This is a genomic window from Rhodanobacter sp. FW021-MT20 (assembly GCF_041107475.1).
GTDB lineage: Bacteria > Pseudomonadota > Gammaproteobacteria > Xanthomonadales > Rhodanobacteraceae > Rhodanobacter_A > Rhodanobacter_A glycinis.
Genome location: NZ_JBGBPX010000004.1, coordinates 1 through 57,671, shown reverse-complemented (window position 1 = coordinate 57,671; position 57,671 = coordinate 1). Strand labels below are relative to the sequence as shown.

Below are 57,671 nucleotides of genomic sequence, written 5' to 3'. Positions count from 1 at the left end.
CCAACTGGCGCGACCCGAGTGCCTCGCTCGACGCGCGCGCACGCGCCTACCTCGATATCAACTGTGCGATGTGCCACAACCCGAATGGCGTGGCCAACGTCACCGGTCTGTCGCTCGGCTACAACACGCCGGAAACCCATCACATGGGCATCTGCAAATCGCCCGAGGCGGCGGGCCCGGGTACCGGCGGGCGCTTGTTCGACATCGTGCCGGGCAAGCCTGACGACTCGATCCTGATGCACCGCATGGCCTCGACCCGGCCGGGCGTGATGATGCCGGAAATCGGCCGCAGTACGGTGGATCGCGAGGGCACGGCACTGATCCGCTCGTGGATCCTGTCGCTGAAAGGGGATTGCACCATCGTGCACTGAGCCGCGCCACGCCAAGGCCTGTCGTAGCAAAGCCACGAAATGATCCGTCGCGTGTCGGCACGACCACCACGCGACACGATGCCAAGGGGAGAACTTCGGATGACGATGCGCCAACGACCACTGTCCGCCAGCCTGCGCCACCTGCTTTCCGGCGGCGCCGCCCTGTTGCTGTGTGCACCGCTGCCGGCTTTCGCCGACCAGGCGGCCGCGACGACGCCACCCAAACAGGCCAGCAAGCCCGATACGCGCGAGGTCAAGCAACTCGGCGCGATCACCGTCACCGCGCAAAGCCGCGCGCAGGAAATGCAGGACGTGCCGATCGCGCTGCAGATCGTCACCGCCAAGCAGGTCGACACGCTGGCTGCCACCGACATCAGCAAGATGGACATCTTCGTGCCCGGGCTGGTGGTCAGTGCCGGCCAGCCGACCCAACCGTCCTATGCACTGCGCGGCATCGGCGGCAGCGGCTTCGGCATCGGCACGGAACCGGCCGTGGGTGTTTATGTCGACGGCGTCTATGCCGCGCGTTCCGGCGGTGCCCTGCTGGCGTTCAACGACATCAAGCGGATCGAAGTGCTGAAGGGCCCGCAAGGCACCTTGTTCGGCCGCAATTCCGCTGCCGGCGCGATATCGATCATCACCAACGAACCGGGCGACACCTTCGAGGCCAAGGGAACCTTCCGCTACGGCGCGTACGGCGAGCGCTACGGCGATGTACTCCTGAATGTCCCGTTGAACCAGGACATGGCCCTGCGTTTCAGCGTGCTGGACAACCAGAGCGATGGCTGGGCCAGGGACAGTGCCAACGGCAAGCACTACGGTGGCAACCACGACTGGGGCACGCGCGCCCAGTACCGCTGGAACATCACGCCGAATACGCGCGTGCTGCTGGCGTGGGATCACGAGCAGCTCAAGCAGGCGCCCCAGGCGGCCTACAGCGTGGTGCCGCTGTCCAGCTATGTGCCGCGGCCGGCACCTCTCACCGGCACGGTGCCGCCCTTCCCGGCCGATCCGAAGACTTGGATGAACCCGCTGCACGCGCCGCTGTACGGTGACGCCGTGGGCGCGGCCGAAACACGCCGCTTCAATGGCGTCACCCTGACGGTGGACCACTCCTTCGGCTGGGGCAGCTTCACCTCCACCACGGCGTGGCGCAATTTCGACACTTACAACCTGGGCGACTACGACGGCACCAACCAGCGTGACACCTATCTCGATACCGCCAATATCGAGCACAACAACAGCTGGTACCAGGAATTCAAACTGACCGGTAATACCGATCTGGTCGACTGGGTCGCCGGCACCAGCTTCTACCACGAGCAGGCGCGCCAGATCAGCCGGGTCGACACCTATACCGACAGTCTCGACACGCTCGGCTTGAACAGCGGCTCACTGGGGCCGACGGATACCTTCGCGTTCTACAACTCGCTGCTGCCGCTGGTGGGCTATGGCCAGTACACCCTGCTTGGCGATCCGTGGCGCGAGGAAGTCCGCAACGACGAAAACATCAATTCCTACGCCGTCTATGGCGACGTGATCTGGCACCTCACCGACAGGCTCAACCTCACCACCGGTGCGCGTTACACCCTCGACCAGAAGCAATTCAGCTGGTTCAACCCGCCGCGCTACGCACCGCAGCTGGATACCACCCTGACCGGGCTGGCGCCGTTGCTGCAACTCGTCGGCATCGATCCCAGCGTGTTCCAGCAGAACCAGGTCTTCAACACCGCCACTGGCGCCCCGGTCAACGTGCTGGCGCAAGCGCGCAACAACTGGCGCGACTTCAGTCCGCGCGTGGTGCTGGACTACCACTTCACGCCGAACATCATGGCCTACGGCTCCGTCACCCGGGGTTACAAGGCCGGCGGCTACAACATGCTTGAGTTCAACTCCCACTACTCGCCCGAGCACGTGGTCAACTACGAAGGCGGCATCAAGACCGTGTTCCCCGAGCAGAATCTGCTGCTCAACGTGACCGCTTACTACTACACCTACAAGAACCTGCAGGCGCTGGTGCTGAAGCCGGCCACGGCAGGCACCAACGGCATTCCGGAATACGTGACCAGCACCAGCGACCAGCATGCCCGCGGCCTGGAAGTCGAGCTGCAATGGGCGCCGACGGACGGCCTGCGACTGGGCCTGAATGGCGCCTTCATCAATTCGACCTACACCCGTTACATCGCACCCGACGGCAACAACCTGGCGGGCCAGCCGACCGGCACACCGATCTTCTCGGGTGCCGCCAGCCTCAGCTATACCTTGCCGCACGTGTTCAACGGCAGCCTGGTCTACGACGCGTCGTACGGGTATCGCGGCAAATCCCGTTGCAACAGCGATTCGCAACTGCAAGGCAACTGTCAGGTCAGCCCCAACTTCACCGTCGGCTCGGCGCGGCAGAGCGTCGACATGCGACTGGACTGGAATGCACCCGGCTCGCGTTGGGGCGTCGGCGTCTTCGTCACCAACCTGCTCAACAAGCGTTACGTCACCGGCGTGGACAATACGGCGGCGCCGTTCGGCCTGGCGGTGGCGCACATCACCCCGCCCCGCATGTGGGGCGTCGAGTTGCGCGCGAAGCTCTGAGGCAAAACGCTCACGCCATCACACGGTCGAGGCGTGCACGATATGGACACCTGCCGCATGGAGCGCATGCGGCATCCTTCACGGCACATGGAACACATGAACGACTCCACCTCCAACCTAGCGACAAGCCTGCAGCGGTTGCGCGCCGCCCAGCAGCACCAGCCGATGCCTGACTGGGCCACCCGGGCAACCCGGCTGCGCACCCTGGAGAAGATGCTGCTCGACCATCGCGACAGCATCGTCGAAGCCATCCATGCGGATTTCGGCTGCCGTCCCGCCGAGGAAACCGACTTGCTGGAGATCTTCCCCAGCCTGTCCGCGATCCGCCACGCGCTGAGCCACGGCAAGCGCTGGATGAAGCCGCGCCGGCATCTCGCCGACTGGCTGTTCCTGCCCGCGCGCACCGAGCTGCGCCCGCAACCACGCGGGGTGATCGGCATCATCGTGCCGTGGAACTATCCGCTGTACCTGGCCGTGGGTCCGCTGGTGGGCGCGCTCGCCGCCGGCAATCGCGCGATGGTGAAGATGAGCGAATTCACCCCGCGCTTCTCCGCGCTGTTCGCGGAACTGGTGGCGGATCATTTCAAGCCCGACGAGGTACTGGCGATCACCGGCAATGCCGACGTGGCCCAGGCTTTTTCCGCGCTACCGTTCGACCACCTGCTGTTCACCGGTTCCACCTCGGTCGGCCACCACGTGATGCGCGCCGCCGCGGCCAACCTCACGCCGGTGACGCTGGAACTGGGCGGCAAGTCGCCGGCGATCATCGGTCCCGGCGCACGTTTCGAGCATGCGGTGGAACGCATCGTGTTCGGCAAGCTGGTCAATGCGGGACAAACCTGCATCGCGCCGGACTACGTGCTGCTGCCGCGAGCGCAGGTCGATGCGTTCATCGCCACCGCACGCAAGGTCGCCGCGAAGCTGTACCCGGATCTGTCGCACAACACGCAATACGCCAGCATCGCCACCGACCACCACTACGAACGCCTGCTGGCCCTGCGTGATGCCGCCGTGGCCGGCGGTGCCCGTGCCGAATCGCTGGCCGATGTCGCGCCGGAAGCCAGCCGTCGCCTGTTGCCGCCCACCCTGCTTACCGGCGTGCGCGACGACATGCGCGTGATGCGCGAGGAAATCTTCGGCCCATTGCTGCCGCTGGTGCCCTACGACACGCTGGACGAGGCGATCGCTTACATCACCGCCCGTGCCCATCCGCTGGCGCTGTATCTGTTCGAAACGGACAAGGCGACGACCGATCGCGTACTGGCACAAACCCATGCCGGCGGCGTCAGCGTCAACGACACGCTCTACCACATCGCCCAGCACCACCTGCCGTTCGGCGGCGTCGGCGCCTCGGGCATGGGTGGCTACCACGGCGAGGCCGGCTTCCGCACGTTCTCGCACCTGAAGCCGGTGTTCCACCAGGCCCGCTTCAACGGCGCCGGCCTGCTCAACCCGCCCTATGGCGAACGTTTCCGCCGAATGCTGGGACTGCTGCGACGACGCGGCTGAAACCGCGGCCGCCACAACGTCACCCACAAAAAAACCTCCCCGCGAACGGGGAGGTTTTTTCATGCATCCGCGGCGCGTCAGGCGCTTAGAAGTGGTACTGCGCCGACAGGCTCAGCAGGTTGCCGTAGTCGTCGAACTGGCCGGTGACCACGTCGCCGGTAGGGCTGACCGAGCCGTCGAGATGTGCCTGATTGACGAAGATGTGCGCGTACGAGGCGTTGATCTCGAAACGATCGGTCGGCTTGTAGCCGATGCCGAAGGAAACCATCTTGCGGGTCGAATCCGGCACGCGCACGTCGCGGGTCCGCGCAGAGGTCGGCGTGGTGTCCACGGCGACACCGGCGCGCAGGGTCACCTGCTCGTTGAGGTAGTAGTCGCCACCGATCGACGCATACCAGGTATTGCGCCAGTTGAATGCTTCCACCGTGGGCGGCTGGTACGGGTTGCCGTAGTTCACCGTGAGGTTCTTGAACACATCCCACTTGGTCCAGGCCAGGTCGATGCCGACGCCGAACTTCTCGGCCTGGTGCCAGTAGCTGGCATTGGCCACCGCCGGCGTGGTGAAGTCGGCCGTGCCCGTGGTGTGCTGGAACGGCAGGCTGTTCGCGTTCAGACCCAGCAACGGCGCCAGGCTGGTGACCAGCGAGGTCACGTTGTCCGGCACGTTGAAGTTGGCCGTGCCGTGCAGCTTGTGGCTGATCTTGGAGCGATAGTTGAGCGAGAAGCGATCGTTCGGGCTCAGCTTCCAGTAACCACCCAGCTGCCAGCCCCAACCCCAGTCGTCGCCCTTGATGCTGGCCATGCCGTCGGTGCCCGGCGGGATCAGGCCATCCACCAGCGCAGGCGGCAGACCGGCCTGGCCGGCCAGCTCATAGCCCACGCCATTGAAATTGACCGCACTGGTCAGCGTCGCGCTGGTTTTCTGCGCAATGGCGCTGGCGCCCACGCTGAAAGTGTCGGTGACCGCATACGAGGCCGACAGCGTGGCGTCCAGCGACTGGAACTTGGACTTGATGCCGTTGTAACGGCCAACCCAGTTCTTGTCGTACTCGGTCTGGAAACCGAACGGCACGGTGAAGCTGGCGCCCACGTGCCAGCGATCGCTGAGCTGGGTTTCGAAGAACAACGCCGGCACTGGCAACGTGGTGCCGCCGTCGCCGCCATTGCCGCCGCTGATCGGCCGGCCTTCGCCATCGACTGCGCTGCCGCTGAACTTCGCGCTGAAGTTGATCGCGGTGACGTCGGCCTGGAAATAGGTGCCCTTCAAGTCGCTCATCGCGGCAGGGCTGTTGGCCACGACCGACACGTCGCCACCCGCCGTCGCCGAACCGGCGTAGGCGCGGCCCATCGCCTTGGCGCTGTCTTCCTTGAGCTGGAACGCACTGGCGTGCGCATTCATCGGCAACGCCAGACCCGCCGCGACGGCCAGGCTCAACGCGGCAAGCGCAAGCGGGGTGGCCGCGCCGGGAATATGACGGAAGGACTTGAACATCGCTTGCTCCTGCTTATTGTTGGCAACTCGGGTGGTAGCGGGGCAAGTGCGCGGCGACTGATTCATACGTGCGTTTGATACCCCTGCACGGCACTCTGCCCACTCCGGCAAAGGCATGCAAGTGCAGATGCAGCAAACAACGGCGATGCGGACTGTTACCCTTTCCCTTCCTTTGCCGATTTGCGGACGTCGCCATGCACAGTTACGTCTACGCCAGCCTGCGCAAGCCCGACGCCTACCTGTGGCTGGCCAGCCGCGACCAGTTCGACGTACTGCCGCCTTCGCTGGCACTGATGCTGGGCGAATTGCGCTTTGCACTGGAAGTGGAACTGAGCGGCGAACGCCGCCTGCCGCAGGAAGACGCACAGCTGGTGGTCGAGCATCTGCGCACGCAGGGATGGCACCTGCAGCTGCCGCCGAAGTCCACCATGGCCACCTGCAACCATCTGCCCTACCAGAGTGATCCAGCCGATCGCAGGGGCGAGTGATGTCGCCTCGTTAACAAAGGATTACCGCCAGCACTTGCCACGCTTTCTATACTCGCCGCCATGGCTTATTCCAAATCGCACCGGCGCCCGGCGCCCCTGTTGTCGTCCATCGCGTGGTTCGTACCCGGCCTCCTCGCCGTCGCGATCGCCACCATCGGCGCCCATCCGCTCACCCTGATCCCGTTGTTGCTGGCCAACACGCTGACCATGGCGGCGGTCTGCCACGCCATCGGCTTCGACCCCGAACCCAGCTTCAGCCGCACCGTGTTGCGCCGGGGCGCGGCCCATCTGGTGATGTTCACCACCTACGCCGCACTGGTGTTCCTGCTGGTCGCCGGGCCGATGCTGTGGCTGAGCCAGCAGCATGGACTGGGCGCCACCGTGCTGCTCGCGGCGGTGCTGGTGGCGGCGCTGGCCGTGCTGTGGCGACTGTGGCCGGCCTTTGGCCTGGTCTTCGTCTGGGACGATGCCTACCCCGCCCAGGGCCAGCATGAAGGCTCGTGGATCTTCACCGCCACCGCGCGCAGCATCGCGTTCGGTCGGCACCTGTCGCGCGAGGAACGCTTCTTCACCCACTTCCTGCCGGCCGCGCTTGCACTGCTGGTGCTGGCCTTCGCCGCCATTGCGCTCAGCGGACTGTACGGCGTGCTGCCTACGGAAATGCGCACGGCCGCGCTGGCGATTTATGCGGTGGTGCTGATGCCGCTGGGCTGCCTGGTGATCGCCAACCGCACCTTGCGCGCATTGCTCTGCGAAGGTCGCCACGTCCGTCGCAGCCAGGTTCTTCCTGGTGACGATCTGATCGCGGTCACGCCACCTGCCCCCGTCGCGTTGAGCGAAGAGGAGCGAACCGCCGGCACGCCCGAACAGGCCACCGCCCTGCTCGACGCCACCCGTGACGGCGACATCGAGCGTGCGCTGGCGCTGATCGATGCCGGCGCCGACCCGGATACCGCGCCGACCGCCGACGACCGCGACCAGCGCCCGGTGCTGATGCTCGCCGCGCTGCTGCCGGACACGCGCCTGCTGCGCGCACTGATCGCCAAGGGCGCCGACGTCAATCGCGCCAGTGGTGGCCTGACCCCGTTGCTGGCCGCCACCCGTGACAGCCGCGCGGGCCGCGCCGATGCCGTGATGACCCTGCTCGCCAACGGCGCCAGCCCGCTGGCCACCGATGCCGAAGGCAACACGCCATTGCACGGCGCGGTGCTCAGCGAGGAACCGATCGTCGCCGCCATGCTGCTGGACGCCGCCGCCCCGGTGAATGCACTCAACAAGGCCGGCCTCGGGCCACTCGCCGTTGCCTGCCGCGCGGCCAACTGGACGCTGGCGAAATTCCTGCTGGAACGCGGTGCCAAGTCGGCCCCCGCCGATGGCGAGCCGGCCCTGGTCGCCGCCGCCGGCGTCCGCGACGACGATGCCGAAGGCGTGAAGCTGCTGCTCAAGCATCGCGCCGCGGTCAACGTGGTCGACGCCAACCGGCGCAGCGCCCTGATGGTCGCCGCCGCCGAAGGCCACGAGCAGATCGCCCGTGCGCTGCGTGCGGCCAATGCCGACGTGGCACTAGCCGACCGCCACGGCAGCACCGCGCTGATGGAAGCCGCGCGAGCCGGTGCCGTCGGCATCGTGCAACTGCTGGCCGAGGCGCAACCCGATGCCCGCGTACGCGACAGCCACGGCCGCGATGCACTCACCCTCGCCTGCCAGTCGGCGCACGCCCACGCCGACACCGTGCGTGCGCTGCTCACGCTGGGCGCCGAGGCGAAGACACCCGGCAGCGACGGTCGCAGCGCGCTCGATCATGCAGCCGCCGCGGGCCGCTGGGATCTGGTCGCCCTGCTCGATCCGGACACCCCGTTACCGGCCAGCCTCGAACCCGATGCCGTGCTCGCCGAGGGCGCCGACACGCCGGCCCACCTGCTTGATGCATTGCGCTTTGGTCACTGGGCGATCGTTTCCGGCTTTGCCGCGCGCGTACGCGAATGGCCGCAAGCGCAGCTTGCCCAGCTTTACCTGGACCTTGCCGCTCCCGGCCTCGGTACCGCGCGGCGCTGGTTGCTCGACCACGGCCTGGATCCCGAAGCCCGCTTCGAAACCACCGCCCCGACGCCCGCCGACGATGCCACGGCGGCCGCACTGCCGCCCCCTGGCCGGCGCCTGTTCGACGCCTTGCTGTTGCAGCTGCCCACGGCCGTCGAAGCGGTCGACGACCTGCTCGTCGCCGGTGCCACGCCGGCCGGCGCCGGCCTGCTCGCCCAGGCGCTGGACCGGCTGCAGGGCTCGGTCCAGGGCACGGCATTGCCACTGGTGATGCTCGAACGCGGCGCCGATCCCTTCGGTTCCGACACCCAAGGGCGCACGCCGCTGCACCTGGCTACCGAACTCAACCATGTCGCACTGTTGCACGCCCTGCTGGCACGCGGCTGCGATCCCAACGCGCGCGATGCCAGCGGCCGCACGCCGCTGTTTGCCGCGCTGGAGCACGGCGCGCAGGCGCTGCCGCTGGTCCGCGAACTGGTCGCCCATGGCGCCGACGCGGAAGCCGCCGACGCGAACGGCGAAACCCCGCTGGGCCTGGCCCTGGAGCACGCGGAGATCGAGCGCTGGCTGGATTGGGGCGGATGGGTGCGCCCGCGTCGCCCGCTGCGTGCAGACGACCTTCCCGGCGCCGCCAAGGCTGGCGCCGCCGTGGCCGTGGAGCGCCTGCTCGAACTCGGTTTCGCCGTGGATACCCGCGACGCGCACGGCGCCAGCGCGGTGTTGCATGCCTGCGGCGCGGGCCATCGCGATATCGCCGCCCACCTGCTCGATGCCGGTGCCGACGCCACGCTGGCCGCGAACAACGGCGTGACCCCGCTGGCCGCCGCCGTCGGCGCGCACCGCGAGGCACTGGTTTCGCTGCTGATCGAACGCGACGTGCCGGTCGACCAGCGTCTTCCCGACGACGCCACCGCGTTGATGATCGCCGCCGCCATGGGCCATGCCGATACCGTCGAGCGGCTGCTCGACGCCGGCGCCGACATCGCCGCGGTGGACGCGCGCGGCCATGGCGCGCTGCACGCCGCCGCGCAGTTCGGCTTCGAACACAACGACAGCCTGCGCGCGCGCCGCTTGTTCGACGTGTTGCTCAAACGCAACGCCGACACGAATCTCGCCGACAAGGAAGGCAAGACCCCGCTGCTGCTGTTGCTGGGTGCCCAGTTGCGCCCCGGCAGCGATTGCGACGCCACCCACCTGGGTGCGTTGTTGCCGGTATTGCTCGACGCTGGCGCGAAGCTGGAACACGCCGACCAGCGCGGCGTCACCGCGCTGCACGCCTGCGCCATGCACGCCCTGCTGCCACCCGCGCGCGTGCTGCTGTCGCGCGGCGCCGACCGCAACGCCGCCGATGCCTTCGGTCGCACCGCCGCCGACGTCGCCCGCCAGCTCGGCTACGTCGACATCGCCCACGAACTGGCCGCGCGCGGTGCTGGCGCGATCCCCAGCGTGCGGCAAACCTTGCGCCAACCAGCGCAACCGACCGACTGACGGCCGCGCACCGCATGCAACTGGCTCACGCGTCCGACGCGGAAATCATGGCGGTGGTCGAGCCCATCATGGACAACCTGATGGATGCGTCCACCGCCATCGATTACCCGCGGCACATCCGCGACTTCACCGCACGCCTCAAGGGCATGCTTTCCGAGGACGCCTTGCGCTCGATCTGCGTGGACTACCAGGCCCGCCGCGGCTTCTTCGCCGGGCGTGAATTCGTCGCGCTGTTCCGGCGCCCGGACTCCATCGCCGTGGTCTGGCGACAGCGCTTCACCAAGGCAGCGGGTGACTTCGTGGCCGAGCTGGTACTGGTGGAGCAGGACGGTGCGTACCGGGTCGATCACGTGATGGTGTTCTAGAAGCCCCACACCCGATGCAGGGACGGCTCAACCCTCGTCGGTCAACGGTGTCCCCGCGTCGCGCTCGCGCGCCTTCTCCGCCTGCGGCGAGGCATCGGCTTCGAACAATCGCTCCAGGTCGGCCAGCGCCTCGCGGGTGGTCTGCACCAGCTTGGTCTCGTCGTCGTAGACCAGGTATTGCGCCTTGATCAGCTCGGCATCCTGGCGGCGGAAACGCTCCACCCGGTCCATGGCGCGCTCCGGTGTCAGGCCCAGCGCCACCAGCGCCTGCTTGGTCATCTTCAGGCTGGAATACAGCGTCTCGCGCACCGGCTCGTCGATGCCCATGTCCATCAGCCGCCACACGTGCTGGCGGTTGCGCGCACGCGCCACGATCTTCAGGTGCGGGTACTGTCGGCGCACCACGCGCGCCACGCGCAGGCTGGATTCCGGATCGTCGCTGGCCAGCACGAACACCTCGGCCTTGTCGGCCTGTGCTGCGCGCAGCAATTCCGGCCGCGCCGGGTCGCCGTAGAAGATGTCGTTCCAGTTGCCGAAGCGGCGCACCATGTCCATCTGTTCGATGGAATGGTCCAGCGCCACGAACGGGATGCCTTCGGCACGCAGGATGCGTCCCACCACCTGGCCCATGCGGCCGAAGCCGGCGATGATCACGCGCGGCGTGCCGGCCTCGATGGTGTCGTAGGCGCGCGCCGGCTTCTTCGCCTTGTCGTTGCCCAGCAGTTTGGCCAGCAGCGCCACCAGCAAGGGGGTCAGCGCCATCGACAAGGTGATCGCCAGCACCAGCGCGCCGCCCTGGCGGGCGCCGATCAACCCCTGCTCCTGCGACTGCTTCAACACCACGAAGGCGAACTCGCCACCGCTGGCCAGCAGCACCGCCAGCCGCAAGGCATCGCGCCGCTCCAGTCCGCCCAGCATGCGCCCCAGCGGCCACAGCAGCACACCTTTCACCAGCAACAGCGCGGCGGTCAGACCCAGCACCAGCAGCGGCACCTGCAACAGCAGGCCCACCTGCATCGACATGCCCACGCTGACGAAGAACAAGCCCAGCAGCAGGCCCTTGAACGGCTCGATATGCGATTCCAGGTCGTGCCGGTATTCCGAATCGGCCAGCAGCACGCCGGCGAGGAAGGCTCCCAGCGTCACCGACACGCCGGTCAACTCCATCAGCAATGCCACGCCGGTCACCACCAGCAACGCGGTGGCGGTGGAGACTTCCAGTGAGTCGGCTTTCGCCACGAAACGGAACACCGGGCGCAACAGGTAGCGGCCTCCCACCATCACCGCCACGATCACGCCGATGGTGCGCAGCGCCCCCACCAGATCGAAGCCGTGATGCGTCGACGGGCCACCGGCCAGCAGCGGCACCGCGGCAATCAGCGGGATTGCCGCCAGATCCTGGAACAGCAGGATCGCGAACGCCTGCCGTCCATAGGCCGAGCCGGTTTCCTTGCGCTCGCCGAGGATCTGCAAGCCGAACGCAGTGGACGACAACGCCAGGCTGCCGCCGACGATCGCCGCCGTGCGCACAGGCAACCCGAACAGCGCCCAGGCGATCACGCCGATCACCACGCTGCTGGCCAGCACCTGCAGCAAGCCGGTACCGAACACCGAGCGCCGCATCACCCACAGTCGTTGCGGCGACAGCTCCAGGCCGATCACGAACAGCATCAGCACGATGCCGAACTCGGAAATCGTGGCAATGCCATCCACGTTGCCGACCAGCCGCAGCACCGACGGCCCGATCACCACGCCCGCCAGCAGATAGCCCAGCACCGAGCCCAGCCGGAAGCGCTTGGTCAGCGGCACCGCGATAACCGCCGCCAGCAGCAGCACGACGGCCGTCTCAAGGAAATGATGACTGTCCATGGGCACACGCCTTGTCGGGGATGGCCCGATTATTCCACGCGCGGCCGGCATAAAGGGCCCTCACATCCGAGCCCGGGACGTGGGATCATCCGAACCATGAAACGTCTCATCTTCTGCGTTGCCGCACTCGCCCTGTCCTGCCTCGCCCTTCCGGCCTGCGCCGCCGGTGACGGCATCCCCGTCTACGGCTACTCCGTGGTGCATGCCTATCCGCACGACACCGGTGCCTATACCGAAGGCCTGTTCTATCTGGACGGCTATCTGTACGAGAGCACCGGCCAGGTCGGTCAGTCCTCGGTACGCAAGGTCGACCTGCACAGCGGCAAGGTGCTGCAGCAGACCAGCACGCCCTGGCCCGACTACGGCGAAGGCATCGTGGCGTGGAAGGACAAGCTGATCCAGCTCACCTGGCGCAGCCACCAGGGCTTCATCTACGACCTGGCCACGCTCAAGCCGCAGGCGCGCTTCCCCTATCCCGGCGAAGGCTGGGCGCTGACCACCGACGGCAAGCAGTTGTACATGAGCGATGGCACGCCGACGATCCGCATACTCGATCCGGACACGCTGAAGCAGGTCGGCAAGATCAACGTCACCGCCGATGGCAAGCCGCTGGAATACATCAACGAACTGGAATGGGTGAAGGGCCAGATCTTCGCCAACGTGTGGCTGACCCACCGCATCGCGCGGATCGATCCGACCAGCGGCAAGGTGGTGGGCTGGATCGACCTCGGCGGCCTGGTGCCCAAGCCCGAGACCCTCGCCGACCCGGTCAACGACGTGCTCAACGGCATCGCCTACGACGCCAGGCATGATCGCCTCTACGTCACCGGCAAATGCTGGCCGAAGCTTTACCAGATCCGCCTGACCGGGCCGAAGCGGAAACACTGATCTCGCCCACGCTCGCCGGCCGAAAAGCGGGCAGCCTGGTGCAGCAGCAAGCGTTTACTCCCGCATGACGGGAAAACTCGCCGCCCTGCGACCTGAAGACGCCTCCGTCCGCTTGCCGGAAAGGCGAGTCGCTGGGTAACGGCACGGCTCCATGCGCACGGTCTCGATTGCCGCGCTCAATCCACCACTTGGTTTTCCAGTCGCGCCATCACCGCGTCGGTGACGCGCGCGCAGCGCTCGCCCATGAACGGGAAGGCTTCGCTCATGCTGGCGGCAAGCGAGCCCTGCAACGAGCTGCGCAGCAGCCGGCGTGCCCGATACAGGCGCGTCTTCACCGTTTCCGGCTTGATCTCCAGCGCGACAGCGGTTTCCTCCACCGTGCACTCTTCGACTTCGCGCATCATGTAGACCGTGCGAAATGCGTCGGGCAAGGTGTCGATCGCGTCTTCAAGCAAATGGCGAACCTGCGCACGGGCGGCGGACACAGCGGGGTCCTCGCTGCCAAAACGGGAAGGAAACCGGATGACCTGATGGGTATCGTCCGGTGCGGCATCGACCTGCTCCAGATCGACCATGGTGTGTCGTTTGCGCAGGCGACCGCGCGCCTCGTTCAGCACGATGCTGGTCAGCCAGGTCAGCAGGGTCGAATCGCCACGAAACATGTCGAGTTTGCTGTAAGCGCGCATATACGATTCCTGCAACACGTCTTCCGCTTCCGAGTCTTCGCCGATCACGCTGCGCGCGATGCGGAACAAGCGCTGGTTGCAGCGTTGCATGATGTGGCGGAAGGCTTCGCGCTGGCCACCACGAACCAGTTCGACCAGGGCGTTGTCGTCCAACGCCGCGTAATCGACAGACGCTGCATGGGCATGTGCTGACATGATTTCTCCTTGTACACCCCATCTGATGCGCTGACACGGGCCAAGGTTCCCGTTTGCCCGATTCACCTGCTAGCCACGACAGGTGCGCGCGACACAGGCCGGCGCTCTCCGCCGGCAGCAGCCAGCGGCGCTGGCCATCCCACCTACGGGAACCTGTGCGGCATGTGCTGCATCCCATGCACGCGCGGCAAGAGGCCCTGGCAGAGCGAACGCCTCGACGGCTTCCTGGCGACAGCGGTCTGGTGTCTTGCAGACGACTGGCGTCGAACCAGGGCCTCCCGCACACATGTACGCATCCGGTGGTGCGATCTGCCACCAAGGATACGTCGCACTTTCGCCCAAAGGAGATTCGACATGATGAACATGCGGAAAAACGTACTGGTAGCCGCACTGACGGTGGCTGGCCTGGCGTTTGTCGGCGTCACCGCGGCCGCCGAAGCACCGGCCGCCGCGCCGATGGCGCAGATGAATGCGTCGGCCATGAACTGGTTCGGCGGTGTGACCTACAGCGGCGCGCCTGCACTGACTGTCACGGCGGCGCTGGTCAAGGCCGGCGGTGGGGCGCATGACTTCAGCTTCTCCAAGGCGCTGGTGTCGATGCTGGGCGAAAAAACCGTCAACGCCGAGGTCGCCAAGCTCACCAAGCAGTACGGCGAAAAAGATGTCACCAACTTCATCAACGGCATGACCTTCGCCGTCAACGACGGCCTGAAGCGCGCCACCGAAGCCGGCGTCAAGCTGCCGGCCGCACCGGCCCACCTGAAGGGCGTCAAGCTGGCGCAGACCCTGGTATCGGCAGGAACCACGCCGGATGGCACCTGGTGGTCCGGCTACCTGTTCGACAAGGCCTTGTCGCATGACCTCCACGTCAAGGTAATGCAGGACATCGACGCCAAATTCGGTCACGGCGCCGACGAAAATATCCACAAGATCCTCAACCAGGCAATGTACGACGTGGCCCAGGCACTGAAGGTGAAGGGTGTGAAGCTGGCCTCGCTGCACTGAGGCCCGCGACGCGTCGAATCGGCCGACGGCGACCGGAGCGCCGGCGGCCACGCTGCACATGCAGTGCGACATGACATGACCGTGCAGGGACTCCGAATCCGTTTCGGAGATTGCGGCGCCGCGCCCCATGCGGCGCCGCAATGCTGTCGGGGGAAGTGAAAACGCGGAACGACGCGACAAGCGCAAAGTTCAGGCCCGGCCGCCAGCCGCCTTCACCAAGAACCACGCGTTTCCGTGCGAGCGCAGGCCTTGCCCGATCAAACCCGCGCGATCACGCCTCGACCAGCGACCACGCGACCGACTCGCCCGCGCGCAGTGGCTTGCAAGTGGCGCCAGCCAGGGGATAGTCCTCCGGCACCGTCCACGGCGTGCGTTCGAGCACGATGCGTCCCGCGTTGCGCGGCAGGCGATAGAAGTCCGGGCCATGGAAGCTGGCGAACGCTTCGAGCTGGTCCAGCCGACCCGCCTGCTCGAACGCCTCGGCGTACAGCTCGATCGCCGCATGCGCTGTGTAGACTCCGGCGCAACCACAATCGGATTCCTTGGCGGCGCGAATATGCGGCGCGCTGTCCGTGCCGAGGAAGAAATGCGTGTCGCCGCTGGTCGCTGCCTGCAACAGGGCCGCACGATGCGTCTCGCGCTTGAGGATGGGCGCGCAATAATTGTGCGGGCGGATGCCGCCCACGAACAGCGCATTGCGATTCAGCAACAGGTGATGCGCGGTGATCGTGGCGCCCACGTTGGCCGGCGCATTGCGGACGAAGTCCACCGCGTCACTGGTGGTGATGTGCTCCAGCACCATGCGCAAGGCCGGGAAGCGCTCGCGCAGCGGCATCAGATGGCGTTCGATGAAAACCCGCTCGCGATCGAAGATATCGATCTCCGCGTCGGTGACCTCGCCATGCAGCAGCAATGGCAACCCGTGTTTCTCCATGGCCTCCAGCACATGATGCACCCGCGACAATTCACGCACGCCGGAGTCGGAGTTGGTGGTGGCACCAGCCGGGTAGTACTTCACCGCGAAGACGCTGTCGCTCGCCTTGGCGCGGGCGATTTCCTCGGGCGACGTATTCTCGGTGAGATACAGTGTCATCAGCGGCTGGAAGTTCGAACCCGCCGGCAGGCAGGCCAGGATGCGGCGACGATAATCCTCCGCCTGCGCCACCGTGGTCACCGGCGGCTTCAGGTTGGGCATCACGATGGCGCGCGCGAACTGCCTCGCACTGTGGCCAACCACCGAGGCCAACGCCTCGCCATCACGAAGATGCAGGTGCCAGTCGTCGGGGCGGGTGATTTCAAGGCGCGTGGGGGTCATGGTTGGCAGGCTCGTTGCGATCAGATGCGCCAATGATATCGCGCGAGCGCATTTCGATCGTTCAGCGTGATGGGGTGCCATCACCCGCAGGGTTTTCGCTCTCCGCAACAAAACGAAAGCCCTTGCCTCTGCCAGGCGCGAGATGCCTGCCCATGCCCGCCATTACTGCAGAAAGCGGACCTGTCCCCGATAGCTGACAGCTCACGATGTAACCCATCCGCACGTGCGACGAAGAACAACCAGCGGCCGTGCGATGACCATCGGCCGCTGTCGACGGCCACCGCCACCTTGCGACGCAGGCCACCACTTCGCACCCACACGAGGATTCCGACATGTTTGACATGAAGCATCTGAGCCGCCTGAAAAAACTCGACGAAAATGCCCCTGCCTCTATGAAGGCCTTCTGGGCCTTCGACAAGGCTGCCTTCGCAGAGGGCGCCCTCGACGTCCGCCAGAAACAGCTGATCGCCGTGGCCGTGGCGCTGACCACGCAGTGCCCGTATTGCATTGAAATCCACACCAAGGCGGCGCGTGATGCGGGAGCCGACGATGCGCAACTGAGCGAGACCGCCGTGGTTGCCGCCGCGATTCGCGCCGGTGGCGCCATCACCCATGCCACCCATCTGTTGCACGACTGACCTCCGCAGCGGCGGCGAGCCCGGTCCGCCGTCGCAACCTGCGCCATCGAACATCCCACACGAACGCGGATGCACGCCATGACTGTTCCGTCACCCGAACCCTCGATGCCCCATCGTTTTGCCCGCTGGGCACCGATTCCAATACGCCTGATCGTGGGCTACGGATTCATGGAACACGGCTTTGCCAAACTCGGCCGAGGCGCTGGCGCTTTCGCCGCCATCCTGCATTCCATCGGCGTGCCGTTGCCCCATTTGATGGCATGGATGACCATCCTGACGGAAGTGTTCGGCGGCCTGGCCATCCTGTTGGGCGCCTTCGTGGCTCTCGCAACAGTACCGATGGCCATCGTGCTGCTGGTCGCCATCTTCACCGTACACCTGCCCTACGGCTTCAGCTCGATCAAGTTGATGAGCGTCACGGCCGCGGGTGCCCATTTCGGGCAACCAGGATATGAATGCGACCTGCTCTATCTGGCCGGCCTGGCCGCGCTTGTATTGGGTGGCGCGGGACCATGGGCACTGGATAATCTGCTGCTCCGACGCAAGGGAAAGCACTCATTGACCGCAAACGACCGCTGAAGCCTGCCCGGGACAACGGCACTATGACCCGCGCAACCACCGCGCCGCGTCCACCGCGTAGTAGGTCAAAATCGCATCCGCTCCCGCGCGCTTGAACGCGGTAAGCGCTTCCAGCACCACCGCCTTCTCGTCCAGCCAGCCATTCTGTGACGCGGCCTTGAGCATCGCGTATTCGCCGCTGACCTGGTAGACGAAGGTGGGCATGCCAAAAGCGTCCTTCACCCGACGCAGCACGTCGAGGTAGGGCAGGCCCGGCTTCACCATCACGGCGTCGGCGCCTTCGGCGATGTCCAGCTCGATTTCGCGCAAGGCCTCGTCGGAGTTGCCCACGTCCATCTGGTAGGTGTGCTTGTTGCCCTTGCCGAGATTGGCCGAGGAACCCACCGCATCGCGGAACGGGCCGTAAAACGCGGAGGCGTATTTCGCCGAGTAGGCAAGAATGCGGGTGTGGATGTGGCCGGCGGCTTCCAGCGCCTCGCGGATGGTGCCGATACGGCCGTCCATCATGTCCGACGGCGCCACGAAATCCATACCGGCCTCAGCCTGCGCCAGCGACATCTTCACCAGCGCCTCGACGGTGGGCTCGTTCATCACGTAGCCGGATGCGTCGATCAGCCCGTCCTGGCCATGCGTGGTGTACGGATCCAGCGCCACGTCGCCGATCAGGCCCATCTCGGGATACGTCGCCTTCAACGCGCGCGTGGCGCGCTGCATCAGGCCATCGGGATTCCACGCCTCGCGCGCATCCTCGCTCTTCACGTTCGCGCCGGGCGAGGGAAACAGCGCCAGCGCCGGAATGCCGAGTTCCACGCATTCGCCGGCCAGCTTCAGCAACTCGTCGATGGACAGACGATCCACGCCCGGCATCGACGGCACGCTCTCGCGCTGGCCTTCGCCCTCGATCACGAACGCGACCATGATCAGGTCGCTCGACAGCAAGGTGTGCTCGCGCATCAGGGCGCGGGAGAAGGCGTCGCGACGCATGCGACGCATGCGGATGGCGGGGAAGTTCATGGCGGGATCTCGTGGCGCGATATCCGCCCATTCTAGCGCCACGCCTCGTGCATGCCGCCGGCAGTGGACACTTTGCCGCGCGCGACGAATGTCCAACACCGCGCATACGTCATCGATACACCGGCAGGCGCATCGTCCTGCCACGGACTCCGCACAAAGACGGAAACACGCCATGACCACCCACGCTCCCCACCCGTTCCATTCACGCTGGCACGCTCCGGCGAAGGCCCGTTACCTCAGCGCCCACGACGACAACACGCCGCTGGAGATCACCCTGGTCATGCGCCGCCGCGGCGAGACACCGCCCACCGCCACATGGCCGCATACGGCGCCGCTGCAACACGCGGATTTCGACAAACACGGCGGGGCCGACCCTGCCGACGTGACGCGCCTGCGCGATTTCGCGCACACGCACGGGCTGGAAGAAACCGGCTGCCAGCCGCATCGCCGCGTGCTGCATTTGCGCGGTTCCGCGGCAAGCATGCAGCGCGCCTTCGGCGTGACGCTGGGACGTTACCAGCCGGAGGATGGCGGCGAGGCCTTTGTCGGTTGCGCCGAGGCACCGGCACTGCCCGAGGGCGTGATCGCCGTACTCGGACTGGATCGCCGCCCGGTCGCGCGCCCGCATTTCCGCAAGCCACTGGCCCAACCCAGCCAGACCTACACCCCGATCCAGCTCGGCCAGCTCTACGCTTTTCCCGATGGCGACGGCAGCGGCCAGAACGTGGCCATCATCGAGCTCGGTGGCGGTTACGTGGCCAGCGACCTCAGCACCTACTTCAAGTCGCTAGGCCTTGCGAAAACGCCCTCGGTCACGGCCGTGTCCGTTGCCGGCGGCAAGAACCAGCCGGGCAGTGATGCCGATGCGGAAGTGATGCTGGATATCGAAGTTGTCGGCGCACTGGCGCCCGCCGCAGCGCTCGTCGTGTATTTCGCACCGAACACCGACCAGGGTTTCTACGAAGCGATCTCGCAAGCCGCACACGACACCACCCACAAGCCATCGATCATCTCGATCAGCTGGGGCGGCCCGGAGGACAGCTGGAGCAGCACCTCGCGCGAAGCGATGCAGACCGCGCTGCAGGACGCCGCCGCACTCGGCGTCACGGTGACCGTGGCCGCCGGCGACAGCGGCTCCTCGGACGGCGAAAGCGACGGCCTGCCCCACGTCGACTTCCCGGCCTCCAGCCCGTACGCGCTGGCCTGCGGCGGCACGAAGCTGGTCGCCAGCGCCAGCCAGATCAGCAGCGAAACGGTATGGAACGAGACGGCCGCCAACGAAGGCGCTACCGGCGGCGGCGTCAGCACGGCATTCGCGCTACCCACGTGGCAGAAAACCGCCAAGGTGCCCGCGGCCACGGGCGGTTTCGCCGGCCGCGGCGTACCCGATGTCGCCGGCGATGCCGACCCGCTCACCGGCTATCAGGTACGCGTGGACGGGACCGATCAGGTGATCGGCGGCACCAGCGCGGTGGCACCGCTATGGGCCGCACTGGTGGCGCGGTTCAACCAGGCGCTTGGCGCACCGCTGGGCGACATGCACGCCGCCGTGTACCAGATCGGCAGCGCCGCATTCCGCGACATCACCCAAGGCAACAATGGCGCCTACCAGGGCGGCAAGGGCTGGGACGCGTGCACCGGCTGGGGCAGCCCCGACGGAAAGACCCTGCTCGATGCGCTGACGGCGCTGCGGAAAAGCACGAAAAAGCACGCGCAGTAATCTCCTGGCGCGTTGATCGATGCCGGCCGCAAACCTCGTTGATCACGGCCATTCATCGCAGCAACCTGCCGCGCATCCTTACGGCGGCGGGCGCGCTTGCGTAGCCGCGGGTTGCGCAAGGCGGTCCAGCCGCCGTGGGCGGGATGCAAACCCTTGCAGGAGAGCCTTCAGGCAATGAGTGACTGATCCGGGCGGTATCCATCGCCTCATCCGATCCGATCTCGGGAAGCCTTCAAATGGACGTCTATCCGGCTCTCCGGAAGGCTTCCGCGGCACTGGCAGCACTTCGACAACCTCTCCCATGCGCCCGCGCATGTTCGCCGGACTGGACGAACGCGCCGCCAAGCGGCAGGCTGTAGAGCTTTCCCCGTCAGGATCGTCGATGAGTTCCCCGAACGCCGCCCCCACCCTGCTTGCCGACCTGGGCGGCACCAACGTCCGCTTCGCACTGGCCGATACCGGCCGGGTGGATCCCCTGCTGATGGACAGCGTGCGACGTTACCGCGTGCGGGATTTCGACACGCTCGCCGACGCGATCCAGCAATATTTCGCCGACACCGGCCACACCGCGCGCCGCGCCACCATTGCCGCCGCCGGCCGCATCGCCGATGGCGAGACGGTGCAGATCACCAACAACCCCTGGGCAGTGGTCGCGCATGCGCTGCAAGCCAAGCTGGGGCTGGACTCGGTATCGCTGGTCAACGACTTCGCCGCGCAGGGCATGGCGGTGCCGCTGTTGAGTGCGCCGTACCTGGCATCGGTCGGCTCGCAGTCGTTGCCGCAACTGGATGGCAACCCCACGCAGACCTACGTGGTGATGGGCCCGGGTACCGGCCTTGGCGTGGCCGGCCTGTTGCTGCGCGACGGCCGCTGGACCGTGCTGGAAACCGAAGGCGGCCACGCCGGCTTCGCCGCGCACACCAGCGAAGACGTGGAGATCCTGCATCGCCTCAACGCGCGCTTCGGCCGCGTGTCCAACGAACGCATGATCTGCGGCAACGGCCTGGTGAATCTTTACCTGGCACTGGCCGACATCGCCGGACAGCCGCCCGAGGAATATTCGCCCGAAGACATCACCTCGCACGCAGTGGACGGCAGCGACCCGTTGTGCGCGCGCACGGTGGAAACGCTGGCCGGCATCTTCGGCAGTGTGGCCGGCGACCTGGTGCTGAGCCTGGGTGGCTGGAACGGCGTCTACCTCACCGGTGGCGTACTGCCAATCCTGTTGCCGTGGTTGCGCCATGGCGGCTTCCGCCAGCGCTTCGAGGCCAAGGGCCGCTTCCGCGAGACGATGGAGCAGGTGCCCACGGTCGCGGTCATCCATCCGGAACCCGGTCTGCTCGGCGCCGCCGCCCTGGCCCGCGTACAAGCCGGCCAGCCCTTGCTGCCCCCGCGCGGCTGAGCGCTCAGTATCCGAAGTGATCGAGTAGGAGCCCGCTCGCGGGCGATGCTCCTGATTTTCCGCCCGATGAGCGCCAGAGCAGGAGCATCGCCCGCGAGCGGGCTTCTACAACGGCCATGGCGGCGAGAGGATGAATTTCCACAGGCGCTGAGCGCTCGCGCGTCGCTCACGAGCACATGCGCATACTCGACAATCCGCACCACACCCGGAGATCCGCATGTCCCGCACCGCCCTGCTGTTCGACCTCGACGGCACCCTGATCGACAGCGTCTACCAGCACGTGCTGGCGTGGAAGGAAGCGCTGGACGCGGAAGGCGTGGAACTGTCGGTGTGGCGCATCCACCGCAAGGTGGGCATGAGCGGCGGCCTGTTCACCCACATCCTGTTGCGCGAGACCGGGCTGGAGATCACCGAGAAGCGGCTGGAGCGCCTGCGCATCCGCCACGCCGAGGCGTTCAACCGCTACCACGCGCAGCATGCGGTGCGCGCGTTGCCCGGCGCGCGCGAATTGCTGGCGCACCTCACCGCCCAGCGCATGCCGTGGGCCATCGCCACCAGTGGCCGCATGGAAACCGCTGCACACAATCTCGCGGCACTCGGCGTGGACCCCGAAAAGGTGCCCGTGGTGACGCGCGACATGGTGCGCCACGCCAAACCCGATCCCGACCTGTTCATTGCCGCCGCCGACCGTCTTGGCGTGGACATCCAGCACTCGCTGGTGATCGGCGACAGCGTCTGGGACATGCTGGCCGCGCAGCGAGCCCGCACACTCGGCATCGGCCTGCTTTCCGGCGGCTATGGCCAGGATGAACTGGAACGCGCCGGTGCGTTCCGCGTGTATGAAGATCCGGCGGATTTGCTGCGGCATATCGACGAGATCGTGGCGCGCGAGTGAGATGGTGCATCACCAGCGCCCTCTCCACATCACATGATCCCGATCAGCCTGGCGCCAGCAACGCTTCCAGATCACCCTCGTCGAAGCTCAGCCGTTCGCGGCTGCCGCCGCCGTCGAGCACGGCTTCGGCCAGCTCGGCCTTGCGCGCCTTCATTTCCTCGATGCGCTCTTCCACCGTGCCTGCGGTGATCAGGCGGAACACGAACACCGGCTTGTCCTGGCCGATGCGGTGGGCGCGGTCCGAGGCCTGCGCCTCGGCGGCAGGGTTCCACCACGGGTCGTAGTGGATCACGGTGTCGGCGGCGGTGAGGTTGAGGCCGACGCCGCCAGCTTTCAGCGAAAGCAGGAACAGCGGCACGTCGCCGTCCTGGAAGCGCTGCACGGGTTCGGCGCGATCGCGCGTTTCGCCGGTGAGGGTGACGTAGCGGATGCGGCGTCGGTCCAGTTCGCCGGCGATCAGCCGCAGCATCTCGGTGAACTGCGAGAACAGCAGCACCTTGCGCCCTTCGGCCAGCAGCGCGGGCAGCATGTCCATCAGCAATTCGAACTTGGCCGAGTCGTGCACGCCGCGCGCGGCTTCGAGTTTCACCAGCCGCGGATCGCAACAGACCTGGCGCAGCTTGAGCAGGGCATCGAGCACGACGATGCCGGAATGCGCGATGCCACGTTGGGAAATCACCTCGCGCAGTTCGTCGGCCAGGGTCAGGCGCAGGCTTTCGTACAGCTCGCGCTGGCGGCCGTCGAGTACCACGCGGCGCGTGATCTCGGTCTTCGGCGGCAATTCGGACGCCACCTGCGATTTGGTACGACGCAGGATGAACGGCGCGAGCCGGCGATTGAGCCGCGCCTGGCATTCCTCGTCGCGCTGCTTCTCGATCGGCACGCGGTAATGCCGGCGGAACGCCCCCTCGTCGCCCAGCAAACCGGGCACCGCCAGATCCACCTGCGACCACAATTCGCCCAGGTGATTTTCCAGCGGCGTGCCGGTGAGGCAGATGCAACGTGGCGCGCGCAGGCTGAGCGCGGCGCGGCGCGCCTGGGTGCGCGGATTCTTCACCTGTTGGGCTTCGTCCAGCACGATCAACGCAAACGGTTGCTTGCGCAGCGTGACCACGTCGCGCGGCAGCAAGGCGTAGCTGGTGAGCACGATGTCGTGCGCATCGAGCTGGCCGAAATCCTCGCTGCGCTGCGGGCCGTGCAAGGCCAGCACTTTCAGCATCGGCGCAAAGCGGGCAACCTCGGATTGCCAGTTCGGAATCAGGCTGGTCGGCACCACGATCAGCGCGGGTTGTTCCAGCGCACCGCGCTGTTTCAGTGCGAGCAGATGGGTGATCAGTTGCAGCGTCTTGCCCAGGCCCATGTCGTCGGCCAGCACGCCGCCCACGCCGGCCTCGGCCAGCGCATTGAGCCAGCGCAGGCCTTCGCGCTGGTAGGGGCGCAATTCGACGGTGAGTCCATCGGGCACGACATCGCTGGCGCGTTCGGCGGCATCGCGCAGGCGCGTGGTGAATCCGCGCAAGGCCTCCGGCGCCTGCAGTTCGCCATCGCCGGGCAACGCCTCGGCCAGCTCTTCCAGCCGGCCGGCCTGCACGCGCGGCAGGTGCAGTTTCCTTTTCGGTTTTTCCAGGTATTCGGCCAGCGGCGCGAGCAGGCCGCGCAGTTCGCGCAGGCTGACCGGCACGCGGCGGCGATCATCCACCGGGGCATACCAGACGGCATCCTCTGGTTCGTTGGCGACCGGCCGCAGGTTGAGCTGATGATCGGCCAGCGCCTGCGCTACCGCAGGCAGCAGGTTGTGGCGCTTGCCTTCGACCTCGATGCCGATTTCCAGGTCGAAGGCATGGTCATCGGCATCTTCCACCGCGTTGCCGTACCAGTGCACCGGGCCATCGAGCACTTCGAACGGGAAGCTGGGCGCGTAGTCGAGCTGGAAGTTTTCGCCCTCGAGCTTCGGCCGCAAGGCCAGCCAACGCGCGGGTGTGTTCACTTCCAGCGCGCCGGCATGGCCCTTGCCCGGAAACAGCCAGGCATCATCCGGCAAGGTGTCGGCCAGGTCCCACGGCAGGCCTTCGGTATCCACGGCGGGGGTCAGCCCGGCGCGTTCGAGTTGCTCCATCGCGGTCAACTCTTCGGCGCGACGTCGGGTGATCTCGACCAGCTGGCCGTTGCGCACGCGTCGCACCAGCGGCTCGCCACCGCGACTGGGCAGGCGCTCGCCGGCATAGTCGAAGGCCAGTCGCGCGTAGGCCAGCGGCGGCGTGCCCGCAGCCAGGCGGGCGTGACGGGTCAATGCGTGCAGGGTGAGCACGGGTTTCGGCGCCAGTTCCTCGCGCTGCAGTTCACCCAGCACTTGCGGCGCGGGTACGCGATGGGCGAGCCGGCTGTGCGGCAACGTGGCGCACAGCCCCGGCGCCTCGTCGTACTTCAGCGGCGGCAGGTCGAGCCAGTGGCTTTCTTCGGCCGGGGCTTCGAGGTGGCCCAGCTCGGCGCGCTCGGCGTCGAGATACCACAGCGTGTCCAGGCGCAGCGGGCGCTGGCTGTGTCCCAGCGCCGGCAGCAGGCGCTGGCTGCCATCCTGTTCCAGTTGCCAGTGCCAGTTGAGCTGATGCGAACGCCCGCGCGACAGGCGCAGGCCACCCAGGCCGCCAAGGAAGCACGGCGCGGTATCCAGCATCTCGGCCAACAGTGCATCGCCGACATGGCCGGCCAGATGGGCGTAGCTGCGACCCTTGCGCAAGGCCTGCGGCAGTCCCAGCACGGTGGTCGCCAGGCGTTGCTCGTGGGACGGCAAGGTGGTGCGTGCCAGCAGCTTGCTGTCCAGCGGCACCGGCCGCACGAAGCGGCCGTGCTCGGCCACGCTGAGCGTCACCGGCGCCACGTCCAGCCGCCCGTACGGCGCGCCTTCGTCCGACAGCACCTCGAAGAAGAAACCGAGCACGCCCGGCTCGCGCGAAGCGGCGGCGACGGCCGGCGCGGCCAGCAGCTTGCGCCACGCCACGGGCAGCCTGTCGCTGCCGGCGCGGGGCGAGGCGGGCTCGCCGAGGTGTTTCTCGTCCGGTGGCTGCATGCGGATGCGATCCGTGGGCGATGAAACTTCCGAGCTTAGCAGGCCTGCGGGGTTTGCCCGCAAGCCCATCGTCAGGATCTCGAATCAGCGCTCAACGCGGCTCGAACAAACCCTTCGGATACTCGGGTTTCTGCTCGCGCCCCATCAGCGCCTTCAACCCTTCGACGGGTGTCACTTCGCCATGCAGCACGGCACGCACGCCGGCGGAAATCGGCAGGTCCAGGCCATGCTTGGTGGCCAGCCGAACCACTTCGTCGGCGGTCAGCACGCTTTCGACCACCTGGCCGATCTGGCGCACTGCCTCGTCGATGGCCACGCCCTTGCCCAAGGCCAGGCCAAGCCGGCGATTGCGCGAGAGATCGCCAGTGCAGGTGAGCACCAGGTCGCCCAGGCCCGACAGGCCCATCAGGGTTTCCGGTCGCGCACCCAATGCCACGCCCAGGCGCAGCATCTCGTTCATGCCGCGGGTGATCAGGCCGGCGCGGGCATTGAGCCCGAGCTCCATGCCATCGGCCACGCCAGTGGCCACCGCCAGCACGTTCTTCATTGCGCCGCCCAGCTCGGCGCCAAGCACATCGTTGCCCGAATAGGCGCGGAAGTCGGGCGCGTGCAGCATCGAGGCAAGATGCTGGGCGAAGCTCGCATCTTCCGAATGCACGGTGACTGCACTGGGCATCCCGGCCGCCACTTCCTTGGCAAACGACGGCCCGGTGATGACCGCAGCAGGCCGCCCCGGCAGCTTTTCGGCTACCAGTTCATGCAGGAAACGGCCGGTACCCGGCTCGAAGCCCTTGGTCGCCCAGGCGATCGCGGTATCGGCGTCGAGCAGTGGCGCGAGCTCGTCCAGGATGGACGCGAACGCGTGGCTGGGCACCACGATCAGCACCACACCGGCGCCGCGCACGGCGGCACCAAGATCGCTCTCGTAGACCAGCGATTCCGGCAACGCCAGACCAGGCAGGTAACGCTGGTTGCGCCGGCTGCTGGCCATTTCGGCCAGCGCCCGCGCATCGCGGCCCCACAACCGTGTCGGCGTGCCATTGCGTGCGGCCAGCGCAGCCAGCGCCGTGCCCCACGAGCCGGCGCCGAGGACGGCCAGGGTCGATGCTTCAGCCATGGTCCGGACTCAGCTGTTGAGCGTCGGCGCCTCGCCGCCGCCCGCCGCCCGGCGCTGCTGCTCGGCGAACAGGGCGTCGAAGTTGATCGGCTGCAGCAGGAACGGCGGGAAACCGCCTTCCAGCACCAGCGAGGAGATCACCTGGCGCGCGTACGGGAACAGCAGGTTCGGGCAGTAGCTGCCAATGACGCCGTCACGATCGGCCGCATCGAAGCCGGCAATGCCGAACACGCCGGCCTGCTGCACTTCGGCCAGGTAAGCGGTGCGCTCGCCCAGCGTGCAGGTCAGGGTGAGGCTGAGCACCACTTCGTACAGGTCGCCGCCGAGATCGGTGGCGCTCTGGCCCAGGTTCAGCTGTACCTGCGGCTGGGCCTGCTCGTTCTCGCCGATCTCCTGGAAGATCTGCGGCGCATTCGGCGCCTCGAAGGACACGTCCTTCACGTAGATCTTCTGCAGCACCAGCTGCGGCTGGCCGGCCTGGCCGTTGGCCTGGTCCAGGGTGGTGACTTCTGCCATCGGAAAAACCCCTCGTCTTGTACGTTGCGGATACGCGAAAGAGGTCGATTGTTCCATACATCCCCCGCCACCGCCACGCTCGCTCCACCTGACACAGGCTGGCGCGCGATATACCCGGTGGACGCAGCGGATCATTTTCGTCAGGAATGCGATTTGCTCCGCAAATACGTCCTGCAAAGCTCGCTAGCATCGGGCCCGCTTATCAGCACGGACGAAGGAGACAGGCATGTCGTGGACGTATCATCAGGCCACTGGAGAGCTGGATCATAACGGCAAGAAAGTCGCAACGGGCTACGCCGGGAAAAGACCCTGGCAGAATCATCCGCAGTTCCAGAGCCTGCCGAAGAAGGGTCCGTTGCCACAGGGCAAGTACACGATCGGGCCGCCTTTTCATGACAAGCATACCGGCATCTATTCGCTCCGGCTGACGCCAGACATGCACAATCAGATGTTCGGTCGATCGCTCTTTCTGATCCACGGTGCAAACTCGAAGCATCCCGACGATTCATCGGATGGTTGTATCGTGGTTGCGCCATGGGTGCGCCATGCGATCGTGGCAAGCGGAGACAGAGTGCTCGAGGTGGTGCCGTGAAGCGTCTGCATGTGAAAGCCCTGCTGACCGTGACCATATGGCTTGCTTCCGCCCTGGCAGCCGCCGCCAAGCCAGACGTGGCACCGCACAGCCCTGACTGGACGTGCGCGCACGAGTCGGCATCCTATTCGGCGGTACAGCTGGCAAACGCAGGGCTTATCCGGCTCAACAGCATCGACAACTCGAAGACCGAGATACAGGTGTTGTCGAAAACTCCCGGTGTCAAGGGAAGTTTTGCGGCCATCTATCGCATCGTGCTGCATGCGAAGAGCGGCAAATCCGTCGCCATCATCACGAAGACCAGCATGGTAGATGGCGAATGCCCAGGCGCGAGAATGACCACCTACGTCATCTCGCAGCAATTCGACGACTAGATCCAGCTCCGCCGCCTGTTCAGCCAATGCCTTGCTGGCTGCGGAACGGCAAAGATTGCGCAGCGCCCTGTTTTTGCGGGACAATAGGCGGCTCGACCTCTGCCAGCCCGGCCTTCCGGGTGTGTCCGCGACGCGATGCGGCTTCAGGTGATGGCGAATGCAACACCCACCAGCATCGCGTGGCGCAAGGCGCCGCTGGGCCGATGTCGCCCTGGCCAACGGGCGTTACACCACTCAATACGGAGGTCATCATGGCCCGTGTATGCCAAGTCACCGGAAAGGGTGTGCAGACCGGCAACAACGTCTCGCATGCCAACAACAAGACCCGTCGCCGCTGGTTGCCCAACCTGCACGAGCGTCGCTTCTGGGTCGCCAGCGAGAACCGCTGGATCAAGCTGCGCGTTTCCAACCACGCGCTGCGCACCATCGACAAGAAGGGCATCGAGGCCGTGATCGCCGACCTGCGTGCCCGCGGCGAAAAGGTCTGAGGAGCTAAGTCATGGCCAACAGCAAGCAAGACAAGATCCGCCTGATCTCCTCGGCCGGTACCGGTCACTTCTACACCACGCAGAAGAACAAGAAGAACACGCCGGAAAAGTTCGAATTCAAGAAGTACGATCCCGTCGTGCGCAAGCACGTGATCTACAAGGAAGGCAAGATCAAGTGACCAAATGGCCCACGCGCGCAGCGCGTGGCTAGCCATTTGGTCATCCCGGCGCAGGCCGGGATCCAGTGAAGTACCCAAAACCCGCCCTCGTGGCGGGTTTTTCTTTGCCTGATCCACAGATCATCGATCTGGCCGCACGGACCTTGAAGCCGTCTCCATGTCAGTGGCCGTAGACGCCCTTCAACAGGCGAATGTCGGGTCATCCAGTCACGACCACGCCCGCTCAAGCCGCACAGTCGCTGGATTACTCGCTGCGCTCACCCCTCCGGGGCCGCCCTTCGGGCGTTCTGCGCGCTTCGCGCTTGTCCTGCCTTCGCAGGAATGACGAGCAAGGATGTGGTGCCGGTGCACGTCACGCAGGGCGGCGGGTGCTCAAAATCATTCCGGACAGCAGTGGGACCTGCACTAGAATGACGGCCGGATCGGGATCGTCAGCTGGCGCCGCTGCGCAAACTCGCACCACCTTCGCACTCCATCCTGTAACGTGACGCCCATATCCGGCTCCCGGAGGTCCGTCATGTCCATCTACCGCATTCGCCCGATCATCGGCCTGGTCCTGATCGTATTCGCGGCCGCGGCCGCAGCGGCTACCCACGGCACGGCCACCGTGCGCTACGACCACCCTGAAAACTTCACCGAGACCAAGGAGGTGCAGGCGTTTGCGCCCCTGCAGGCCGATTCCGGCTACCTGGTCACCCTCAAGGCTTACATCGAGAAGCAGGCCGCGACCATCGTGCCCCCGGGCGAACGGCTGGATATCGTCATCACCGATATCGACCGCGCCGGCTCCTACCTGCCTTCGGCGGGCCGGCTGAATCCGGTACGGATCGTCTCGGACAACTATCCGCCGCGCATCAACCTGCACTTCCGGCTGCTGGACAGCCACGGAAAGACGATACGCGAGGGTGACCGTCGCCTCATCGGCCTGGATTTCATGTACGACAGTCCGGGCGGACTTTCCGACAGCGATCCGTTGCGCCACGAAAAGCGTCTGGTCGATCGCTGGCTGAGACGGGGACCGGCGAAACTCTGAGCACCCGCCCGGATCCCGAGGACCCCACCAACAAAAAGGCCCGCCATGAAGGCGGGCCTCGTCGTTTCTGCTGTCGCAGGGTCAGGCCGTGGCGACGCTGTATCCCTTCAAGTGCTGCGCGAACTCCTGCAGCGTGCGGATACCGCTTTCCTCGGCCTCGTGGATCCACTGCTGCAGACCCTTCAGCGCCTGCTCGGCACCGCGCTGCTCCATCAGGGCGGCAAGGCGGTTGCGGAAGTCGTACACGGTCTGCAAGGTCGGACGCTTGGCCAGCACGGCCTGCAGGCGGTCGCTGCCTTCGTTGTCCAGCCAGCGGCCACCATCGGCGAGTGCGCGGCGCAGACGACGCGGCACGGCCTTGAGGTTGTCGCCCGCGTGGGTGGCTTCCTCGCGCAGGGTCGGCACCATCACGCCACGATAGAAGTCGGTCATGGCCTGGAAACGGTGGGTCAGCACCGCCTTCAGCGTGTCCGCATCCGGGAACGATACGTTGGGGCGCACGTCCAGTGCCGGCGCCACGCGCAACACCTTGGCCAGGCCCACGGCGCGCAGTGCGCAGATGGCGGCCCAACCGATATCGAATTCCCACTTGCGCAGCGCGAACTTGGCCGAGCTGGGGAAGGCGTGATGGTTGTTGTGCAGCTCTTCGCCACCGATCCAGAAGCCCCACGGGATCAGGTTCGTCGCCGTGTCGGAGCTCTCGAAATTGCGATAGCCCCACCAGTGGCCGATGCCGTTGACGAAGCCGGCGGCCCAGAACGGGATCCAGATCATCTGCACGGCCCAGATCGCGGCGCCGATCACGCCGAACAACACCAGGTTGATCACGAGCATCAGCGCCGGCCCCCAGTACGGGTGCGCGCTGTAGAGCTTGCGCTCGACCAGGTCGTCCGGGGTGCCGCGACCGTACTTCTCCAGGTCTTCCTTCACTTCGCTGGCGTCGCGATACAGCGACACGCCATCCCAGAACACCTTCTTGATGCCGTAGATCTGCGGGCTGTGCGGATCTTCCGCGGTTTCCACCTTGGCGTGGTGCTTGCGATGCACCGCCACCCACTCCTTGGTGACCATGCCCGTGGTGAGCCAGCCCCAGAAACGGAAGAAATGCGAGATCGACCAATGCAGGTCGACGCCACGGTGGGTCTGGCAGCGATGCAGATACAGCGTCACCGTGAAGATGGTGAGCTGGGTCATCACCAACAGGTAGACCAGCATGCTGACCCAACTCGCGTGGGTCACGCCGTTGGACAGGAAATTGAGTACGGCATCAAGCATTTGGAAATCACTCGGGTGCGGTGAGAAGGCAGTCTAAAGCGAGGGTTTCCGTACCCGCCAGCATGGATTGACATTCCATGGTAAGGCACACGCACTTGCTCTTTCGTTAAATGCGTGCCCTGTGACCGTTGACTGTTGTTAAACCATGGGGTCGCCATGACAATCAGGCAATGATCGCGCCAACCCCTGATTCATCTCCCGTATTGCAGCTTGAACACGTCTCGCGCCGGCGTGGCGGGCGGCCCGCCGTGCGTGAACTCGACCTTTCGCTGGCAGGCGGCCAGGTGCTTGGTCTGCTGGGCGTCAACGGTGCCGGCAAATCCACCACGCTGTCGATGATTGCCGGGGCATTGCGGCCTGATAGCGGCACGATCTGCCTGAATGGCCAGGATTTCGCCGAACATCCGCAGCTGGCACGGAAACACCTGGGCTGGCTGCCCGAACGTGCCCCGTTGTGGCCGGAACTGACCTCGAGCGAACACCTGGATGCCCATGGCCGCCTGCGCGGCCTGCATGGCGCGGTCCTGCGGCAGGCGCGCGAGCGCATCATCGAACGGCTGGAGCTGCAACCGCTGCTGCGCCGGCTGGCCGGCGCCCTGTCGCAGGGCCAGCGCCAGCGTTTGGGCCTGGCCTGCGCGCTGCTGCACGAACCGGCCCTGCTGGTGCTGGATGAACCCGGCAATGCGCTCGATCCGGTGCAGACAGCGACACTGCGGACCTTGATCCGTGAACAGGCCGCCGCCGGGACCGCGGTGATCCTGTCCACCCATCTGCTGGCCGAAGTAACCGCGGTATGCAGCCGCGTGGCGATCCTGCATGAAGGCGTGCTGCATCACGACGGTCCGGTGGCTGCGGATGGCCATGCCACGCTGGAGCGCCGTTTCTTCGACATCGCGATGGCCGGCGGAGCGCAAGCCGCATGAGTACATTTGCCGTGATGCGGCTGGAATTGCGCCGCCTGTTCGTGCGCCCGTTGGGCTGGGTGCTGGGCGCGCTGACACTGGCCGAGCTGGCTTGGCGTTTCGTGCTGCTGCTGGGCAATTTCCTGGCCATGCAGGTGCGGCTGGCCGCGTTGCCCGGCGCGCCCGGCTTCACCGACATGGCCGGGGTGCCGCTGCTCAGCAGCCTGCTCACCGGCGGTTTCATCCCGTTCGGCTTCACCGAGTTGGCGTTGATCGTGGTGCCGCTGCTGGCGATGTCCACGCTGGCCGGTGAGCGCGGCAACGGCACCTTGCCGCTGCTGTTCGGTACCGGGCAATCGGCCACGGCCATCGTTCTCGGCAAATACCTTGCGTTGATGGCCTGGCTGCTGCTGTGGCTGGCGCTGACCTTGGCCATGCCGTTGTCGCTGGCGCATGCCACCCACATCGACTGGGGCAAACTGGCCGCCGCCACGCTGGGCATGGTGTTGCTGCTGGCCGCCCTGGCGGCCATCGGTGTGGCCTGCTCGGCCTTCGCCTCGCACCCGGCGATCGCCGCCACCGCCGGCATCCTGCTGGTACTGGCGCTGTGCTCGATCCAGCTCGGCGCACAAAGCGCGGGCGTGGACAACGGCCTGATCAACTGGCTGGCCCTGCCGACCCATCTTGAACCCCTGCTGCGCGGACTGGTATCGACCGCTGATATCGTGTGGTTCGTATTGCTCGCCGCGCTGGCGCTGGCGCTGGCGGTGCGTCGCGTGGCGGCCGAGAAGGAGCGCGGCTGATGCGCAGCGACCTGTTCCGGCGTCTCGACGGCTGGCTGTTCGCCTTGCTGCTGCTGATCGGCGCGGGCGCCCTGGGCTTCCTTGGCACGCACTACCGGCACATCTCGGACTGGACCGCCGGCGGCCGCGCCAGCCTGTCGGCGCAAAGCCGCGCGGTGCTGGACAAGCTCGCCGGCCCGGTGGAGATCGTCAGCTACGCCAACCCGCAAGGCGACCTGCGCCAGACCATCGCCGCCTTCGTCCAACGCTACCAGCAGGTGAAGCCCGACCTGACCTTGCGCTTCGTCGACCCGGAGCAGGACCCGGCGAAGATGCGCCAGCTCGGCATCACCGTGAACGGCGCACTGATCGTGCACTACCACGGCCATGAGGAGCGACTGGACGAACTGTCCGAAGACAGCCTCACCAACGCGCTGGAACGGCTCACGCGCAGCGGCGAACACCTGGTCGCCTTCGTCACCGGCGACGGCGAGCGACTCGCCGACGGCAAGGGCAACACCGACCTCGGCACCTTCATGGGGCAGTTGGAGCAGCGCGGCATGCGCGCGGTGCCACTGAACTTCTCGCAGGTCACCGCGGTGCCGCAGGGCACCAGCCTGGTGGTGCTGGCCAGCCCGGCGCTGCCATTGCCCAGTGGTGCGGTGAAGGCCCTTACCGACTACCTCGCCAACGGCGGCAACCTGCTGTGGCTGACCGAGCCCAACTCTGCGGATCCGACGCTGAAACCGCTGGCCGACGCGCTCGGCATTCACGTGCTGCCCGGCGTGCTGGTCGACGGCGCGGGCGCCGCACTGGGCCTCAAGGACCCGCGCATGATCGCGGTAGGCCTCTATCCGCCGCAGGCGATCACCCGTGGCTTCGCGCTGACCACGCTGTTCCCGCAGGTGGCCGCGCTGGCCGAAACCAGCGACAGCCAGTGGAAGATCCAGCCGCTGCTGCGCTCGGGCCCACAGAGCTGGACCGAGCTCAAGCCGATCGACGACGCCCATCCCTCCACCATCCGTTACGACGCGGCAAGCGGCGACCTGAAGGGCCCGCTGGACTTCGGTTTCAGCATGAGCCGGCTGTCGCCCAACCCGGACAAGACGCAGCAACGCGCGGTGGTGATCGGCGATGGCGACTTCCTGTCCAACACCTTCCTCGGCAACGGCGGCAATCGCGCGCTGGGCGAACGCATCTTCGACTGGCTGCTGGGTGATGACGTGCTGGTCGACCTGCCGCCACGCGGCGCACCCGATCGCGTATTGAACGTGTCGCAGACCGGCCTGGATGCCCTGAGCATCGGTTTCATCGTCGGCGTGCCGCTGCTGTTGCTGGTGATCGGCGGTCTCGTCGCCTGGCGCCGGCGCCGGCGATGACGCGCGCCGCCCGCCAACGTCTGTGGCTGCTGCTTGGTGTGGCCGCCCTGCTCGCACTGGCGCTTTGGCAGTGGCGTAGCGATCGCGCCCACGCGCCGGGCACTCTGCTCGACCTCGACCCGGCCAGCATCTCGCAGATCCAGCTGCAATTCGGTCACGCAGCCGCGATGAATTACCGTCGCAACCATGGCCACTGGCAAGCCGCCGATGGCACACCGGCCCAGGTCGACGATGCCCGCCTGGACGCACTGGCCGCGATTGCCGCCGCGCCGGTCGAGCACTGGCGCCCGTTGACGGATTTCGATCCGGCGAAGATCGGCCTGGCCGCGCCGCGCGCCGTGCTGCAACTGGACGGTCACACGCTGCGCTTCGGCGCCGTTGCCGCGATCGGCCATCGCTGCTACGTGCAGCGCGGCACGCAGGTGGCGCTGGTCTCGCTGCGCTACATGCCGCAGGCGCCGACAAGCCAGACCGTCGAGCTGCCCTGATGCCCGAGCTGCCCGAAGTCGAAACCACCCGGCGCGGCATCGCCCCGCACGTGATCGGTCGCCGCGTGACAGCCGTGACGCTGCGCCGCGCCGACCTGCGCTGGCCGATCCCGCCCGAAATCAGCGATCTGTTGCCCGGCCAGCGTATCGACGCAGTGGAACGTCGCGCGAAATACCTGCTGCTGCACACCGCCGTCGGCAGCGCGCTACTGCATCTGGGCATGAGCGGCATGCTGCGCGTGCTGCCGCCCGATGCGCCGCTTGGCAAGCACGATCATGTCGACATCGCACTGGAACGCCGTGCCGGCGAAGGCCCGCGCGTGCTGCGCTTCACCGACCCGCGTCGCTTCGGCTGCCTGCTGTGGCAACCGCCCGGCGAAACCCACGAACTGCTCGCCCGCCTCGGCCCCGAGCCACTCACCGACGCCTTCGACGGCGACCGCCTGTGGCAGCTCTCGCGTGGCCGCAGTGCCGCGGTGAAGTTGTTCCTGATGGACAACGCCATCGTCGTCGGCGTGGGCAACATCTACGCCAGCGAAGCACTGTTCGCCGCCGGCATCGATCCCCGCCGCCCCGCCGGCAGCGTGTCGCGCGCCCGCTACGCGCGCCTGGCCAGCGAGGTGAAACGCATCCTCGCCTGGGCCATCGAACGCGGTGGCACCACGCTGCGCGACTTCCTCAACCCGGATGGCGCACCAGGCTATTTCTTCCGTGAGCTGATGGTCTACGGACGCGTCGGCGAGCCGTGCAAGACCTGCGGCACCGCCATCCGCCAGGTCGTGCTGGGACAACGCTCGACCTTCTGGTGCCCGCGCTGCCAACGCTGAAAATCGCGAAAGGTCCGGAGCGGCGCTGTAGGAGCGCACCCTGTGCGCGAGGCTCTTTGTCACGTGACGGAAAACCTCGCGCACAGGGTGCGCTCCTACAGTGGACGTCATGCGGCCATGGCAGCGGGAGAGTGGATTTTCCACGGCCCCGAAGCTTCACGCCAATCGTTTCCAAAACGAAACGGTGTAACCACGGATCAGCGGCTACCCAAGCTCGTTTTCGCGCCTAACATATTCCCGTGAATCGCCATGGCACGGGATTCGACGACAGGCCATCAAGCTCTGCTCGTACCGCCGGACAGGAACCAGCCCGATAACGACTGTTTCCCTAATGGGCTTATTTCCGTGCCGAGGCTCCCATGCACTGATCTTTCACCATGCCCGAGGAATCTCCATGAACAGCAGCCTGATCGAATCGCTCAAGAAGCGCCGTACCCAGTACGCGCTGGGCAAGAACGTGTCGCTGGGCAAGGATGCCCTCACCACCCTGATCAAGGACGCGATCAAGCACACCCCGTCGTCATTCAACTCGCAGAGCTCGCGCGCCGTGATCCTGTTTGGCGCGCAGAGCGAGAAGTTCTGGTCGCTGACCAAACAGGAGTTGAGCAAGATCGTGCCGGCGGAAGCCTTCGCCCCGACCGCCGCCAAGCTCGACAGCTTCGCCGCCGGCATCGGCACCGTGCTGTTCTACGAAGACCAGTCCGTGGTGGCCGACCTGCAGGAGAAGTTCGCGCTGTACGCGGACAACTTCCCGGTGTGGTCCGAGCAGGCCGGGGGCATGGCCCAGTTTGCTGTGTGGCTGACCCTGACCGAAGCCGGCCTCGGCGCCAGCCTGCAGCATTACAACCCGGTGGCCGACGAGGCGACCCGGCAGGAATGGAACGTGCCGGCCTCGTGGAAACTGCGCGCACAGATGCCGTTCGGTTCGCACGAAGGCGGCTTCGGCGAAAAGGCCTTCATGGACGACGAGCAACGCTTTATCGCCGTAGGCTGATCCAGCAGCCTGGGCCGAACGCATCACGCGTTCCGGTCACGCACGAGGGCGACACCGCGGTGTCGCCCTTTTTTTGCGTCGTCAGGCAGGCCAGTTGAACTCGACCCAGCTGTTGTTGAACTGCGGATCGCCGATACCGCCACCGAGCTTGGCGACGAGCCCCGGCGGAATGCCATCGCCCTCGAGCGGCTGGCCATCGGTGAAGTGCGCGCCCAGGGCCTCCAGCTCGGCCAGTCGCTGGCACAACGCGCCGGCGCGGTCGACATCGCGCTCGGGTACGTGACGCAGGCTGATGTCTGGCCGACCGAACTTGCGCAGGCCGCGGGTATGCACCCAATGCCGGCCCTGCGCTTCTTCGTCGTCGCGCAGGATCAACAGATGATTGCGGATCGGCGCGCCGTCCTTCACCAGGTAACGCTGGCGCCAGTCGTCGGCGTCGAACAGGCCGAGGATCTGCGGATCGAGCACCGCGACGCCACCGATGTCGAGCAGACCCGCGATCACACCCAGCGTGTCACGCAGATAGCCGGTGTCGGCGCTGTCCTTCAGCGTGCCGCGCAACACCAGCACTTCGGGCGCATCGACCGCACGCTTGTAGGCCTCCGGCGCATCCTCGCGAAACATCCGGCCCAGCGCGCCCTTCAGCGGATAGCCTTCCCACTGGCGCAACGCGGCGTGGTGGTGACTGGTCAGTTCGATGCCCTGCGGCAAGCCCGGGCTGCCGTAGCCATCGGACGGCACGCGCACCGTGTCGAACTTGCCGAACACGTAAAACTGCAGAACGATCTCCTCGTCACTGGCATGCCAGTGCGGGCGTTGCCAGGCAGGAATGGCGATGGGAGTGGTCATGGGGATTCGTTCCTTGGTGATGGGGAGGCGTCGTTGCAGGCAACCGCGAATCGTTCGGCCCAGGCGCCACGCCGCATATGCATCGTCGACGCCGGCACAGGCATGGCCTCAACTATGCCGCGGCACGGCTGGGCTCAGGATGAACGGGCCGTGGAATCGCCTTCACCCAGTGGCAGCACCGACTGCTGCAACTCGATGCGGCCACGTCCCCCGGTGATGTTCTTGAACTCGGCGCGACTCACCGAGACATAACGGTCGTTGCCGCCAATCTCAACCTGCGGCCCCTCGGTGACGGCACGCCCCTGTTCATCCACGCGCACCACCATGGTGGCCTTGCGCCCGGTATGGCAGATCGTCTTGATCTCCTCCAGGTTGTCGGCCCAGGCCAGCAGGTGGCGGCTGCCCTCGAACAGCTCGCCGCGAAAATCGGTGCGCAGCCCATAAGCCAGCACCGGGATGTTCAGCCGGTCGACCACATCACTGATCTGCCACACCTGCGCCTTGCTCAGGAATTGCGCCTCATCGACGAATACGCAGTGCAGCGCACCGCGTGCGGCGATATCGGCCTCGACCAGGGCGAACAGGTTCTCGTCGCCACGGAAGCGGCGCGCGTTCGCCTTCAGACCGATGCGCGAAGCCACCACGCCGTCGCCATAGCGGTTGTCCAGCGCCGGCGTGAGGATCAGCGTGCGCATGCCGCGCTCGTGATAGTTGTACGCGCTCTGCAGCAGCGTGGTGGTCTTGCCGGCGTTCATCGCCGAATAATAGAAATAGAGCTTGGCCATCGTGTGTTCCCGTCGAGGCCGACGATAGTACCGCGCCGGCCTTCATCCACTGCCATGCCCCCGAAGCGATGCCCGACTGCGCCACCCGCTCGCGCGCCCGAGGCGATGGTCGAAAGCGGCATGGCCGCGCTACTGCCATCGCCGATCGCCGCATGCCGTTGTCCCCGGCCGGGCATACCCGGGCGCTCTGCTACCATCGAGCGCCGCCTCATCCATCGCATCGATCCATGCTCAACCCGCAACAATTGGCCGCCGTCGAACACTGCGACACCCCCTTGCTGGTGCTCGCTGGCGCCGGCTCCGGCAAGACCAGCGTCATCACGCAGAAAATCGCCTACCTGATCCAGCGCAAGAAGCTGGCGGCCTCAAAGATCGCCGCGATCACCTTCACCAACAAGGCGGCGCGCGAAATGCGCGAGCGCGTGGGCAAGCTCATCAGCGCCGAGGACGCCGCCGCGCTCACCGTGAGCACCTTCCATGCGCTGGGCCTGAAATTCCTGCAGATCGAACACGAGCGCGCCGGCCTGCGTCGCGGCTTCTCGGTGCTGGATGCGGACGACAGCGGCAGCATCGTCAAGGAACTGGCGCCGAAGGGCGTCAAGAACGACGTGCTTTTCAATTTGCGCAACCTGCTCAGCCGCGCCAAGAACTCGGGGCTGTCGCCCGAGGAAGCCATGGCTGCCGCGCGCAGCCCGCGCGAGATCGAGGCAGCCACCATTTATGACCTTTACCAGCAGCGCCTGGCCGCCTTCAATGCGGTGGATTTCGACGACCTGATCCGACTGCCGCTGCGCATCCTGGAGTCCGACGCCGAATGCCGCGACGCCTGGCGCGAACGCCTGCGCTATCTGCTGGTGGACGAATACCAGGACACCAACGACGCGCAGTATCGCCTGCTTCGCGCGCTGTCCGGCGAGCGCGGCCGCATCACCTGCGTGGGCGACGACGACCAGTCGATCTACGCCTGGCGCGGTGCCAATCCGGAGAACATCGACCAGCTCGGCCGCGACTGGCCGAACCTGCGCGTGATCAAGCTGGAACAGAACTACCGCTGCGGCAAGCGCATCCTGCGCGCGGCGAACAAACTGATCGCCAACAACCCGCACCTGCACGAAAAGAAACTGTGGAGCGAGCACCCCGAAGGCGCGCCCATCCGCATCCTGGAATGCAAGGAAGCCGAGCACGAGGCCGAGCGCATCGCCGCCATCGCCACCACGCTCGCCGAGAAACACAAGGCGCGCTGGGACGAGATGGCCATCCTCTACCGCGGCAACTTCCAGGCCCGTCCGCTGGAAAAGGCGCTGCGGCTGGCGCGCGTGCCCTACCACCTCACCGGCGCGCTGAGCTTCCTTGACCGCGAGGAAGTGAAGGACGTGCTGTGTTATCTGCGCCTGCTGACCAACCCCAGCGATGACGCCGCCTTCCTGCGTGTGGTGAACAAGCCCAAACGCGAGATCGGCGCCACCACGCTGGAGAAGCTCGGCCAGCTCGCCCAATCGCATCACACCTCGCTGCTCGATGTCACCCGCAGCGACAGTGCCTTGCGTCAGCTCAGCCCGCGCCCGGCCGCCGCGCTGGCCGGTTTTTCCAGCCTGATCGACGAGCTGCGCAGCGCCTCGCTGCACGAAAGTGCGGCCGACCTGGTCGAGCGCATCCTGAAGCGCACCGGCTACGCCGCACAAATCGCCGCCAGCACGCCCGACGCCAGCGTTCGCGAACGCAAGCTGGGCAACCTGAAGGAACTGGCCGACTGGTTCCGCGCGATGCAGAAAAATTCGAATACGGCCGGCAACCACAGCGCCGGCGACCTCGCATCGCAACTCGCCCTGCTCAGCCACGCCGACCGCGACGAACCCGGCAACGCCGTGCGCATGATGACCCTGCACGCCGCCAAGGGCCTGGAATTCCGCTTCGTCTTCATCGTCGGCTGCGAGGATGGCACCCTGCCCCACGAGGGCGCCATCGACGAGGGCCGCATCGACGAGGAACGCCGCCTGATGTACGTCGGCATCACCCGCGCAAAGGAACTGCTCACCCTGTCGTGGTCGGCCCGCACCAAACGCTACGGCGAAATCCACACCAACCAACCCAGCCGCTTCCTGCACGAACTGCCGCAGGACGACCTGCACTGGCAAGGCAAGGACCCGGAAGCGGACAAGGAAGTGGTGCGCGAGACCGCCGAATCGCACATGGCGAAGATTGCGGCGATGCTGGCGGGGGGGTGAAATTCGTCTTCATCGGGTGCCCCGGCACTCGCACGGCCTGAGCAACACGCGACTGGCGGAATCTCATGACAAATTCGGAACAAACGGACGTCCAGGCGATAGCAGCCTTCAACCGGCGCGACTGGCGCACAGCGTTGACGCTGGCAGAAGCGCGCCTCACTCGTGCCCCGCGTGACGCCGGCATGCGCTATGTCGCCGGCGTGGCATGCCTGGAACTGCAGCGCCTACCACATGCGTTGCTCCATCTTCGCCAAGCTGTTGCCCTCGACATGAAGCGCGCGGAGTTTGCCGTGCCATTCGCCAAGGCGCTTTCTATTGCCAGGCTGCAAGGCGAGGCCCTCATGGTCGCAAATCACGCAATGGCTCTGGCACCCGGCGACCCCGCGTCGATGGATACGCTCGGTGTCGTGTTCACCCAATGCAACGCCCACCGCAAGGCCGTCACCGCCTTTCGCCAAGCATCAAGCATGCAACCTGCGCAGGCACACCACCGTTTCAATCTTGCCACCGCACTGATAGCTACCGGCGAACTCGAAGAGGCGAAAACCCAGCTCGATGCGTGCATCAAGTTGAATCCCGCACTGTGGAAGGCATATCTGACACGGGCGCAACTTCACCGATGTACCACGGAATCCCATCATCTGGACGACTTGACTGCGCTGCTCCCAAGTCTGCAGGACGACACTAGCCGCATGTATGTTCACCTGGCACTGGCCAAGGAGTATGAAGACTTGGGCCACTATGCGAATTCTTTCGCGCATTTGGTCAAGGGCAAGGCTGCCGCTGGCGCGGGCCGGGACTACGACATCGGAAGAGATGCAGCGCTCGTCGACGCGCTGGAAGAGGCTTTCAAGACGGCAGCGAGCGGACCTCCGGGGAATCCGAGCCCCGAGCCCATCTTCGTCATCGGCATGCCTCGCTCGGGCACGACGCTTGTCGAACGAATCGTGTCCAGCCACCCGGACGTTTACTCAGCCGGCGAACTGCAAAACTTCGGAACGGTCCTGAAACGCATGTCGGGAAGCACCACAGCTCCGATCCTCGACGCCGACACGATCACCAAATCCATGCATCTGGACTGGGCGGAACTGGGCCGCCATTACGTAGCAAGCACACGTCCGGCAACCGGCCATACGCCGCGCTTCCTGGACAAGTTGCCGCACAATTTTCTCTACGCAGGTTTCATTGCACGCGCATTGCCCAACGCAAAAATCATCTGCCTTCGGCGCGATCCGATGGATACCTGCCTGAGCAATTTTCGCCAGCTGTTCGCGCAAAGCTCCCCTTACTACAACTACTCGTTCGACCTGTTGGACACGGGCCGGTACTACGTGCTTTTTGACCACCTGATGGCAACCTGGCGCCACTTGTTCCCCAACCGCATCCTCGAAATTGGCTACGAGGAACTGGTGACGTCACCCGAATCCGGCGCAAGGCAAATCGTGGATTTTTGCGGCCTAGGATGGCACGACAACTGCGTGCAAACGGAACACAATCCGCAACCCGTTGCCACGGCCAGCTCGGTTCAGGTGCGCGCGCCCATTCATCGCGGTTTCGTGCAACGCTGGAAGCACTACGAAAACGAGCTTCGCCCATTACAGGACCTTCTACGCGAAGCCGGCATCGACCCACCCAATCCCGGCTGAAGTGATCAGATGGGGGATATAGCTGGGACAAAGGTTCACACGGCGAACTTGTCTTGTGGCGACGTGCAGACGTTCCACGCCGCACGATGCCATTGTTGGTTCTCTCCTTCCGTTCCAGTGCCCGCAACAATGGCATCAGGAACGCCTCCGCCGACGGGCGAAGCCTGATGCCAGACGCCTCGGAAAAAAAGATGGCCCCGCAAGCGGGGCCATCTGCTGCAACAGCGAGTGAAACCTTACTTTCCGAACGAGTACTTCGCTTCAATGTACATGGCGCGGCCATACACATTGTAGTTATCGGTGTTGTAAGGCACCGACGACGTACCCGGGTAGCTGCGATCAATCGGCGGCATCTTGTTGAGCACGTTGTTGACCAGGAACGACAAGGCCAGGCTCTTGATCGGGTTATAGGTCACACTGAGGTTGTACAGCGTCCATGCCGGCAACTTGCCGGTGCCTGCATGACTGTAGTTGTCGTAAACCGTCGCCAAATAGTTCGGCGAGCGGCCATAGCGGTTCACGTAAAGCGTACCGCTCCACTGGTCGTTCGGAATCCAGGTCAGCGAACCGTTCACCTTCGTCTTGAAGTCGGTGCCATTCGGGTACGCAGCCGGGTGGCGAAGAACATCGATCCGCGGATCATTCGGGTAAGCCTGGGTGGTGTGCTTCAACTCGTCACTGTACGACGCGCGGAATGCCAGCTTGCCGAGGCTACCGATGCCGTGGGCGTAGTTGAAACTGGCCGTCACTGCGTTGACCTGCTCGTTCGACACATTCACTTTCGGCGTATAGATCTTCTGGATCGGGCCCAGCAGGCTCGGATCTGTCGAGGTGCCACGGGTGATCTGGGCGAATGCGTTCTGGCAGCTCGGCGAGCTCATGTCCAGCGTGCCCACGTCGCAAAGGTACTCGGTGTTGGACATCTGGTCCGCACTCTCGGTGTTGACCTCGTTGTTGATGTCCCAATGCAGGTAATCCACGCTGACCGACATCTGATCCAACGGGGCCCACACCAGACCATAGCTCCACACCTTGGCGGTAATCGGCTGCAGCTTGGTGCTACCTGACTGCTGGCCGAAGTACTGTACGTCACTGTACTTGGACGGGCAGCTGGTCACATTGCCTGGGTCATAACCCAGACGCGCGCAATTGGCATAGTCGGCAACGAAGCTGTAGTAACCGCTCAGGCCCTGGTATTCGTCGGACAGAGTGGGCGTCTTGAACGCGGTGCCGTAACGACCACGCAGCAGCAACGTGTCAAACGGACGGTACTCGATACCCAAGTTGTAGGTACCGTGGTTCACGTTCTGCCCACCGACCTTGTAGTTGTCGTAACGCCCGGAAACATCCGCCGTCAGCTGCGAAAGCAGGGGAAGGCGAAATTCGGTGGTGACGGCATAACGCGAACGGTGGCCAGCACCCTGCACATCCGTGGTGCCCCAGATTTGTCCATCCAGCAGGCGCGGATCAGGCACGTAGGCCCAACCCTGGTTGCCGCCTTCGAGCACCACTGCGACACCCGCATCACCACCGGGCAACGAGAACAGCGAGGCATTGGTCAACTGCCCGCGGAGCATGTTGTCCCAGGTCTTGGCTCGCGTGTCGGTATAGCCCGTGAAGCTCCTGAAATCGGCCGGGGACATCGGCGTATAGAACGCCGAGTAATCCGGCGTAAATATCGGATAGGCACCGTAATACGGGTCCATCCCCTGCTGCGGCCCGAGCACATGCTGCCTGAAGTACGCATCGATCGGGCCGTCAAGACGTTGGAAATTGTGTTCCAGAAGCTTGTCGTCCGAGTGGGTGAAGCCCACGTCGTAGTCCCAGTTCGACTGGCCGATCGTGCCCTTGCCGCCAAGGCTCAGCATGTACGAGCTCTCGTACTGCTTGTTCATGATGTTGTTGTAACCACCCACGTCCTCCGGTGAGAACGCGCGCTGCAGATTCACGAAATCGTCCAGCTTGGGATCGTAATAGGCACCGTAATCGATACCAGTACCCCACCACGTAAATCCGGACCCCACAAAATACTTTTGCTCTTCATAGTTGTAGAGCAAGTCGCCGTACAGCTGGAAGTTGTCCGTGACGTCGTAGGTGAAATGCGTGTACAGATTGGCCGACTTGTCGTCGTTCTGGACCGTGGCGTAACCCGGGGTGTTGAGCGAACCGCAGTACGTGCCGCTGTTTGGACGGTGCTGCACACCTTCGCTGCCACCGAACTGACTGGCCACGTTGGCGCAATTGTTCGGATCCAGGAAGTAGTACGCGTTCGAACGCTTGGTCGCGCTATAGACAAGATAGTCGCGCGAAGCCACCGGCGCGCTGGTGCCTTGGGTGAAGTAGTTCTTGGTCAGGCTGCGGTCATAGCCCCAGATGGGCGAAGTGTGTTCGAACTGCGCGCCGATCAGCAGGTTGAATTTGTCGCCACTGAAGCCGTCCGAAAAGCTGATCCGGCGATCCGTGCCGCCGCCACCCGAATGCGTGCCGAAACGCACATCGACCGAAGGGCCGTCGACATGCTTCTTGAGCACGATGTTGATGACGCCGGCGATGGCGTCCGAGCCGTACAGAGACGACTGCCCACCCGGAAGAATGTCGATGTGATCGACCATGTCCATCGGGATACCACTGAGATTGTTGAAGGTGTCGCTGCCGTTGTACAGGCCGGGGAAATCACCCATCGGACGACCGTCGATCAGGTACTTCACGAAGCCGACCGGCAGACCGAACATGCTCAAGGTCTGTGCGCCTTGGGTAAACGAGCCCGACGTCGCTGCGCCCTGAACGGTACCGGTGGCGAAGGACGACTGCTGCAAGGCTTCGGCCACGGTGGTGAAACCGCGCGCCTTCATCTCCTGGGCAGTAATGGTCACCGTCGGTGTCGAGGTCTCGATTTCCGTCTGCGGAATCAGCGAGCCTGTCACCGTGATCGTCTGCAGCTTCTTGGCGTTGTTTGCCTGCGGCGCCTGCGACTGGCTCGTGCTTTGCGCAGACGTAGAATCCTGCGGTGAATTGGCCGCAGTCTGTGAAGAAAGATCTCCGGCGTACGCCGACGAATAACCGAATGCCAAAGCCGCCACAACGGCAACCGCGAGCTTGGATCTCAGCATATTGTTCCCCTAACCTTTTTGTTGAAAAGTACGGCCCTCCCTGGGACCGCATAGCAAGACTCACGGGCATGAAGTCCGCCGATTCGCACAACGATGCCCCTCGCATGAACCTCGGCTCGCCCCCCGACGATGCACGCAAATTCCTGCCGCACTCTGTTTAACACAAAGCTTACTTTTTGCGCAAGATTATAAAAATAGTGTGACTCAGCGCAAATTTCGCGCGCACTGACACCTCAAAAGAGTGTCATACACCCCACTTCCACCATCTGGTCAGATCAAGCGCGCTGCCTCCAACTCCCGCTTCAAATACGCGTAATAGATCGGCGCGGCGACCACACCGGCCAGGCCGAAGGCGGCTTCCATCACCAGCATCGCCACCAGCAGTTCCCAGGCGCGGGCGTGGATGCGGCTGCCGACGATGCGGGCGTTGAGGAAGTACTCGAGCTTGTGGATCACCACCAGGAAGACCAGCGCTGCCACGCCCACCCACAGCGACACCGACAGCGCGGCGATGGTCACCGCGGTATTGGAGATGAGGTTGCCGATCACCGGCAGCAGGCCGACCACGAAGGTCAGCGCCACCAGGGTCTTGGACAGCGGCACGTGGATGCCCAGCAGCGGCAGCACGCCGAGCAGGAACACGGCGGTGAACACGGCATTGATCAGGGCGATCTTGATCTGGGCGAACACGATGTCGTGGAACGCCTCGGCCAGTCGCCGGCAACGTTCCGCCAGCGCGTTGGCCAGCGGACCGGAACGATGCGCCGGGCGCGCATGACTCAGCGCCACGATCGCGCCCAGCACCAGCCCGATGATGATGTGCACCAGCGCCCGCGCGGTTTCCTTGCCGGCCAGTTGCAGCCGGCCGGCATGCTTGTGGGTCAGTTCCATCGCCATCAGGCGCAGCTCGTCCACGCTGTCGGGCAGGCGCGCGGTGATCGCTGCGGGCAACTGCTGGCGCGCCTTTTCCACCAGCGGCATCAACTGTTCGCGCCAGAGCAGTTCGGGGTCGCCGATCTCGTTGCGGAAAAAGCTGACCAACCCCAGCACCAGCAGCACCAGCAAGCCCACCAGCACCACACCCAGCACCGCCACCACCAGCATCCGTGCGCGCTCGCCCGAGATGCGTCGCCCCAGCAACGGCGTGGCTGCCTGCACCAGTTCGTACACCAGGAGGCCCGCCAGCAAGGCGGGCAGCAGGCGCAACCACAGCACCAGCAGCAACGCGATACCCGCCAGCACGACACTGGCAATGCGGGTAGCGGGAAAGACCGAAGAGGTGGGCTCCATGCGCAACGCCGATAATGGGGGACCATCGCAGTCTGTCAGCCCGACGCGGCGGCCGCCAGCCCGCCGGGACCCATGCCGGGCCCCTCGTTCATGCGGGGCCGGCGGCACGTTTGCATGCGGCTGTCACGTTAAACTTTGATGATGTGCGCTTTCCGCCCTACGTCACCAAGGTCGACCATGTCCCGTTTCCTGCCGGCGCTGCTGTGCGCCTCGCTGCTGGCCGGCTGCGCCAGCGCGCCCACCCTCCAACCCGCTGCGCCGACCACGCCTTCCGTGCCAGCACCGGCAACCGCCGCCACGCCGCCCAACGACAATCTCGACGCCGTGGCCTGGACGCAAACCGCGATCGAGCACGACCTGATCTACCTGCAGACGTATCGCGACGCCGAATCACGCCTGCTCGCCGCCTTGCGCGACCCGCACTGGGACGCACTGCCCAAGGACGACCGCGTCGCCCCGCTGAAAGGCCTCAAGCCCGCCGTGGTGCTGGATATCGACGAGACCGCGCTGGACAACTCGCCCTACCAGGCTCGCCTGGTCAAAAACGGCGGCGAATACAACGAAGCCAGCTGGGCCGCCTGGTGCAAGGAAGAACGCGCCCGCGCGCTACCCGGCGCCGTGGCGTTCACCCGGTTCGCCGCGAAGCACGGCATCGCGGTGATCTTCATCTCCAATCGCGACAAGAGCCTGGACAACGTCACCGTGGCCAACCTGCGCAAGGTGGGCTTTCCGGTGCAGGGGCCGGACGCCTTCCTCGGGCTGGGCACCTTCGTGCCCGGCTGCGAGCAGATCGGCACGCAGAAGAGCTGCCGGCGCCAGCTCATCAGTCGCAAATACCGGGTGCTGATGCAGTTCGGCGACCAGCTCGGCGACTTCGTCACCGTGATCGCCAACAGCGACGCCGGGCGCGCCAGGGCCGTGGCGCCTTACATGCAGTGGATCGGCCGGCGCTGGTTCGTGTTGCCCAACCCCACCTATGGCGACTGGCAGCCTGCCCTGTTCGGCAACAATTGGAGCGCGCCACCACAGGAACGCCGGCGCGACATGATTCACGCACTTCGCGAACAATGATTTCCTTTCAAATCAATACATTTCTGCATGATATGCAAAGTATTGCCTTAAGTTTCACAACTGGGTAACATTTGCCTTGCCCGACCCTGTTGGTCGCCATCCGGCGTCGCAGGCAAGGCCATTTCCCTTCCGGCTCTGCCGGCACGAGCCCCGCGAGACCTCAACGTCCGTGGGGTTTTTCTTGGCCGATCACTTCGTTCGCCGACCTCGTGCCGGGCGCTCCCCATGGAATGGTCGCGCGGAGTGCGACGGGCATCCGGAGACCGTGGGCGGGCTCTCGGCTATCATCCCTCCCCTTGCATTTGTCACGGCATCCGACCGGATGCCCCATCCCGCCGGCGCCTCAGGCGCCCTCAGCCGCGAGATATTCCATGCGCTTTCCTGCCTTGCACCGCCTTTTCCTGCCGCTTGTCGCCACCGTGGCGCTGGCTGCCTGCCATCACCAGAACGCTGCCGACGTCTCCGGTGGCAGCACCCCTGAAGCGGCCGTGCAGGAATCGGTACAGCTGATCAAGGACGGCGACTTCGGCGGCTTCTGGAAGCACGCACTGCCGCCGGCCGACTACACCCAGATGCGCGCCGACTGGAGCCAGCTGCATCTTGACCAGCGACCGATCACGGCCGCCCAGCGCGCCCGCTTCACCGAAGCCATGCAGAAGCTCACCGCGCCCAACGCCGAAACCGAGCTGTATACGGAGCTGCAGCCCAAGCTGACGCAGATGCAGAAGCAGTACCAGGACCAGATCCCGGTGCTGATCGGCGTGGGCCAGGCCATTGCCAGCACCGGCATTGCCCAGTCCAAGACCCTCACCGAGGCGCAGAAGAAGCAGGCCAATGACGTGCTCGCCGCGATGCTGCCGTGGGCCCAGAAGGCACCCTGGTTCGACCAGGCCAAGGCCAAGCAGGCCGTGGGTGTGGTCGTGGCCACCGCCCGCCAGCTCGACCTGAAGAGTCCGGACGAACTGCGCACGCTGGATTTCGACACCGCCATGAAGAAGTACGCCGAGGTGTTCGGCGGCTTCAAGCAGTTGCTGGCGATCTACGGGCTGTCCATCGACGACACCCTGAACTCGGTCAAGGCCACCACCGTGAACATCACCCACGGCCACGCCCACGTGCAGGTCAGCTACACCCTGCTGGGCAAGCCGTTGAGCACCGATACCCAGATGATGCTGGTCAACGGCCGCTGGTACAACGAAGCCCTGGTGGACAGCGTGCGCAAGGCCCACCAGCAAGTGGTGGAGCGCAAGGCCGCCGCTGCAGCCAGCGCTGCCGCCCCGGCAAAGGCTGCCAGCGTGACCCCGGCGCCAGCAGCCACCGCGGCGCGCGCCCCCAGCGCGCCAACAAAGCCTTAACCCCGGCCAGTACGGTCCACCCGGTACAATTCACCGATGCCGATGCCGAACATGATGACCGCGGACAGCCCCGCGCGTAACCGCACGCCCTGGTGGTTCCGGGTCGGCGGCCAACTGCTCGAACCCTGGGTGCGCATTCGCCGCGAACCAGCCGAACCGACCAGCTTGCTGCAGGCCGGCACGCCGGTCTGCTACGTGATCGAGCGCGACGGTTTCTCCGACATGCAAATCCTGGAGCGGGCCTGCCGCGAGGCCGGCTTGCCCAGCCCGATGCAGCCGCTGGCCGGCACGCGTCGGCGGCGCTCGGTATTCGCGCTGGCCCATCGCGACGGGCGTCTGCTCGGCCGCAATCGCCACCGTTCGCCGAACGAACCGCTGGGCCAGCTCACCCGTGCGCTGGAGGCCGATCCCGAACGCGACATCCAGATCGTGCCGGTGTCGATCTACGTGGGTCGCGCACCGACCCGCGAATCGGGCTGGTTCAGCGTGCTGTTCTCGGAGAACTGGGTGGTGGTGGGCCGCTTCCGCCGCCTGCTTGCCCTGCTGCTCAACGGTCGCGACACGGTGGTGCAATTCTCCGCGCCGGTGTCGATGCGGGCGGTACTGAACGAAGGCGGCGACGTCCGCCCGGAACGCTTCGCGCGCAAGATCGCCCGCGTGCTGCGCACGCACTTCCGACGCATCCGTGCGGCGGTGATCGGGCCGGACCTCTCGCACAAGCGCACCGTGGTCGGCGCCGTGCTCAACGCCGAGCCGGTACGCGCGGCGATCGCCGCCACGGCGGCCAAGGAAAGGATCAGCCAGGCCAAGGCTTGGCGCCGTGCGCAAAAGATCATGCTGGAGATCGCCGCCGACTATTCGCACCCGGTGGTGCGCTCGGCCTCGCTGCTGCTCAGCAATTTCTGGAACAAGCTGTACGACGGCATCACCATGCACCACTTCGACAAGGCCCGCGCCGCCGCGCCCGGCCACGAAGTGATCTACGTGCCCAGCCATCGCAGCCACGCCGACTACCTGCTGATGAGCTACCAGCTGCACATGTCCGGCGTGGTGGTGCCGCACATTTCCGCGGGCGTGAATCTCAACTTGCCGGTGATCGGGCCGATCCTGCGCCGTGGCGGCGCGTTCTTCCAGCGCCGCACGTTCAAGGGCAACGCGCTGTACTCGGTGATCTTCAAGGAGTACATGGCCCAGCTGATCGACCGCGGCGTGCCGATGGAGTACTTCATCGAAGGCACCCGTTCGCGTACCGGCCGCATGCTGACACCCCGCGGCGGCCTGCTCTCGATGACCGTGCGGGCTTTCCTGCGCGCACCGCGCCGACCGGTGGTGTTCCTGCCGGTCTACATCGGCTACGAAAAGCTGATGGAAGGCAAGAGCTATATCGGCGAGCTATCGGGCAAACCCAAGGAAAGCGAGTCGCTGTTCGGCTTGCTGCGCGGCTTGCGCGGCCTGCTGCGCCAACGCTACGGCCACGTGGCACTGAACTTCGGCGAACCGATCGAGCTGAACCCGTTGCTGGATGCGGCCTCCACCGACTGGCGCAGCGCGGGCAACGACCCGGAGGTCAAGCCGGAATGGCTCAACGGCGTGGTGGACCGGCTCGCCGAGCAGATCCACATCAACATCAACCGCGCCGCCGACGTCAACCCGATCAACCTGCTGGCATTGGCCCTGCTGGCCACGCCCAAGCATGCGATGGCCGAGAACGACCTGCTTGCCCAGCTGGAGCTGACGAAGGCGCTGCTGGAAGAGCTGCCCTACTCCGATCGCGTCACGCTGACCTCGCTGGCACCGGCCGCGATCATCGCCTACGGCGAGCAGATGGGCTGGATTCGCCGCATCGCGCACCCGCTCGGCGACGTGCTCACCGCCGACGACGAGCAGGCGGTGCTGCTCAGCTACTTCCGCAACAACGTGCTGCACCTGGTCGCCACCGCGGCGTGGGTGTCGTGCTGCTTCCTCAACAACCGGCGCATGACGCGCAGCTCGATCCTGCGCCTGGGCAAGATCATCTACCCGTTCATCCAGGGCGAACTGTTCCTGCCCTGGGACGAGGATGGCTTCGCCGCACAACTGCAGGCCACCATCGACTTCTTCGTACGCCGCGGTCTGCTCGAAACCACCAGCGACGGCCGCGTGCTCGAGCGCGGCCCGGGCCAGGACGATGCCGCGTTCCAGCTCAAGACCATCGCGCGCAGCCTGATCCAGGCGTTCGAGCGCTACTACATCGCCATCGCCGCGCTGGCCAAGCACGGCCCGCACGCGATTTCCGCGGCGGAGCTGGAAAAAGCCTGCACGCTGGCCGCGCAGCGCCTCAGTCTGCTCAACGAATTGTCCGCGCCCGAGTTCTTCGACAAGGCGTTGTTCCGCGGCTTCATCCAGAAGCTGCGCGAACGCCGCGTGGTGTGGACCGACGACGACGGCAAGCTGGATTACAACAGCGCGCTGGAAGACATGGTGCGCGATGCACGCGTGATCCTGGCGCGCGAGATGCGCCACTCGATCCTGAAGATCACCGGCGGCGACGACAAGGAAAGCCCGCGCGCCGCCGCCGTGCCGAATGATCCCGTCGCCCCCCCCGCTGCACCGGATATTTCGCCCACAGACATCGGCACCGAGTTGCACGAACGCCACGTGGAAAGCGAGCAACAGGAACACGCGGCCGACGCCACCGACAAGCGTTGATGCCGCCCGGAGCTACCCCCTCCCAACCTCCCCCTGCACGCAGGGGGAGGAGCTGAAGCTTCAGCCTGCCTCTGCGAAGTGGGGGGAGCGAAAGTCCGACACGTTACGGCTCCCTCCCCTGCCAGGCAGGGGAGGGCTGGGGTGGGGTGCTCTTCAAAGAACTGCAAACTTCAGTGCGTCGCCGTGCCCTGCCCCAGCAGCTTGCCGTTGACCACGGTGCCGTAAAGCGACTGCGGCGTGTCGTGGTACTTGGCACGCGTGGCCTGGATCGAACCGGCATAACGCGGATCCTGCGGACGTTCGTGGGCGTCCATGAAATAGGCCACGTCCCACGCATCCTGATCGCTCAGAGTGTTGCCACGACCCAACGGCATGTTCGCCTTGATGAAACCCGAGGCGTTGTTCAACTGATGCATGCCCGCGCCCCAGTTGAACGATTGCGGTCCCCACAGCGGCGGGAACACCACGTGCCCGGCCACTTGCTGGCCCTGGCCGTCGTCGCCGTGACAGAACGCGCAATCGCGCTTGAACACCGTTTCGCCGCGTGCGTAGTCAGGCGCCTGCGCGGGCTTGGGCAGTTTCGGATAGCCCCGCCCCGGCAAGGCCTTGCCCACCGGCGCGCCTTCCGACAACCAGTAGGCATAGCTTTCCAGCGCCACCAGCACCGGATCGCCGCCCGGCGGCGCCTTGCCATTCATGCTGAAGCGGAAGCAGCCCTGCAGCCGCTCAGCGAAGGTGTTCACGTGGTGGTTCTTGCTGCGGTAGGCCGGATACATCGGCCACGCGCCCCACAGCGGCGCGGCATTCGCCAGCCTGCCCGCGTCGAGATGACAGTTGGCGCAGCTGAGGTGGTTGCCCACATACGCGGCGGCGTATTTGTCCGGCTGCAGGAAAATCTGCCGCCCCAGCGCCACTTCCTTGCCAAAGTCGTTGTCGGGGATCGCGTTGTCCGCGGGCGGCACGAAGGCAGCGGGTGAAGCCTTGGCCACCGTCGTCATGGCATGTGCCGGTGGCGTGGCCGTAGCGGCCGTGGAAACGGCAGCGTGCTCGTGCTGCCCGTTGCCATGGCCGCAGCCCGCCAGCAACAAGGCCAGCCCCAGAACCGGATATCGAAGCGTGCTCATGGCTGCTGTGCTCCTGCTGGCGTCGCGGCCGGTTGCGCGGCATACCATGCGCTGACCGCCGCAATGTCCGACTCGCTCAATTTGCCGGCGACCGTCTGCATCAACTGCAGGGGATCGTTGTGCCGCGTACCCTTCTGCCACGCGTGCAACTGGTTGCTGATGTAGACGGACGATTGCCCGATCAGCGGCGGAAAGTGATCGCCCACACCCACGCCGTCCGGACCATGGCACTGCGCACAACCCGGCAGCCCCTTCGACCAGCGCCCGCGCGTGGCCAGCGTCTCGCCCAGCGCTTTCTGCTGCGCGTCCAGCGTCGTGGCCGGTGCCGCTGCCGGCGGTATCGGCAACCGGCTGTAGTACGTGGCCAGTGCTGCGCGCTCGGCTTCGCTCAGACCTGCCGCCACCGGCTGCATGGTGGCATTGCTGCGTGCACCACTGGCGAAGTCGTCGAGCTGCTTGTGCAGGTAGGCGGCCGGCAAGCCGGCCAGACGCGGAAAACCCGCCGCCGGCTGACCGCCACCATTGGCGTTGTGGCAGGCCGCACACGGCGCGACGCCACGGCCGTTGCCCTGTTGCGCGATGGCGGCCGCATCCGGCTTGGCGGCCGGCGGTGTGGCCGCCAGCGCGGCACCAGCCAGCAACAGGCCAACGGCCGTGGCGAGAACCGGCACCGCTCTCATGGCTGCGGCGGCTGGAAGCCGTACTTGTGATACACCGCCTGCGCCGCCGGCGACTGCATGAAGGCGAAGAAGTCCTTCGCCGCCTGCGGATGCGGTGCCGCCTTCATGCGCGCAGCGGTATAGGTGGCGGTGGCGTTCTGTGCCGCCGGAATCGCGATGGTCTCCACCGGGTGATGCAGGATCTGCTGCTGGAAATACGCCTCGGTCGACCACACCGGCGCCGCATCGGACTCGCCCTGCAGCACGCGCAGCGGCGACTGCCGATGGTGGATGTGGGTGAGGAAGGTGCTGCCATCCTTCACCTTGGTCACCATCACGGCGTGGTCCAGCGCCTCGCCACCGGCCTTGCGGTAACTCGCCTCGATCTGTTTGGCGATGCCTTCCCACGCCGGGTTCGGCATGCTGACACGCACGTCCGGACGCGCCAGATCCTTCAAGCCTTCGATGTGCTTGGGATTGCCCTTGGCCACCAGGATCGCCAGCGGATTGCGCGCGTAGTCGGCAGTGGCGGCAAACCAGTGATGCTCTTTCTGCCGTGCCTCGATGGCGCCCTTGCCGGCGGTGTAGATGTCCGGCTTCAGCGCGATACGCAGGTTGCCCATCACCAGCGAACCGGTCTCGATCTGCTTGGCCAGGATGCCCGGCGGCAGCGTTTCCACGTAGATGCGCTGGTATTTCGGATAGGCCTTCTTGAAGGCCGCCATCAGGTCATGCACCACCATGAACTGGTTGCCGGCGAAGAACACCGTGAGCTGCGGGTCGACCACGTCGCCATGCAGGTCGGCGATGGCGTCCACCGGCGGCACGCTGAAGTGCTCGCCACCGGCCGGCGGCGGATTCCACGGCGGCAGGAAATCGGTCTGGCTGGCGAACGCGCCGGTGCAAGCCAGCGCCAGTGCGCCGGCCAGCAGTGCGCGAGTCCAACGGGCAGGATGCAAGCTCATCGCGGCCTCCTTACAGCGGCATCAGGGCATAGCCCTGCTGCTGCAGCTCGGTGATCGTGGTCAGTGCCGACAGCGCCACCTCGGCATCCTTCGCCACCCAGGCGTTCTGGTAGTGGTGCTCGGCCACCGCCTGCCCGCACACCGCCACCGTGATGCCGGCCTTGTGCAGCTGCGCGATCACCGGCAGGTTGGGATTGTCCACGCCGAACTGTGCGTGATAGTGCGCGTTGTCCAGCACCAGCGCGGTGGCCGGGCCATAAGCAATGGCCACGAACTTCAGATGATCAAGCGGCACACCCGCCGAGACGTACAGGTTGACCGTGCGCGCCACGCGCTCCAGCGCGGGATTCACCTGGTCGGGCTTGGCGCTGGCCTTGGTCATGCCGAACACCACCTTGTAGGTGGCCGTCTTGCTGGGCTGGAACGCGGCGTGCGGCAGCGGATGGAAGTTGCCGGAGGCGGTGATCGCCTGGGACGGTGCAGCAGCAGCGCCAACGCTCAACAGCAGGCCGAGCGTGCCGGCGAGGATCAGATGGGAACGATTCATGGCAACTTCCTCCGGTGAAGATTCGGGATGTAGCCGCAACGCTACGCCCGATCGGTCGATCAGGCCATTTCATGTTCCCTATGGAGCACATAAGCCACTCTTATGCCCTTTGTGAATCCTGTAGCATTTGCCCCATGAGCGAACAGCAAACCACCCATTTCGGCTTCCGTGACGTCCCGGTTGGCGAGAAGCAGAAGCTGGTCGGCCAGGTCTTCACCTCGGTCGCCCGCAGCTACGACCTGATGAACGACCTGATGTCGTTCGGCACCCATCGACTGTGGAAGCGCCACTTCGTTGCCACCAGCGGCGTGCGTCGCGGCGACCGCGTGCTCGACCTGGCCGGCGGCACCGGCGACATCGCCGCGCTGCTCAAACCCGTCGTGGGCACGGACGGCGAAGTGGTGGTGGGCGACATCAACGCCGCCATGCTCGGCGTGGGGCGTGACCGCATGACCGACCGCGGCCTGGTCAGCGGCCTGCGCTGGGCCCAGCTCAACGCCGAATGCCTGCCCTTCCCCGACGCCAGTTTCGACGCCGTGACCATGGCCTTCGGCCTGCGCAACGTCACCGACAAGGACAAGGCGCTGGCCGACATCTGCCGCGTGCTCAAGCCCGGCGGCCGCCTGCTGGTGCTGGAGTTTTCGAAGGTGCAGAGCGAGCTGTTCGGCAAGCTCTACGACTTCCACTCGTTCAAGGTGCTGCCCAAGCTCGGCCAGCTGTTCGCCGGCGACGCCGACAGCTACCAGTACCTGGCCGAATCCATCCGCAAGCACCCCGACCAGCAAACGCTGAAGGGCATGATGGAACGCGCCGGCTTTGGCCGGGTGGAAGTGCGTAACCTGACCAACGGCGTCGTGGCGATCCATAGGGCCTACAAGCTCTAAGCCATCAGGCACCGGCCTGCGCCCATCCGGGGATGGACGTGGCCGACACGCCCGTGCGGCGTGGAACAACCCCGATTCCAAGATACACAGCAGGAAACAAAAAACGCATGTTCGAGAACGCGTTCAACAGCATGGACCGCGTCATGCGGAACGACGAAGGCCTGGCTTCCGAGCTGGACTATGCCGAACAGACCTCGTGGCTGCTGTTCCTGAAGTACCTCGACGACATGGAGAAGGAGTGGGAAGACGAGGCCGGACTGGAAGGCCGCGACTACACCCCCATCCTGGACGAGCCCTATCGCTGGCAAGCCTGGGCCGCACCAAAGGCGACCGACGGCACGCCCGACCTCAACGCCCGCACCGGCAAGGACCTGATCGACTTCGTCAACGGCGAGCTGTTCCCCTACCTGCAGACCTTCCGCGACACCGCGGATGACCCGGACACGCTGGAATACAAGATCGGCGAGATCTTCGCCGAGATCGCCAACCGCTTCCGCTCCGGCTACTCGCTGCGCGACGCGCTGGAGATCGTCGACGGCCTCAACTTCGGCAGCCAGCAGGCCAAGCACGAGCTGTCCGACCTGTACGAAACCCGCATCAAGCGCATGGGCAACGCCGGCCGCAACGGCGGCGAGTACTACACGCCGCGGCCGCTGATCCGCGCCATGATCAAGGTGGTGAAGCCCGAGATCGGCGAGACGATCTACGACGGCGCCTGCGGCTCGGCGGGCTTCCTGTGCGAGGCCTGGAGCAGCCTGCGCCGTGACGACCTGTCCGCCGCCGACTGGGACACCTTGCAGCGCAAGACGTTTTACGGCCAGGAGAAGAAATCGCTGGCCTACGTGCTCGGCGTGATGAACATGATCCTGCACGGCATCGACGCGCCCAACATCCGCCACGCCAACACGCTCTCCGAGAACGTGCTGGACATCCAGCAGAAGGATAGGCACGACATCGTGCTGGCCAACCCGCCATTCGGCGGCGGCGAGCGCAAGGAAGTGCAGCAGAACTTCCCGATCAAGTCCGGCGAAACCGCCTACCTGTTCCTGCAGCACTTCATCCGCAAGCTCAAAGCCGGCGGCCGTGGTGCGGTGGTGATCAAGAATACGTTCTTGAGCAACACCGACAACGCCAGCGTGGCCCTGCGCAAGGAACTGCTGGAAAGCTGCAACCTGCACACCGTGCTCGATTGCCCCAGCGGCACCTTCCAGGGCGCGGGCGTGAAGACCGTGGTGCTGTTCTTCGAGAAAGGCGCCAAGACCCGCAAAGTCTGGTTCTACCAGCTCGATCCCGGCCGCAGCCTGGGCAAGACCAATCCGCTCAATGACGACGATCTGGCGGAGTTCGTGGCCTTGCAGCCGAGCAAGGCCGACAGCGACAAGAGCTGGACGGTGGCGGTCAAGGATGTGGACACGGCGACGTGGGATCTGTCGGTGAAGAATCCGCATGCGCCGGAGGCGGAAGCGCTGCGAAGTCCGGAGCAGATCATTACCGACATGCTGGCGCGGGATGCGGAAACGGCGCAGATTCTGGAAGAGATTCGGGGGATGCTGTGAGTGCCGTTGCTCAATCCGAGGTGGGCGAAACCGAAGACGCTGAATGGCCGATCGTGCCGCTAGGCGAGCTTTGTCGGATCGAATTGGGCCGAACTCCAGCGCGCGCTCACGCCTTGAATTGGGACGAAAAGCGGTCAACGGGGAACGTGTGGTTGTCGATTGCGGACATGCCGACCTCGTTGCATGCCAAGGCTAAAGACAGCTACGAATATGTATCAGATTCGGCAGCCGAGGGCATGAAAATAGTCCCCGAAGGCACGCTTCTCGTAAGTTTCAAGCTAACTCTAGCAGGCTGTTGAGAAACCTCTGCGCATCGCTGCGGTCATAGACGTTCTCAATCACTGACCGCCCGATCCGATGCG

The 57,671-nt window shown here is 65.6% G+C and carries 48 protein-coding genes (1 of these 48 running past the window's edge); 31 read left to right on the top strand and 17 right to left on the bottom strand.

Features of this window, described 5'->3' with window-relative positions; all coding sequences use genetic code 11:
- From AB7849_RS06890 to AB7849_RS06880, 3 genes are all read left to right on the top strand, one after another.
- Positions 1-371, top strand: partial view of an SO2930 family diheme c-type cytochrome gene (locus tag AB7849_RS06890; protein ID WP_008213378.1) — the final stretch only. 775 nt of this gene lie to the left of the window's left edge; 371 of the gene's 1,146 nt are visible here — the last part of the coding sequence; its start codon lies beyond the left edge, outside the window; the stop codon is at positions 369-371.
- A 99-nt stretch (positions 372-470) separates the two neighbouring features.
- The gene (locus AB7849_RS06885) at positions 471-2,954 is read left to right on the top strand and encodes a TonB-dependent receptor (RefSeq protein ID WP_008213377.1); all 2,484 of its coding nucleotides are present in this window, start codon (positions 471-473) and stop codon (positions 2,952-2,954) included.
- Positions 2,955-3,050: 96 nt separating this feature from the next.
- On the top strand, positions 3,051-4,463 hold the full coding sequence (locus AB7849_RS06880) for a coniferyl aldehyde dehydrogenase (RefSeq protein ID WP_369500744.1): 1,413 nt from the start codon (positions 3,051-3,053) through the stop codon (positions 4,461-4,463).
- A gap of 85 nt (positions 4,464-4,548) precedes the next feature.
- Here AB7849_RS06880 and AB7849_RS06875 read toward each other — a convergent pair whose 3' ends face one another.
- Positions 4,549-5,955, bottom strand: a complete 1,407-nt coding sequence (locus AB7849_RS06875; protein WP_008213372.1) for an OmpP1/FadL family transporter — start codon at positions 5,953-5,955, stop codon at positions 4,549-4,551.
- 194 nt (positions 5,956-6,149) lie between these two features.
- Here AB7849_RS06875 and AB7849_RS06870 point away from each other — a divergent pair, with 194 nt between their 5' ends.
- Genes AB7849_RS06870 through AB7849_RS06860 form a run of 3 tightly spaced genes read left to right on the top strand, consistent with a single transcriptional unit; the run spans position 6,150 to position 10,336 of the window.
- Positions 6,150-6,443 carry a YcgL domain-containing protein gene (locus tag AB7849_RS06870; protein ID WP_008213371.1) on the top strand — a complete coding sequence of 98 codons (294 nt, stop codon included), beginning with the start codon at positions 6,150-6,152 and terminating at the stop codon, positions 6,441-6,443.
- A gap of 60 nt (positions 6,444-6,503) precedes the next feature.
- Positions 6,504-9,971 carry an ankyrin repeat domain-containing protein gene (locus tag AB7849_RS06865; protein ID WP_369500743.1) on the top strand — a complete coding sequence of 1,156 codons (3,468 nt, stop codon included), beginning with the start codon at positions 6,504-6,506 and terminating at the stop codon, positions 9,969-9,971.
- A 14-nt stretch (positions 9,972-9,985) separates the two neighbouring features.
- Positions 9,986-10,336, top strand: coding sequence for a hypothetical protein (locus tag AB7849_RS06860; protein WP_037097885.1), 351 nt, complete (start codon positions 9,986-9,988; stop codon positions 10,334-10,336).
- A 27-nt stretch (positions 10,337-10,363) separates the two neighbouring features.
- Here the strand turns inward: AB7849_RS06860 and AB7849_RS06855 are convergent, their stop codons facing one another.
- Entirely contained in the window at positions 10,364-12,205 is a 1,842-nt protein-coding gene (locus AB7849_RS06855; RefSeq protein ID WP_008207561.1) for a monovalent cation:proton antiporter-2 (CPA2) family protein, read from the bottom strand.
- 96 nt (positions 12,206-12,301) lie between these two features.
- On the opposite strand from AB7849_RS06855, the gene AB7849_RS06850 reads away from it, so the two are divergent.
- Positions 12,302-13,093, top strand: coding sequence for a glutaminyl-peptide cyclotransferase (locus tag AB7849_RS06850; protein WP_008207563.1), 792 nt, complete (start codon positions 12,302-12,304; stop codon positions 13,091-13,093).
- 176 nt (positions 13,094-13,269) lie between these two features.
- Here the strand turns inward: AB7849_RS06850 and AB7849_RS06845 are convergent, their stop codons facing one another.
- The gene (locus tag AB7849_RS06845; protein WP_008207565.1) at positions 13,270-13,974 is read right to left on the bottom strand and encodes an RNA polymerase sigma factor; all 705 of its coding nucleotides are present in this window, start codon (positions 13,972-13,974) and stop codon (positions 13,270-13,272) included.
- 354 nt (positions 13,975-14,328) lie between these two features.
- Between AB7849_RS06845 and AB7849_RS06840 the strand changes: the two genes are divergently transcribed.
- Positions 14,329-14,979 carry a hypothetical protein gene (locus tag AB7849_RS06840; RefSeq protein ID WP_008207567.1) on the top strand — a complete coding sequence of 217 codons (651 nt, stop codon included), beginning with the start codon at positions 14,329-14,331 and terminating at the stop codon, positions 14,977-14,979.
- 271 nt (positions 14,980-15,250) lie between these two features.
- On the opposite strand, the gene pyrC is transcribed toward AB7849_RS06840, so the two are convergent.
- Positions 15,251-16,294 carry a dihydroorotase gene (gene pyrC, locus AB7849_RS06835; RefSeq protein ID WP_008207569.1) on the bottom strand — a complete coding sequence of 348 codons (1,044 nt, stop codon included), beginning with the start codon at positions 16,292-16,294 and terminating at the stop codon, positions 15,251-15,253.
- 332 nt (positions 16,295-16,626) lie between these two features.
- On the opposite strand from pyrC, the gene AB7849_RS06830 reads away from it, so the two are divergent.
- Together AB7849_RS06830 and AB7849_RS06825 are read left to right on the top strand one after the other, a co-directional pair.
- Positions 16,627-16,932 carry a carboxymuconolactone decarboxylase family protein gene (locus tag AB7849_RS06830; RefSeq protein WP_008207571.1) on the top strand — a complete coding sequence of 102 codons (306 nt, stop codon included), beginning with the start codon at positions 16,627-16,629 and terminating at the stop codon, positions 16,930-16,932.
- Between the two features lie 69 nt (positions 16,933-17,001).
- Positions 17,002-17,511 (top strand): DoxX family protein, encoded by a 510-nt coding sequence (locus tag AB7849_RS06825; protein WP_202799607.1) that lies wholly within the window; start codon positions 17,002-17,004, stop codon positions 17,509-17,511.
- Between the two features lie 21 nt (positions 17,512-17,532).
- On the opposite strand, the gene hemB is transcribed toward AB7849_RS06825, so the two are convergent.
- Entirely contained in the window at positions 17,533-18,525 is a 993-nt protein-coding gene (gene hemB, locus AB7849_RS06820) for a porphobilinogen synthase (RefSeq protein ID WP_369500742.1), read from the bottom strand.
- Between the two features lie 172 nt (positions 18,526-18,697).
- Between hemB and AB7849_RS06815 the strand changes: the two genes are divergently transcribed.
- The 3 genes from AB7849_RS06815 to AB7849_RS06805 all read left to right on the top strand — a co-directional run bounded on the left by AB7849_RS06815 (position 18,698) and on the right by AB7849_RS06805 (position 22,542).
- On the top strand, positions 18,698-20,245 hold the full coding sequence (locus tag AB7849_RS06815) for a S53 family peptidase (RefSeq protein ID WP_008207576.1): 1,548 nt from the start codon (positions 18,698-18,700) through the stop codon (positions 20,243-20,245).
- Positions 20,246-20,627: 382 nt separating this feature from the next.
- Entirely contained in the window at positions 20,628-21,647 is a 1,020-nt protein-coding gene (gene glk, locus AB7849_RS06810; RefSeq protein ID WP_037097894.1) for a glucokinase, read from the top strand.
- Between the two features lie 217 nt (positions 21,648-21,864).
- Positions 21,865-22,542: an HAD family hydrolase gene (locus AB7849_RS06805; RefSeq protein ID WP_008207580.1), complete on the top strand. Its 678-nt coding sequence runs from the start codon at positions 21,865-21,867 to the stop codon at positions 22,540-22,542.
- Between the two features lie 43 nt (positions 22,543-22,585).
- Here the strand turns inward: AB7849_RS06805 and AB7849_RS06800 are convergent, their stop codons facing one another.
- The 3 genes from AB7849_RS06800 to secB form a co-directional block, all read right to left on the bottom strand.
- Positions 22,586-25,609, bottom strand: coding sequence for a DEAD/DEAH box helicase (locus tag AB7849_RS06800; RefSeq protein WP_369500741.1), 3,024 nt, complete (start codon positions 25,607-25,609; stop codon positions 22,586-22,588).
- A gap of 91 nt (positions 25,610-25,700) precedes the next feature.
- The gene (locus AB7849_RS06795; RefSeq protein ID WP_147626247.1) at positions 25,701-26,726 is read right to left on the bottom strand and encodes an NAD(P)H-dependent glycerol-3-phosphate dehydrogenase; all 1,026 of its coding nucleotides are present in this window, start codon (positions 26,724-26,726) and stop codon (positions 25,701-25,703) included.
- 9 nt (positions 26,727-26,735) lie between these two features.
- Positions 26,736-27,242, bottom strand: coding sequence for a protein-export chaperone SecB (gene secB, locus AB7849_RS06790; protein ID WP_008211953.1), 507 nt, complete (start codon positions 27,240-27,242; stop codon positions 26,736-26,738).
- 226 nt (positions 27,243-27,468) lie between these two features.
- Between secB and AB7849_RS06785 the strand changes: the two genes are divergently transcribed.
- The 5 genes from AB7849_RS06785 (at position 27,469) to AB7849_RS06765 (ending at position 29,908) form a co-directional block, all read left to right on the top strand.
- On the top strand, positions 27,469-27,834 hold the full coding sequence (locus AB7849_RS06785; RefSeq protein ID WP_008211955.1) for a tlde1 domain-containing protein: 366 nt from the start codon (positions 27,469-27,471) through the stop codon (positions 27,832-27,834).
- Positions 27,831-28,208 (top strand): hypothetical protein, encoded by a 378-nt coding sequence (locus AB7849_RS06780; protein ID WP_008211957.1) that lies wholly within the window; start codon positions 27,831-27,833, stop codon positions 28,206-28,208. Before AB7849_RS06785 ends, AB7849_RS06780 begins: the two co-directional genes overlap by 4 nt.
- Positions 28,209-28,459: 251 nt before the next feature.
- Positions 28,460-28,696 carry a 50S ribosomal protein L28 gene (gene rpmB / locus AB7849_RS06775; protein WP_008211960.1) on the top strand — a complete coding sequence of 79 codons (237 nt, stop codon included), beginning with the start codon at positions 28,460-28,462 and terminating at the stop codon, positions 28,694-28,696.
- Between the two features lie 11 nt (positions 28,697-28,707).
- Entirely contained in the window at positions 28,708-28,875 is a 168-nt protein-coding gene (gene rpmG, locus AB7849_RS06770; protein WP_008211962.1) for a 50S ribosomal protein L33, read from the top strand.
- A gap of 517 nt (positions 28,876-29,392) precedes the next feature.
- On the top strand, positions 29,393-29,908 hold the full coding sequence (locus AB7849_RS06765) for a DUF3016 domain-containing protein (RefSeq protein ID WP_369500740.1): 516 nt from the start codon (positions 29,393-29,395) through the stop codon (positions 29,906-29,908).
- Between the two features lie 81 nt (positions 29,909-29,989).
- On the opposite strand, the gene AB7849_RS06760 is transcribed toward AB7849_RS06765, so the two are convergent.
- A complete protein-coding gene (locus AB7849_RS06760) occupies positions 29,990-31,183 on the bottom strand; it encodes a DesA family fatty acid desaturase (RefSeq protein ID WP_008211969.1) in 1,194 nt (397 codons plus the stop codon).
- A gap of 170 nt (positions 31,184-31,353) precedes the next feature.
- On the opposite strand from AB7849_RS06760, the gene AB7849_RS06755 reads away from it, so the two are divergent.
- The 6 genes from AB7849_RS06755 (at position 31,354) to AB7849_RS06730 (ending at position 36,555) form a co-directional block, all read left to right on the top strand.
- Positions 31,354-32,106, top strand: a complete 753-nt coding sequence (locus tag AB7849_RS06755) for an ABC transporter ATP-binding protein (RefSeq protein WP_369500739.1) — start codon at positions 31,354-31,356, stop codon at positions 32,104-32,106.
- A complete protein-coding gene (locus tag AB7849_RS06750; RefSeq protein ID WP_008212161.1) occupies positions 32,103-32,888 on the top strand; it encodes an ABC transporter permease in 786 nt (261 codons plus the stop codon). The genes AB7849_RS06755 and AB7849_RS06750 overlap by 4 nt, the downstream gene beginning before the upstream one ends.
- The gene (locus tag AB7849_RS06745) at positions 32,888-34,246 is read left to right on the top strand and encodes a GldG family protein (RefSeq protein WP_008212159.1); all 1,359 of its coding nucleotides are present in this window, start codon (positions 32,888-32,890) and stop codon (positions 34,244-34,246) included. Before AB7849_RS06750 ends, AB7849_RS06745 begins: the two co-directional genes overlap by 1 nt.
- On the top strand, positions 34,243-34,734 hold the full coding sequence (locus AB7849_RS06740; RefSeq protein ID WP_008212157.1) for a hypothetical protein: 492 nt from the start codon (positions 34,243-34,245) through the stop codon (positions 34,732-34,734). Before AB7849_RS06745 ends, AB7849_RS06740 begins: the two co-directional genes overlap by 4 nt.
- Complete coding sequence (gene mutM, locus AB7849_RS06735; protein WP_008212156.1) at positions 34,734-35,561, top strand: bifunctional DNA-formamidopyrimidine glycosylase/DNA-(apurinic or apyrimidinic site) lyase; 828 nt, start codon at positions 34,734-34,736, stop codon at positions 35,559-35,561. Before AB7849_RS06740 ends, mutM begins: the two co-directional genes overlap by 1 nt.
- Before the next feature lie 394 nt (positions 35,562-35,955).
- On the top strand, positions 35,956-36,555 hold the full coding sequence (locus tag AB7849_RS06730; protein WP_369500738.1) for a nitroreductase family protein: 600 nt from the start codon (positions 35,956-35,958) through the stop codon (positions 36,553-36,555).
- Positions 36,556-36,636: 81 nt separating this feature from the next.
- Here the strand turns inward: AB7849_RS06730 and AB7849_RS06725 are convergent, their stop codons facing one another.
- Together AB7849_RS06725 and AB7849_RS06720 are read right to left on the bottom strand one after the other, a co-directional pair.
- The gene (locus tag AB7849_RS06725) at positions 36,637-37,404 is read right to left on the bottom strand and encodes a hypothetical protein (protein WP_008212153.1); all 768 of its coding nucleotides are present in this window, start codon (positions 37,402-37,404) and stop codon (positions 36,637-36,639) included.
- A 134-nt stretch (positions 37,405-37,538) separates the two neighbouring features.
- A complete protein-coding gene (locus AB7849_RS06720; protein WP_008212152.1) occupies positions 37,539-38,189 on the bottom strand; it encodes a thymidine kinase in 651 nt (216 codons plus the stop codon).
- Between the two features lie 227 nt (positions 38,190-38,416).
- Here AB7849_RS06720 and AB7849_RS06715 point away from each other — a divergent pair, with 227 nt between their 5' ends.
- Both AB7849_RS06715 and AB7849_RS06710 read left to right on the top strand, forming a co-directional pair.
- Complete coding sequence (locus AB7849_RS06715) at positions 38,417-40,414, top strand: UvrD-helicase domain-containing protein (protein ID WP_008212151.1); 1,998 nt, start codon at positions 38,417-38,419, stop codon at positions 40,412-40,414.
- Between the two features lie 65 nt (positions 40,415-40,479).
- On the top strand, positions 40,480-42,060 hold the full coding sequence (locus AB7849_RS06710) for a tetratricopeptide repeat-containing sulfotransferase family protein (protein ID WP_369500737.1): 1,581 nt from the start codon (positions 40,480-40,482) through the stop codon (positions 42,058-42,060).
- Positions 42,061-42,296: 236 nt separating this feature from the next.
- On the opposite strand, the gene AB7849_RS06705 is transcribed toward AB7849_RS06710, so the two are convergent.
- Positions 42,297-45,170: a TonB-dependent receptor domain-containing protein gene (locus tag AB7849_RS06705; RefSeq protein WP_008212149.1), complete on the bottom strand. Its 2,874-nt coding sequence runs from the start codon at positions 45,168-45,170 to the stop codon at positions 42,297-42,299.
- A 270-nt stretch (positions 45,171-45,440) separates the two neighbouring features.
- A complete protein-coding gene (locus tag AB7849_RS06700) occupies positions 45,441-46,460 on the bottom strand; it encodes an AI-2E family transporter (RefSeq protein WP_008212148.1) in 1,020 nt (339 codons plus the stop codon).
- A gap of 177 nt (positions 46,461-46,637) precedes the next feature.
- Between AB7849_RS06700 and AB7849_RS06695 the strand changes: the two genes are divergently transcribed.
- From AB7849_RS06695 to plsB, 3 genes are all read left to right on the top strand, one after another.
- Positions 46,638-47,531, top strand: coding sequence for a 5'-nucleotidase, lipoprotein e(P4) family (locus AB7849_RS06695; RefSeq protein WP_008212146.1), 894 nt, complete (start codon positions 46,638-46,640; stop codon positions 47,529-47,531).
- Positions 47,532-47,902: 371 nt separating this feature from the next.
- A complete protein-coding gene (locus tag AB7849_RS06690; protein ID WP_008212143.1) occupies positions 47,903-48,886 on the top strand; it encodes a hypothetical protein in 984 nt (327 codons plus the stop codon).
- A 42-nt stretch (positions 48,887-48,928) separates the two neighbouring features.
- Positions 48,929-51,574: a glycerol-3-phosphate 1-O-acyltransferase PlsB gene (plsB, locus tag AB7849_RS06685; RefSeq protein ID WP_037100103.1), complete on the top strand. Its 2,646-nt coding sequence runs from the start codon at positions 48,929-48,931 to the stop codon at positions 51,572-51,574.
- Positions 51,575-51,744: 170 nt separating this feature from the next.
- Here the strand turns inward: plsB and AB7849_RS06680 are convergent, their stop codons facing one another.
- From AB7849_RS06680 to AB7849_RS06665, 4 genes are read right to left on the bottom strand one after another with little or no spacing between them, the layout of a single operon-like run.
- Entirely contained in the window at positions 51,745-52,698 is a 954-nt protein-coding gene (locus tag AB7849_RS06680; protein WP_008208219.1) for a c-type cytochrome, read from the bottom strand.
- Positions 52,695-53,378: a c-type cytochrome gene (locus AB7849_RS06675; RefSeq protein ID WP_369500736.1), complete on the bottom strand. Its 684-nt coding sequence runs from the start codon at positions 53,376-53,378 to the stop codon at positions 52,695-52,697. The genes AB7849_RS06680 and AB7849_RS06675 overlap by 4 nt, the downstream gene beginning before the upstream one ends.
- Positions 53,375-54,322, bottom strand: coding sequence for a molybdate ABC transporter substrate-binding protein (locus AB7849_RS06670; protein WP_008208794.1), 948 nt, complete (start codon positions 54,320-54,322; stop codon positions 53,375-53,377). Before AB7849_RS06670 ends, AB7849_RS06675 begins: the two co-directional genes overlap by 4 nt.
- Before the next feature lie 10 nt (positions 54,323-54,332).
- Entirely contained in the window at positions 54,333-54,869 is a 537-nt protein-coding gene (locus AB7849_RS06665; protein WP_008208792.1) for a DsrE family protein, read from the bottom strand.
- A gap of 134 nt (positions 54,870-55,003) precedes the next feature.
- On the opposite strand from AB7849_RS06665, the gene ubiE reads away from it, so the two are divergent.
- Both ubiE and AB7849_RS06655 read left to right on the top strand, forming a co-directional pair.
- Complete coding sequence (gene ubiE / locus AB7849_RS06660) at positions 55,004-55,753, top strand: bifunctional demethylmenaquinone methyltransferase/2-methoxy-6-polyprenyl-1,4-benzoquinol methylase UbiE (RefSeq protein ID WP_008208790.1); 750 nt, start codon at positions 55,004-55,006, stop codon at positions 55,751-55,753.
- 107 nt (positions 55,754-55,860) lie between these two features.
- On the top strand, positions 55,861-57,309 hold the full coding sequence (locus AB7849_RS06655) for an N-6 DNA methylase (RefSeq protein WP_008208788.1): 1,449 nt from the start codon (positions 55,861-55,863) through the stop codon (positions 57,307-57,309).
- The last annotated feature ends 362 nt before the right edge of the window (positions 57,310-57,671 follow it).

Coding starts and splice junctions, on each gene's coding strand:
- AB7849_RS06705 (WP_008212149.1), bottom strand. CDS start 45,170: ATGCTGAGATCCAAGCTCGCGGTTGCCGTTGTGGCGGCTTTGGCATTC.
- AB7849_RS06825 (WP_202799607.1), top strand. CDS start 17,002: ATGCACGCCATGACTGTTCCGTCACCCGAACCCTCGATGCCCCATCGT.
- AB7849_RS06655 (WP_008208788.1), top strand. CDS start 55,861: ATGTTCGAGAACGCGTTCAACAGCATGGACCGCGTCATGCGGAACGAC.
- pyrC (WP_008207569.1), bottom strand. CDS start 16,294: ATGACCCCCACGCGCCTTGAAATCACCCGCCCCGACGACTGGCACCTG.
- ubiE (WP_008208790.1), top strand. CDS start 55,004: ATGAGCGAACAGCAAACCACCCATTTCGGCTTCCGTGACGTCCCGGTT.
- AB7849_RS06695 (WP_008212146.1), top strand. CDS start 46,638: ATGTCCCGTTTCCTGCCGGCGCTGCTGTGCGCCTCGCTGCTGGCCGGC.
- rpmG (WP_008211962.1), top strand. CDS start 28,708: ATGGCCAACAGCAAGCAAGACAAGATCCGCCTGATCTCCTCGGCCGGT.
- AB7849_RS06710 (WP_369500737.1), top strand. CDS start 40,480: ATGACAAATTCGGAACAAACGGACGTCCAGGCGATAGCAGCCTTCAAC.
- AB7849_RS06845 (WP_008207565.1), bottom strand. CDS start 13,974: ATGTCAGCACATGCCCATGCAGCGTCTGTCGATTACGCGGCGTTGGAC.
- AB7849_RS06795 (WP_147626247.1), bottom strand. CDS start 26,726: ATGGCTGAAGCATCGACCCTGGCCGTCCTCGGCGCCGGCTCGTGGGGC.
- glk (WP_037097894.1), top strand. CDS start 20,628: ATGAGTTCCCCGAACGCCGCCCCCACCCTGCTTGCCGACCTGGGCGGC.
- AB7849_RS06665 (WP_008208792.1), bottom strand. CDS start 54,869: ATGAATCGTTCCCATCTGATCCTCGCCGGCACGCTCGGCCTGCTGTTG.
- AB7849_RS06870 (WP_008213371.1), top strand. CDS start 6,150: ATGCACAGTTACGTCTACGCCAGCCTGCGCAAGCCCGACGCCTACCTG.
- secB (WP_008211953.1), bottom strand. CDS start 27,242: ATGGCAGAAGTCACCACCCTGGACCAGGCCAACGGCCAGGCCGGCCAG.
- rpmB (WP_008211960.1), top strand. CDS start 28,460: ATGGCCCGTGTATGCCAAGTCACCGGAAAGGGTGTGCAGACCGGCAAC.
- AB7849_RS06800 (WP_369500741.1), bottom strand. CDS start 25,609: ATGCAGCCACCGGACGAGAAACACCTCGGCGAGCCCGCCTCGCCCCGC.
- AB7849_RS06855 (WP_008207561.1), bottom strand. CDS start 12,205: ATGGACAGTCATCATTTCCTTGAGACGGCCGTCGTGCTGCTGCTGGCG.
- AB7849_RS06690 (WP_008212143.1), top strand. CDS start 47,903: ATGCGCTTTCCTGCCTTGCACCGCCTTTTCCTGCCGCTTGTCGCCACC.
- AB7849_RS06750 (WP_008212161.1), top strand. CDS start 32,103: ATGAGTACATTTGCCGTGATGCGGCTGGAATTGCGCCGCCTGTTCGTG.
- AB7849_RS06680 (WP_008208219.1), bottom strand. CDS start 52,698: ATGAGCACGCTTCGATATCCGGTTCTGGGGCTGGCCTTGTTGCTGGCG.
- AB7849_RS06860 (WP_037097885.1), top strand. CDS start 9,986: ATGCAACTGGCTCACGCGTCCGACGCGGAAATCATGGCGGTGGTCGAG.
- AB7849_RS06725 (WP_008212153.1), bottom strand. CDS start 37,404: ATGACCACTCCCATCGCCATTCCTGCCTGGCAACGCCCGCACTGGCAT.
- AB7849_RS06745 (WP_008212159.1), top strand. CDS start 32,888: ATGCGCAGCGACCTGTTCCGGCGTCTCGACGGCTGGCTGTTCGCCTTG.
- AB7849_RS06755 (WP_369500739.1), top strand. CDS start 31,354: ATGATCGCGCCAACCCCTGATTCATCTCCCGTATTGCAGCTTGAACAC.
- plsB (WP_037100103.1), top strand. CDS start 48,929: ATGCCGAACATGATGACCGCGGACAGCCCCGCGCGTAACCGCACGCCC.
- AB7849_RS06885 (WP_008213377.1), top strand. CDS start 471: ATGACGATGCGCCAACGACCACTGTCCGCCAGCCTGCGCCACCTGCTT.
- AB7849_RS06880 (WP_369500744.1), top strand. CDS start 3,051: ATGAACGACTCCACCTCCAACCTAGCGACAAGCCTGCAGCGGTTGCGC.
- AB7849_RS06875 (WP_008213372.1), bottom strand. CDS start 5,955: ATGTTCAAGTCCTTCCGTCATATTCCCGGCGCGGCCACCCCGCTTGCG.
- AB7849_RS06850 (WP_008207563.1), top strand. CDS start 12,302: ATGAAACGTCTCATCTTCTGCGTTGCCGCACTCGCCCTGTCCTGCCTC.
- AB7849_RS06760 (WP_008211969.1), bottom strand. CDS start 31,183: ATGCTTGATGCCGTACTCAATTTCCTGTCCAACGGCGTGACCCACGCG.
- AB7849_RS06715 (WP_008212151.1), top strand. CDS start 38,417: ATGCTCAACCCGCAACAATTGGCCGCCGTCGAACACTGCGACACCCCC.
- AB7849_RS06675 (WP_369500736.1), bottom strand. CDS start 53,378: ATGAGAGCGGTGCCGGTTCTCGCCACGGCCGTTGGCCTGTTGCTGGCT.
- AB7849_RS06815 (WP_008207576.1), top strand. CDS start 18,698: ATGACCACCCACGCTCCCCACCCGTTCCATTCACGCTGGCACGCTCCG.
- AB7849_RS06670 (WP_008208794.1), bottom strand. CDS start 54,322: ATGAGCTTGCATCCTGCCCGTTGGACTCGCGCACTGCTGGCCGGCGCA.
- AB7849_RS06785 (WP_008211955.1), top strand. CDS start 27,469: ATGTCGTGGACGTATCATCAGGCCACTGGAGAGCTGGATCATAACGGC.
- AB7849_RS06830 (WP_008207571.1), top strand. CDS start 16,627: ATGTTTGACATGAAGCATCTGAGCCGCCTGAAAAAACTCGACGAAAAT.
- mutM (WP_008212156.1), top strand. CDS start 34,734: ATGCCCGAGCTGCCCGAAGTCGAAACCACCCGGCGCGGCATCGCCCCG.
- AB7849_RS06865 (WP_369500743.1), top strand. CDS start 6,504: ATGGCTTATTCCAAATCGCACCGGCGCCCGGCGCCCCTGTTGTCGTCC.
- AB7849_RS06805 (WP_008207580.1), top strand. CDS start 21,865: ATGTCCCGCACCGCCCTGCTGTTCGACCTCGACGGCACCCTGATCGAC.
- AB7849_RS06720 (WP_008212152.1), bottom strand. CDS start 38,189: ATGGCCAAGCTCTATTTCTATTATTCGGCGATGAACGCCGGCAAGACC.
- AB7849_RS06730 (WP_369500738.1), top strand. CDS start 35,956: ATGAACAGCAGCCTGATCGAATCGCTCAAGAAGCGCCGTACCCAGTAC.
- AB7849_RS06700 (WP_008212148.1), bottom strand. CDS start 46,460: ATGGAGCCCACCTCTTCGGTCTTTCCCGCTACCCGCATTGCCAGTGTC.
- AB7849_RS06840 (WP_008207567.1), top strand. CDS start 14,329: ATGATGAACATGCGGAAAAACGTACTGGTAGCCGCACTGACGGTGGCT.
- AB7849_RS06765 (WP_369500740.1), top strand. CDS start 29,393: ATGTCCATCTACCGCATTCGCCCGATCATCGGCCTGGTCCTGATCGTA.
- AB7849_RS06740 (WP_008212157.1), top strand. CDS start 34,243: ATGACGCGCGCCGCCCGCCAACGTCTGTGGCTGCTGCTTGGTGTGGCC.
- hemB (WP_369500742.1), bottom strand. CDS start 18,525: ATGAACTTCCCCGCCATCCGCATGCGTCGCATGCGTCGCGACGCCTTC.